We start from the raw sequence: 57,671 nt of genomic DNA, 5'->3' as shown, positions 1-57,671 counted from the left end.
CGTCGCGCAACCGCCGGCTGACCGTGCGCAGCAGGGCGTCGCCGGTGCTGTGCCCCATCCGGTCGTTGATCACCTTGAAGTCGTCGAGGTCGAGCATCGCCACGTGGAACGGCTCGCCGGTCGCCAGCCGCGCGGTGACCTGCTCGGCGAACCGTTCCCGGTTCGCGATGCCGGTGAGCGCGTCGTGGCTGATCTGGTGGTCCAGCTCGGTCTGGTACTCCTGCAGCTGGGAGAGGTTGGCGTCGACGGTGGCCAGCAGCCAGCCGTTGTCGCGCAGGGCGCTGATCTGCCGGATCACCACCAGCGCGGTGATCGCGGCCACGCTCAGCGCGACGGTTAACTCCTCGGGCCCGTCGTCGATCTCGCCGGCCAGCAACATCGCGGTCATCGACGCCACCGCCACGTAGGGCAGGACGCTGAACCGCTGGCCCGGCCGGCGCACGGCGACCGGGATGCCGGCGGCCCGGATCTGGCGGGCCGCCGCGATCACCGTGGCCAGGCCCGCCACCGGCCCGGCCAGGAAGGACGTGGTGAGATACGGGCGGTCCACGAAGATCGGGCTCAGCGCGCCGCTCGCCGCAGCCAGGGCCACCCCGGCCGACAGGATGTGCAGGGCGTGCCGGTCCAGCCGGCCGGTGCCCGCGAAGGTCACCTTGACGATCGCGATCACGCCGACCATGGCGAGCGCGCAGACCGCCAGCATCGCCAGGTTCTGCCGGGTCCATTCGCCGCCGGTGTGCAGCCACAGGCTGGAGAGCAGGCCGGCGCAGGTGATCAACAGAACCCCGGCATCCAGCCCGAACCGCGTCCAGTCACCGCGAGTGCGCTGCCAGACCGGCAGCCGCAGCATCGCCCACATCATGATCAGCACCACGATGAGCAGTAGCCCCAGCGTGAACGGGCTGATGTACTGCGACGGCTCCGGCCCACCGAGCGCGTCATGCATGTTGCTGACCTCACCGACGGTGAGAACGGCACAGGCCAACGCGAGCGAGCGCCAGAACCGGCGGGTTGCCGCGGCCAGATCCAGCCGGACCGAGACCTTCCAGCAGGCGTACGCGGCCAGAGCCGCGATCGTCACCACGGGAATCCAGCCGATCCCCGGATAGGCCCACTCATGCCCGAGCCCGATCAGCACCCACCCGATCTCGAACGTGACGAGCGCAAGAGTCAGCGCGGTCACGCCGTCGATCCGGCGATGGAGCGGTGCGGTGGACACGGTTGCCAAATCGGTAGCAAACGCTGTCGACATGAGGAGTTTGTTCGTCCGATGCCTTACCGCGCCCCCAGGTTACTGGCGGGTAGATAGATAGAAGGGCATGACTGTCACCACCAGCCGCCGCTCGTTGCTGTTCCTCGCCGGCGCGGCCGCCACCGCCCCCGCGCTCGTCTCCGCGCCCGCCCGCGCGGCCGGCAACGTCTTCCAGCACGGGGTCGCCTCGGGCGACCCGCTGCCCGGCGGCATCCTGCTCTGGACCCGGGTCACGCCCACCCCCGAGTCGATCCCGGCCTCCGGCGCCGGGCCGGTCGTCACCGTCGACTGGCAGATCGCCACCGACGCCTCGTTCGGCTCGGTGGTGGCGTCCGGCTCGGTGCCGACCGGGCCCGAGCGCGACCACACCGTCAAGGTCGACGTGGCCGGGCTGACCGCCGCCACCACGTACTGGTACCGGTTCGGGCTGGCCGGGGCCTGGTCGCCGACCGGGCGGACGATGACCGCGCCGGCCGAGAACGCGGCCATCACCCGGCTGCGGGCCGGCGTGGTCAGCTGCGCCAACTGGGAGGCCGGGTACTTCGCGGCCTACCGGCACCTGGCCGAGCGCGGCGACCTCAACCTGGTGGTGCACCTCGGCGACTACCTCTACGAGTACGCCACCGGGGACTTCGGCGCGGGGGACACGGTCATCCGGAAGACCCAGCCGGCCGACGAGACGGTCAGTCTGGCCGACTATCGCACCCGGCACGCGCACTACAAGACCGACCCCGACCTGCAGGCCCTGCACGCCTCGGTGCCGTGGGTGATCACCTGGGACGACCACGAGGTGGCCAACGACATGTGGAGCGGGGGAGCGGAGAACCACGACCCGGCCACCGAAGGGGTGTTCGCGGCGCGGGTGGCGGCGTCCCGGCAGGCGTACGCCGAGTGGATGCCGGTGCGGCTGGCCGCGGACGGGCACATCTACCGGCGGCTGCGCTACGGCAACCTGTTCGAGCTGTCGATGCTCGACCTGCGTACGTACCGTTCCGAGCAGGCTTCCGGCACCGCGGTCGATGACCCGAACCGCACGATCGCCGGGGCCGCGCAGCTGAACTGGCTGGTGGACGGCCTGGTCAACTCCACCGCCGCCTGGAAGATCGTGGGCAACCCGGTGATGATCTCGCGGCTCGACGTGGGGGCGATCCCGGCCTGGCTGCTCGGGCCGCTGGGCGAGCTGATCGGGGTGCCGCAGAACGGCCTCGTCCTCAACGGTGACCAGTGGGACGGCTACAACGCCGACCGGGAGCGGCTGGTCGACACCCTGCGCGCGCACGCGACCAAGGACATCGTCTTCATCACCGGCGACATCCACACCTCCTGGGCCAACGAGCTGACGACCAAGGACACCGGCACCGCCAACCCGGCCGCGGCCGAGTTCGTGGTGCCGTCGTTGACCAGCGACAACGTCAACGACTTCCTCGGCACCAGCCCGGGCGGGCCGCTCAGCCTGGCCGCCGCGGCGCTGATCCGGGCGACCAACCCGCACGTCAAGTGGGTGGAGACCGACGGACACGGGTACGGCGTCCTGGACATCACCGCCGGCCGGGTCCGGATGGACTGGTACCACCTGGCCGACCGCACGTCTCGCTCGTCGAGCGTGAAGTGGGTCCAGGGTTACTCCGTCGGCCGGGGCTCGTCGAAGATCCGCCGGGAGTCGGCGCCCGCATCCTGATAGGCGCTGCTCACGGCGTACCCAAGCCTGCGTTGATCTTTTGGTTTTGAAAGGCGTCCGCCTCGGCGGGCGCCTTTGCCGTTGGCTGGGTCACACTTGGCTCCGGAGATCGCCATCGGGAGGCAGGAGCGCTAGTGTACGAAACAGTTTCGTTTCGCTTGATCGGATGGACGGGGGGTTGTCATGGCTGGCCGACTCGATGAGGAGCGCGAGCAGGCGATCCTGCGGGCTACCTACGAACTGATCGGTGAGACGGGCTACCAAGGACTGCGGGTCGACGCCGTCGCGGCGCGCGCGCAGGCCAGCAAGGCCACGCTCTACCGGCACTGGCCCACCAAGGCCGGGCTGGTCGTCGACGCGGTCCGGTGTTGCAAGGCGGAGGCACCTCCGCCGGCCGACACCGGAAGCCTGCGCGGCGACCTGACGGCGTGGTTCGCCGAGATCGGCGGCTTCATCACCGGGGATGAGGGACCGATCCTGGCCGGCCTGTTCATGGCCATGCACACCGATTCGGCCCTGGCCAGCGAGCTGCGGTCGATGCAGGAATCCAAAGTGCCGTTCGCGGAAGCCATCTGTGAGCGGGCCGAGCGTCGGGGCGAACTGCGCCCCGGTTACGACGCCCGGCTGATCGACGAGATCGTGCCGCCCCTGTTGTTCATGCACTGCTTCGCCTTCGGGCGGCCACTCGACGACGCGTACGTCGCGCACGTCGTCGACGACATCATCCTTCCGCTCCTGACCCGCGACTGACCGTTTTCCTGCCGACCCCGCGGCATCCTGCGCCGCGTGGGTGATCTCCGCGTGCCCTAATAGGGGGAATCTCCATGTCCATCACGACCTCTGCGGCCAAAACTGCGCCGGATATATCCGGTAAGTCACCATCTAAGTGGCTTGCCCTGGCCGTTATCGCCGTGTCGCAGCTGCTCATCGTGCTCGACGCCACGATCGTCAACATCGCCATGCCCACGGCCCAGGTCGCGCTGGACATCAGCGACGCCAACCGGCAGTGGATCATCACGGCGTACACCCTGGCCTTTGGTGGTCTTCTTCTTCTCGGCGGTCGCATCGCCGACTTCACCGGCCGCAAGCGCGCCTTCATCATCGGCCTTCTCGGCTTCGCGGTGGCGTCCGCGCTGGGCGGCCTCGCCCAGAACGCGGAGACCCTGTTCGCGGCGCGGGCCCTGCAGGGCGCCTTCGGCGCGCTGATGGCCCCGGCCGCGTTGTCGCTGCTCACGGTGACCTTCACCGAGGCCAAGGAGCGGGCTCGGGCGTTCGGTGTCTACGGCGCCATCGCCGGTGGTGGCGGTGCGATCGGCCTGCTGATGGGCGGCGTGCTGACCGAGTACGCGTCGTGGCGCTGGACCCTGCTGGTGAGCGCGCCGATCGCGATCATCGCGGCGGTGGCCGCCACCCGCTTCGTCACCGAGAGCAAGGCCGAGGGCAACACCCGTTACGACCTGCCCGGCGCGCTGACCTCGACCCTCGGCCTGGTGGCCCTGGTCTACGGCTTCACCAAGGCGGCCAGTGACGGCTGGGGCTCCGGCACCACGATCGCCTACCTGATCGCGGCGGCTGTTCTGCTCGTCGGGTTCGTGGTGATCGAGCTGCGCTCCTCGCACCCGCTGCTGCCGATGCGCGTCATCCTCGACCGCAACCGCGGTGGTTCGTACCTCTCCGCGCTGCTGGTGGGCGCCGGGATGTTCGGCATCTTCCTGTTCCTCACCTACTACCTGCAGCTGACCCTGGGCTACTCCGCGCTGAAGACCGGCGTCGCGTTCCTGCCGTTCACGCTGGGCATCATCCTCGGCGCCGGCTTCTCGGCCCAGATGCTCACCCGGGTCGGGCCGCGCATCCTGATGTTCGCCGGCATGCTGCTGTCCGCCGTCGGCATGGCGATGCTCACCCGGATCGGCACCGACACCGGCTTCCTCACCCACGTCCTGCCGGCCGAGCTGATCATCAGCTTCGGCATGGGCGTGACCTTCGGCCCGATGTCCAACACGGCCCTGGTCGGCGTGGCCGACCACGACGCCGGCGTGGCCAGCGCGCTGATCAACACCACCCAGCAGATCGGTGGCTCGCTCGGCACGGCCCTGCTGAACACCATCTTCACCTCGGCGGTGGCCGGCTACATCGCCGACAACCTGACCGATCCCTCGCAGGCCCAGGCTCTGCAGGGGGTGGCCACCGTGCACGGTTACACGGTCGCCTTCTGGGTGGGGGCCGCACTGATCGGGGTGGCCGCGCTGACCGCCCTGTTCCTGGTCAAGGCCAGCCGCGAAGAGGTCGCCTCGACCGGCGCCACGCACGTCGCGGTCTGACCCCCGCCTGACCCCGGCCGCAGTGTCGCGACCGGGGTCAGCGCGGCGGCGCGACGGTCGCGGGTCGCGGGTCGCGGTGGCGCGGTGGCCGTGACGGTCGCGGGTCGCGGTGGCGCGGTGGCCGTGACGGTCGCGGGTCGCGGCGGCGCGGTGGCCGTCGCGGCCGGGTCAGCGCGGCAGTAGGGCGTTGACCACGTCGGTCAGCGGGCCGATCAGGTCCTGCTCGTCGGCGTTGGCGATCGGGGCCAGCCGCAGCGAGGTGCGCAGCAGCGTGATGCCGATCGCGGTGGCCAGCACGACCTGGGCCCGGAGCAGGGTCTCCTCGTCGGCGGGCCGGCCCGCGGCGGCGGCGAGTTTCTCGCTGACGGCGTGCAGGATCTCGCGCCGCATGAGGTTGACGCGCTCCTCGCCCGAGGTGCGCAGCAGCATCATCAGCGAGTCCTGAAGGCTTCCCTCGTCGGTGCCGGTGGCGATCTTGTTGGCCATCCGCGCGGTGATCTGATCGAGGGTGATGTTGTCGACGTCGCGGTTGATGTCGCTGGCGGCCATGCCCAGGCAGGCCTCGAACAGGCCTTCTTTCGAGGTGAAGTAGCGGTTGATCAGCGCGACGTTGACGCCGGCGTCATCCGCGATGTCGCGGACGGTGGTGGCGGCGTAGCCGTCCCGGATGAACCGGAGGCGGGCCACGTGCAGAAGCAGCTGCCGGGTATCGGCCGCGTTTCGCCGCCGGCGCGGAACCTGCTCGGTTGACATGGCACCAGCGTATCGGATCTCGGCGGCCTAAGTAAACAAACATTTACATTTGTGGTCACGCGCCGCATGTGATCAACCACTCAGCCGCATGTAAACAACTGTTGATGTACCGTGCGCAAGTCAGCGCACGTTTACTACGAGCGGATCGTGATCGAAATGGGCCGAGTACTCGACCGGCCAACCGCCGGAGTTCCGGGCGGCGAGGCCACGGGTGCCGGGGCTTTGGGGGCGGGGTCTGTGGGCGCTGAAGCTGTGGGTGCCGGGGCTTCGGCGGCTGTCTCTCCGGGGGCCGAGCCTTCGGGCGCCGGGGCGGTGGTTCGGCCGCGGCTTCTGGCGGCGGCTCGGCGTTCGGTGCTGGCCGCGTCTCGGCGCTGGTGGGTGCGGGCGGGTGCCGCGTTGCTGGCCGCGGTCGTCGTGGTGGCCACGCTTCGCGGCCGGTTGCCCGATTCGGCCGAGATCATCGGGGCGTTGCGGGACGCCGACCCGCGGTGGTTCGCGGTCGCTCTCGTCCTTCAGCAGTTGTCCCAAGCCGCGTTCGGGTGGCAGCAGCGCGTCATGCTGTCGGCCTTCGGTGTCGATCTGCCCCGGCGAGTCGCGATGGCGCTGGCCTACGCCCGCTCCGCGATCAGCCTGGCGTTTCCGGCCGGCTCCGCGGTGTCGGCCGCCTACGCGGTCGCGCAGTACCGCCGGCGCGGCGCGCCCGCCGCCGCGGCCGCGACCACCATGGTGCTGTCCGGCGCGGCCTCGGTCGTCGGGTTGCTGCTGACCTACGCCGGCGTGGCCGGGCTCGCGCATCCCGCGGCCGGCGCGGTGGGCCTTCTGTTCCTCCTGGTGGCCGCATCGGCGACGTTCTGGCTGGTCCACGCCCATTCCCGCCGCCGTCCGCTGGGCGCGGCACCCGGGCGCGCGGGCGCCGAGGTTCGGCTGGCTGCGGCATCAGCGCGCGCGGACGCTGAGATTCGGTTGGCTACGACCGCCGGGCGCGTTGACGCCGCGGGGCAGTTCGGCCCGGCGCTTGGCGACGGTGGGCGGCTGCGGGGGATCGGGCGGGTCGCGGAGTATGTGCGGGGGCTGGTTCGGGAGGTTCGTACGGTGCGGGTGGGGCACTGGGGTGGGACCGTTCTGCTCGCCGTACTCAATTGGCTTCTTGATCTTGGTTGTCTGGTTGCGGCTGCTCGGGGCAGTGGCCTTTCGCTTTCGGTGGCCCACCTCGCCACCGTTTACCTCGCGGTGCAGGTGGTGCGGCAGATTCCGATCACGCCCGGCGGGTTCGGGGTGATCGAGGCGAGCCTGCTCGCCGGGCTGGTCACCGCCGGGGCGCCGCACGCCGCCGCGGTCGCCGCCGTGCTGGTCTACCGCCTCGCGTCCTGCTGGTTCGTCCTGCCGCTGGGGCTGGGGTCGCACCTGATCCTGCGGTTGCGAAACCCCCGCCTGGCGCCGGTATCTGCGCCGGCCGTTCCGTCGATGTGACGTAAGCAATTGTTGACTTAGCCTCGGTCGCGGCCGATAGTTAGTCAGCAAGCGTTTACATCGAGCGGTGAGGGACGTCATGACGCAAACACTCGAGGCACGCGAGTCATCGGGCGTCGATCGCCCCGGCCGCGGCAGCACGCTGCTGGTGCTGTACCTGTCGCTGGGCGGCCTGGCGTTCGCCGTGCTGCAGTCGCTTGTCGCCCCGGCGCTCGGCACGATCGGCCACGACCTCGGCGCCGACACCAGCGACGCCAGCTGGGTGATCACCGCGTACCTGCTGTCGGCCTCGGTCCTGACGCCCATCCTCGGCCGCCTCGGTGACATGGTCGGCAAGCGCAAGGTCCTGATCGGCGTGCTGGCCGCGCTGGCGGTCGGCACCCTGGTCGCCGCGCTCGCGCCCAACCTGGCCGTGCTGATCGTCGCCCGCGCCCTGCAGGGCGCCGCCGGCGCGATCCTGCCGCTCTCCATCGGCATCGTCCGCGACGAGCTGCCCCGCGACCGGGTCAGCGTCATCGTCGGCCTGCTCTCCGCGATCTTCGGCATCGGCGCCGGCATCGGCATCGTCGCGGCCGGCCCGATCGTCGAGCACCTGTCCTGGCACTGGCTGTTCTGGTTGCCGCTGGCCCTGGTCATCATCGCCCTGCTCGGTGCGGTCTTCGGGATGAAGGAGTCGCCGGTCCGCACGCCCGGCAAGCTCGACGTCCTCGGTTCCGGCATCCTCTCGGTCGGCCTGGTCGCGCTGCTGCTGGCGATCAGCAAGGGCCAGTCCTGGGGCTGGGGCGAGGCCAAGACGATCGTCCTGCTGGCCGTCGGCGTCGTCGCGCTTGTCGTCTTCGTCCTGGTCGAGCTGCGGGTCAAGGAGCCGCTCGTCGACATGCGCCTGATGCGGGTCCGCGGCGTGTGGGCCACCGACCTGGTCTCGCTGGTCCTCGGCTTCGCGATGTTCGGCACGTTCCTGCTGGTCCCGACGCTGCTGCAGCTGCCCGCGGTGACCGGTTACGGCTTCGGCAAGTCGGTCTCGCAGTCCGGCCTGTTCTTGCTGCCCACCGTCATCACGATGGTGATCTTCGGCCCGCTGGCCGGCCTGCTGAACCGTAAGTACGGCCCGAAGCTCCCGATGTTCCTGGGCACGCTGTTCGTGGTGGGCGCGTTCGCGGTGCCCGCCTTCGCGCACGGCTCGCTGTGGCAGATCGTGCTCTCCGGGGTGCTGTCCGGCGCCGGCATCGGCCTGGCCTTCGCGGCCATGTCGAACGCCATCATCGAGAGCGTCCCGGCCACCCAGACCGGCGAGGCCACCAGCGTCAACACCATCGCCCGGACGATCGGCAGCAGCATCGGCACCGCCGTGGTCGCCGCGATCATCACCTCCCACACCACCGCGCAGGGCCTGCCCACCGACGACGCCTTCACCTACGGCTTCGGCGCCTGCGGGGTCGTCGCGCTGCTCGCGGTGGTCGCCGCGCTCGCCCTGCCGCGGGCCCACCGCCGGCACGAGCAGGCCGTCGAGGCCGGCGTCGGCGACCTTCCGCCCGAGCCGGAGGAGATCCACATGCCCCACCTGAACAACCGCTGACTCATCCTGGGATCACGGCCGCCTGCGGAATGCTCAAGTTCCGCCGCAGGCGGCCGATAGGCGCCAGCATGATCACTGTTCCGTCGGGAAGCACTCTCACTCTGCGCTGCTATGACCAGGGCGCCGGGGTGGAATCCCTCGCGCTCATCAGCCTGGCCGAGACCCGGGCCGAATTCGTGGCTGAGCTGCCGCCGATCCCGGTGCTCAGCCTGGACGACCCCGGTGTTCGCCGGGCCGGGGTTCTCGAGCTGGTCAGCAGCGCCGGCGTCACCTGGGTCGAGGCGGAGCTGCGCGGCGGCCTGCTCACCATCCTCGGCGACACCCCGACCGACATCGTCCAGCGGCGCACCGCGGCCCGGCGGATGGCGGGCTACAGCGCCACCGGCACCGCCCAGATCGACTCCGGGTTGGTCGCGATGGCCGCCCAGGTCGAGGACATCTCCACCGACGGCGTGCTGCTCCGGGTCACCGACCGCCCGCGCCTGCCCGACGGCATCACCCGCACCCTGCTGCACGTGGCGATGCCGTGGGGCCTGCTGACCGCCTCGGTCACCACCGTCGACCAGCGCGCCGACCTGCTGCGCGGCACCTTCGAGTGGGTCGATCCGGCCGGCGCCGCCGCCCTGCACGAATACTGCGCGGCCCGCTGACCCAGCCCGATTTCCTGGAAAGCGGCCCCTCCCGCATGCGGGAGGGGCCGCTTTTCTTGAAGTGGGGCCGGGGCCGGGCCCGCCCGCAGCGGGCGCGCGGAGGGCGAGTTGCAGCTGCCGGGACCGAGTGCCACGGGACTGAACCAGCGCGTACGGAAAAAGGGTCTAGATTTTGTCGGTTTACCGCGGCGAGGGTCAGCGGCGAGGGTCACATGTGGGCGGTCGGGGCGGCGTCCGGGTCGTTGCGCAGGGGGCCGGAGCGGAGCAGCAGGCCGGCGGCGATCGCGCCGATCACGAAGAAGGCGGCTACCCAGGCGAACGTGGTGGTGTAGCTGTCTACCGCGGCTGCCGCCAGGAGCTGCTGGGTCGGGGTCTGGCCGGCCAGGTAGTCGGTGGCGGCCGAGGCCGCGATCGTGCTGAGCACCGCGGTGCCGACCGAGCCGCCGACCTGCTGGGCGGTGTTGACCAGCGCCGACGCCACTCCGGCGTCGTGCGCGGCCACCCCGGAGGTGCCGGCCGTCATGGACGGTGCCATGGCCAGGCCGATGCCCACGCCGATGATGATCAGCGGGCCGAGGATGTTCGCGGCATAGGTCGAGTCCACCGCGAGGCCGGTCAGCCAGAACATGCCGACCGCGGCGATCAGGAAGCCGGCCGGCACCAGCGGCCGCGGCCCGACCCGGGGCACGACCAGGCTGGTGGCCGTGGTCGCGGTGACGGCGAGGGCGCCGATCATCGGCAGGAAGGCGACGCCGGAGCGGATCGGGGTGAAGCCGAGATTCTGCTGCAGGTAGTAGGTGAGGAACAGGAAGACGGCGAACATGCCGACCCCCAGGACGAGTACGGCGAGCAGCGCCCCGCCCCGGGTGCGGTCGAGCAGCACGCGCAGCGGGACGAGCGGGTGCGCCACCCGGGTCTCGATGGCCACGAACGCGGCCAGCAGGACCACCGCCGCGACCAGCCAGCCCCACACCGCGACGTCGCTCCAGTCGTGCGTCTCGGCGTTGGCAAAGCCGTAGACCAGGGCGAACAGGCCGCCCGAGACGGTGAGCGTGCCCGGGACGTCCAAACGGTTGCGCTCCGCGTCGCGCTGGTTGTGCAGCAGGGCCAGGCCGCCGAGGACGGCGAGCACCGCGAAGAACACGTTGACGTACATGCACCAGCGCCAGTCGAGGTACTCGGTGAGCACCCCGCCGAGCAGCAACCCGATCGCGCCGCCGGCCCCGGCGATCGCGCCGTAGATGCCGAACGCCTTCGCCCGTTCCTTGGCGTCGGTGAAGGTCGTGGTCAGCAGCGACAGCACGGCCGGCGCGAGCAGCGCACCGAAGACACCCTGCGCGGCCCGCGCGGTGACCAGCATGCCGAAGCCCTCGGCCGCGCCACCGACCGCCGACGCCACCGCGAACCCGGCCAGCCCGATGAGCAGGGCGGTCTTGCGGCCGAGCAGGTCGCCGATCCGGCCGCCGAGCGGCAGCAGCGCGCCGAACGCGAGGGCGTAGGCGGTGACGATCCACTGCCGGTTCTCGTTCGAGAAACCCAGGGCCTGCTGCGCCGAGGGCAGCGCGATGTTCACGATCGTGGCGTCCAGAACCACCATCAACTGCGCCAAGCCGAGTACGCCAAGGATCAGCCACCGCTGCGCGTGGTGTACCGGCGCCTTTTCTGCCACCAAAGTCATGCGTATCTCCGGGTAGTTGAGGATGTTCCTCCACTTAATTCGGCGAGCGTACCGGGTAAGTTGAGGAACTTCCTCCAGATTGAGGCGCGCATTACGCTGACCCCGTGACCAAACCCCTTCGCCGGGACGCCGAGCTCAACCGGCAGCGCATCCTCAAGGCTGCTCAGGAGGTGTTCGCCGCCCGCGGGGTCGACGTGATGCTCGACGACATCGCCCACCACGCCGGCCTCGGCGTCGGCACGGTCTACCGCCGGTTCCCGACCCGGGAGGACCTGGTCGAGGCCCTGTTCGACACCCGTCTCGCCGAGATTGTCAGCTGGGCCGACGAGGGGCTCGCGCACGCCGACCCGTGGACCGGCCTGACCGGGTTCGTCGAGCAGGCCACCGCCGCGATGGCCGCCGACCGCGGCCTGCGGGACATCGCCTTCAGCCGGGCCTACGGCCGTCGCCGCGTCGCCGAGATCCGCGAGATGCTGGCGCCCCGGGTGGAAGCGCTCGTCACCCGCTGCCAGGAGGCCGGAGTGGTGCGCACCGACGCGGCCGGCGTCGACCTGGTGCTGACCCAGTTCATGGTCGCCGCCCTGCTGGAGTACGCCGAGCCGGTCGCCCCCGGCCTCTGGCGCCGCTACCTGACGCTGATCCTGGACGGCCTGCGCTACGGCACCACGCCGCTTCCGGTCCCGCCCCCCGAGGTCGAGAACATGGACCGCATCGCCGAGAACTGGCGCCCGCCCCGCCGTGCAGGCTCAGGATAGGAACCAGGCGGCCGTCGCTCCGCTGATCGTGTCGGTGTTTTCGAGCGGTGCGCTGGTCAGCGCCGGGGTGCGGCCGCGCACCTCGGCCGGCAGCGGTGCCGGTTCGTCGCCCACGTTCACCACGCAGATCGCGTCCGGTGAACGGCGGAAGGCCAGCACCTCCGGCGCGGACGGCAGCCAGGTCAGCGGCCCGTCGCCGAACCCGGGCCGGAGCCGCAGCGCCGCCCGGTACAGGCTTAGCACCGATGAAGGGTCGCCACTCTGCCGGCTCGCCACGTAACCGGCCCACGACGGCGGCTGCGGGAGCCAGGCGGCCGAGCCCGGCCCGAAGCCGTACGACGGGGACGAGCCGAACCAGGGCAGCGGCACCCGGCACCCGTCGCGACCGGGCGACTGGCCGCGGTGGAACTCCGGGTCCCGGCGCACCTCGTCGGGCAGGTCGGTCACCTGCGGCAGGCCCAGCTCCTCACCCTGGTAGAGGTAGGCACTGCCGGGCAGCGCCAGCATGAGCAGGGTCGCGGCCCGCGCCCGCTGAACACTGCCGTAGCGGGTGACGTGCCGGACCACGTCGTGGTTGGACAGCACCCAGGTCGGCGGCGCGCCCACCGCCGCCAGCGAGCGCAGGGTGTCGTCGATCGCCGTACGCAGATCGCCGGCCTTCCACCGCGCGCTGAGGAAGGCGAAGTTGAAGGCCGTGTGCAGCTCGTCCGGGCGCAGGTAGAGCGCCAGCCGGTCGGCACTCTGCACCCAGATCTCCCCGACAAAAACCCGATCCCCGGGGTACGCGTCGGAGATGCGCCGCCAATCTCGATAGACCTCGTGCACCTCGTCCACGTCGAAGAACGGATGACCGGCCGCCGCCGCGCCCCGCTCGGCGAACCGCTCGTGCAGGTCGGGCATCTGCGGGTCCTTGGCCAGCCCGTGCGCGACGTCGATCCGGAAGCCGTCGACGCCGCGATCGAACCAGAACCGCAGGATGTCCTCGAACTCGGCCCGCACCTCGGGGTTGGTCCAGTCCAGGTCGGGCTGCTCGGGAGCGAACAGATGCAGGTACCACTGCCCGTCGGCGACCCGGGTCCAGGCCGGGCCGCCGAACGCGCTCTGCCAGTTGTTGGGCGGCTCGGAACCGCGACCCTCCCGGAAGAGATAGCGGTCCCGCTGACCGGCCACGAACCAGGGATGGGCGGACGAGGTGTGGTTGGGCACCAGGTCGATGATCACCCGCAGGCCGAGCGCGTGCGCGTCGCTGAGCAGCGCGTCCGCGTCGGCCAGCGTGCCGAACCGGGGGTCGACGTCCCGGTGGTCGGCGACGTCGTACCCGTTGTCGGCCTGCGGCGACGGGTAGAACGGGTTCAGCCAGATGGCATCGACGCCCAGGTCGCGAAGGTACGGCAGGCGGGACCGGACACCCGGCAGGTCACCGATCCCGTCGCCGTTCGAGTCCGCGAAGCTCCACACGTACACCTGGTAGATGACCGCGTGCCGCCACCAGCTCACCGAGGTTGTTCCATCCGCTCGCGCAGTTCCTCCTCCTCGAGGCTGGCCAGGTCGGCCGCGGCGGCCTCGTCGCGGGTGAGGTTCTCCCCGGTCTTCGGGTCGAACAGATGCATCCGGCGGGTGTCGGCCCAGAACTCGCCCTCGTGGTTCTCCCGCAGCCGGCTCATCGCGTCGATCGAGATGATCAGCTGGCTGCGCAGGGCTTCGCTGTCGAGTTCAGCGGCCAGCTCGGCGAGCTGCTTCGCCACCTCGGGGTTGGCGTCGAACGGGATGTACGCGTACTGCGAGTCGCCGAGCCATTCGGTGACGTCCACCTGGGCCCGGAACACCTTGCCCCGCTCCCGTTTGGAAGAGTCGATCACCCGGGCGTCCTCGAAGTGCTCGGGCCGGATGCCGGCGATCAGCAACTGCCCGTCGGTGACCTTCCCGGCCGCCACGGCGGGCACCTCTACCTCCAGGAACGGCAGCTTGAGCCGGTCACCGGTCACCACCGCGGGCAGGAAGTTCATCGGCGGCGAGCCGATGAACCCGGCCACGAACATGTTGACCGGCTGCTCGTACAGCTCCCGGGGCGACGCCACCTGCTGCAGATAGCCGCGCCGCAGCACGGCCACCCGGTCGCCGAGGGTCATCGCCTCGGTCTGGTCGTGGGTGACGTAGACCGTGGTGGTGCCGAGCCGGCGCTGCATCCGGGAGATCTCGGTGCGCATCTGCCCGCGCAGCTTGGCGTCGAGGTTGGACAGCGGCTCGTCGAACAGGAACGCGTTGACCTGCCGCACGATGGCCCGGCCCATGGCGACCCGCTGCCGCTGCCCGCCGGAGAGGTTGGCCGGTTTGCGGTCCAGGTGCTCGTTCAGTTCGAGCATCGAGGCGGCCTCGCGTACCCGGGTCTTGATCTCGTCCTCGGTTATGCCTTTCATCAGGCGCAGCGGGAACGCGATGTTCTCGAAGACGGTCAGGTGCGGATAGAGCGCGTAGTTCTGGAACACCATGGACAGATTGCGGTCGCGCGGTGCCTTTTCGTTGACCCGGTTGCCGCCGATCAGCATGTCGCCGGAGGTGATGTCCTCCAGCCCGACGATCATGCGGAGCAGGGTCGATTTCCCGCAGCCGGACGGCCCGACCAGAATCATGAATTCGCCGTCGGCGATGTCCAGGCTGATGTCGTTTACCGCCTTGAACCCGTCGCCGTACTCCTTGACGATGTTGCGCATCTCAATGGCCGACATCTTGAAATCTCCTTAGCCTTTCACAGCGCCGTTGGTGAGGCCGGCCACGATCTTGCGTTGGAACAGCAGCACGAGGATGACGATCGGAATCGTCACCACCACTGCGGCCGCCGCGATCGGTGCGGTCGGCTGGGAGAACTGCGAGGCGCCCTGGAAGAACGCGAGCGCCGCCGGCACCGGCCGGGCCGCCTCGCTGGAGGTGAGGGTGATGCCGAAGACGAAGTCGTTCCACACCGCGAAGAAGGTCAGAATGGCCGCGGTGAATACGCCTGGGGTGGCCAGCGGTACGATCACCCGGCGGAACGCCTGCCAGGCGGTGGCGCCGTCGACCTGGGCGGCCTGTTCCATCTCCCACGGGATCTCGCGGAAGAACGCGGACAGGACATAGACCGAAAGAGGCAGCGAATAGGACAGGTACGGGATGATCAGCCCGAGCCAGGTGTCGTAGAGGCCGATCGTGCGCCACAGGTTGAACAACGGCGTGGCGATCGCGATGACCGGGAACACCGTGATGGCCAGGGCCACCCCGAGGACCGCGCGCTTGCCGGGAAATTCCAGACGCGAGATGGCGTACGCCGCCAGGGTCGCCAGAATCACCGAGATGGTGGTCGCGATGATCGACATGCCCACCGAGTTGCGCAGCGCGGTGGTGAACAGGTCGGAGGAGAAGACCGTCTTGTAGTTCTCCCAGCTCCAGACGGTCGGCAGGAACTGCTTGTTGGTGATGTCGTCGCCGGCCTTGAACGACAGCGAGACGATCCAGAACACCGGGATCAACGCGTACAGAATGATCAGGATGGCCCCGGCGATCCAGAAGAGCTGAGTGCTGCGGCTGGCCTTCATTTGCGGTCCCCTCTCTGCTGCGACAGATCGGTGCGGAAGACCTTCACGAACATCACCGCGATGAGTACGACGAGAATCGCCAGAATGACGCTGACCGCCGAGCCGAGCCCGATCATCACCCGGCTGATGGTCTGCCGATAAGCCAGGAAGGACAGCGTCTCGGTGTTCTGCGCGCCGGCGGTCATGATGAAGACGCTGTCGAAGATGCGGAACGCGTCCAGGGTGCGGAACAGCAGCGCCACCATGATGGCGGCCTTCATGTTGGGCAGGATCACCCGTTTGACCCGCTGCCACGCCCGGGCGCCGTCGACCTTCGCCGCCTCCAGGTAGTCGTCCGGGATCTGGGCGAGCCCGGCCAGCAGCAGCAGCGACATGAACGGCGTGGTCTTCCAGATCTCGGCCACGCAGATGGTGAACAGCGCCGACCAGGTGCCGCCGAACCAGTCGTAGTCACCGAGCCCGAGGGTCGGGTTCACGAAGCCGTACGTGTTGCTGAACGCGTAGGCCCACGCGTACGACGAGACGACCGTGATGATCCCGTACGGCACGAGGATCGCGGTGCGCAGCGCGGTGCGCAGGTAGAGCGCCCGGTGCATGACCATCGCGAGGGCGAAGCCGAGCACCAGCTCGACCGCGACGGTGACCACCGTGATCAGGGTGGTGACGCCGAACTGCCGCCAGAACAGCCCGTCGGTGAGGATCGTCGCGTAGTTGCCGAGGCCGATGAAGTCCTTGGCGCCGGGGTCGGTGAGCCGGTAGTCGAACAGCGACAGCCAGATCGCGTTGAGGATCGGATAGCCGGTGACCGCGACCATCACGAAGAACGCCGGCCCGGCCAGCATCCAGCCGAGGTTGCGTTCTTTCCGGGCCCGGTCGGTCAGCCGGACCCGGCGATGGCTGGTCTTGGTCGCCGCGGCCTGCGGTGGCGCGGCGGGAAGCGTTGTACTCATGGCCGCTCCTAGATCAGTCGCTTGTTGGACAGGACGTCCTCGAGCAGGCTGTTGGCCTCCCGGGGGGTCTTCTGCGGCGACAGTGAGTCCGGCGGATGGAAGGCGGTCTGGATCGAGCCGGTGACGTCGCCGTAGTACGGGCTGACCGGGCGCGGCGTGGCCGTGTCCATGCCCTCGCGGATCTGGTCGGCCATCGGGAACATCTCCCGGATCTTGGGGTCGTCGAAGACCGAGGAGAGCGCCGCCGGGTTGCCCGCGCTGACCATGAACTCGGTCTGACTCTGCTTGCTGGCCAGGCAGCGGATGGCCTGGACGGCGAGCTCCTGCCGGTCGCTGAACGCGCTGATCGACAGCCCGAGACCACCGGACGGCGGCGCGCTCTCCCGGCCCGCTTCGACGCGCGGATAGGCGGCCCAGCCGACGTCGTCCTTGAAGTTCGCCGGGAGCGACCCCTCCTTGATGGCGGCATCGAAGGCGGCCCACACGTACGGCCAATTGACCATGAAGCCGCCGTTGTCCGCCTGGAAGGCGGCCCGCGAGTCCTCCTCGCCGGCCGTGCTGAAGCCGGCCGGCGCGGCCGGTGAGACCGCGAGGTCGTGCATGATCGTGACAGCGGCGGTGCCGGCCGGGCTGTCCAGGCCGGACTTGACCTGGTTGGCCGGCAGGTTCTCCGAGCCCGGGGCGAGAATCGACCCGCCGGCCGAGGCGATCAGGGCGTTGACCCAGACCATCAGGCTCTCGTTGCGGCGGCCCTGGGCGGCGAAGGTGACTCCGGCCTGGCTCGCCCCCTTGATCAGCTGATCCCAGGTGACCGGCCCGGCGCCCGGGTCGACGCCGGCTTTCTGCAGCACCGATTTCCGGTACCAGAGCAGTTGGGTGTTGCCGTAGAGCGGAGCGGAGAACAGCGTGTCGCGGAACGTCGACTGCTCGAGCGGGCCCTTCAGCACGCCGGCCGAGAACTCCTGTCGCTCCGCGTCGGTGAAGGGGCGGAGGAACTTGGCGTTCGCGAACTCGGCCATGAAGGGCGGGTCGACGCTGACGATGTCGAGCGACCGGTCCTCGGCGGCGAGCCGGCGCAGCAGTTGCTCCCGGCCGCCGGCCGCGTTGTTGGGCAGGCGCTGGATGTCGAAGGAGTAGGCGCCACCGGACTCGGCGGCGCATCGGGCGGCGACGTCGGCCTGCGCGGCGTCGGCGATGAAGTAGGACAGCGTGTTGGCATCGCCACTGCCGCCGCCGCAGCCGGTGAGCAGCGCGGCGGTCAGCAACAGAACGGCGGGTCTCTTGAGCACGGTGCCATCCCTTCGTCGGGTGTTGGAACCGCTTGCAGATCTACCTTTGGTGTGACGTACATCTCTGTCAACATCAGCAGCACAATCTGTAAATGGACCTCCGGAAACGCTTCCAAAGCGGAGTAAGGTGCAGTCGTGCCGGCGTCCTCGTCGAAGATCAACATGGCCGATGTCGCGCGCCGGGCCGGTGTCTCGATGGCGACCGCTTCACGTGCGCTGGCCAACCACCCACACGTGGCCGCGGCGACCCGGGCCCGCGTCCTGGCCGCCGCCGAAGCGCTGTCCTACGTCGTCTCGCCCGAGGCCTCCCGGCTGGCCGGCGGCGCCACCGACCGGGTCGGCGTGGTCGTCCCGCACATCTCCCGCTGGTTCTTCGCCGCGATGCTCGACGGCCTCGAGTCGGTCCTGCGCGACGCCGACCTCGACGTGCTGCTCTACCACGTGGGCGACGCCACCGACCGGCACAACTTCTTCCGCCGGCTGCCGGCCCGGCGCAAGGTCGACGCGCTGGTGGTGCTGGGCATGCCGGTGGACGACCCGGAACGCGAACGCCTGGAGCTGATGGGCGTACACATCGTTGCGGCCGGCGGTCAGATCGAGCGTTACCCCTGCGTCTCGATCGACGACCTGGCGGCCGGCCGCCAGGCCGTCGACCACCTGGTCTTCCTGGGCCACCGCCGGATCGGCATGATCGCCACCCTCGACCCGGCCCAGCCCGACTGGCCGGCCACGCCCGGCCGCGGCCGCGCCTACCACGCGGCCCTGACCGACGCGGGCATCCCGATCGATCCGGCCTTGACCGTCACCGTCCCGTGGGGCGGCGTCAACGGCGCCGACGCGATGTCCCGGCTGCTGAGCCTGCGCGAGCCCCCCACGGCCGTCTACGCGCACTCCGACGAGGTGGCCTTCGGCGCGGTCCGCACCCTGCGCCGGGCCGGCCTGCGCATCCCCGAGGACATCTCGGTGGTCGGCATCGACGACCACCCACTGGCCGAGCTGGCCGACCTCACCACCGTCGCCCAACCGGTCCGCCGCCAGGGCGAACTGGCCGGCCGCATGGTCCTGTCCCTGCTCAGCGGCGAGGCCACCGGCGACGGCATCACCGTCCCGACCCGCCTGGTCATCCGCGGCTCTACCGCGCCACCTTCGCGCGGCTGACCCTTTGCCGCCATCGGATCAACTTCCAAGTCAAATACCCGGGGAGTACGGGGAGCAGCCCGAGTATGACCGCGACTTCCGGGCTCAGGCCGAGCAACCACACGCTCAGCGCTAGCAGGGTGACCAGGGCGGCGGCCGCGAGGGCGAAGCCCCGGGCGGTGCGACGCAGCTGGGTGGACGGCGGGTCGGCGTCGAGCTTGACGATGATCGCGGCGGACACCGAGGCCAGCGCGCCGAGCAGGGTCAGCCAGGTGGGCAGCACGGTGGCGACCAGCAGCGCGGCCAGGCCGGTGGCGGCCAGGGCCTGCACGATCCGCATCCGGGTGGTGGCCAGCATGCCGCGCAGGTAGTCGCGCAGCGCGGGGGAGAGGCGGCGGACGAAGCTGTAGGCGTACAGGCCGGGGGCGAGCACGCCGGCCACCGCGAGCAGTTGCGCCAGGCCGAGGTGGTGCTGGTTGGTCATCCGGGCGACGTTCAAGGCCAGGAACATCTGCAGTACGGCGGTCCGCAGCACGAACACCCGCAGGGTCCGTTCCAGGTTCTCGTGCGCGAGTTGCTCGTGCGGGTCCAGGGCCAGCGTCCGAGCGAAGCCGTCCGCCGCCCGGGCCAGCTGCCCGCCGGCGTAATGGTTGCGGCCCAGCGCATCGGCCCGGGCCAGCTCGTGGTGCGCGGAGGCGTCCTGCGGGTCCAGCGCCAGGGCGCGCCGGAACGCCTCCCGGGCCGGGCCGATCTTGCGGCCGGTCAGCAGCACCGAGCCGTACGTGACGTGCGCCGCGCCCCAGTCCGGGGCCAGCTCCAGGGCGGTCCGGGCGGCGGCCAGCGCCTCCCGTCTGCTCTGTCCGTCCGCCGTGAGCACGGCCGCGAGCAGGCGGTGCCACTCGGCGTCGCCCGGGTCGATGGCCACCGCCTGACGCAGGGCCGCCGCGGCCTCGCCGGGCCGGCCCAGGTCGCTGTGCGCGAGGCCGACCAGGGCCAGCGCGGCCGGGTGGCCCGGTTCGAGACCGGCGGCGGTCCGGGCGGCGTGCAGTGCCCCGGCCGGGTCGTCGGCGAGCAGCCGGGCGCGGGCCAGCACCAGCCAGGCCGGCACGTGGTGCGGGTCCCGAGCCAGAACCTGGGCGACAAGCGCCGCCGCCTCGGACTCCCGGCGCACCTCGCAGAGGCGGGCGGCCTGCTCGACCAGCGCATCGTCCTGCACGACCGCACCTATCGGCGGGACGGTCGACGTCTTGAGCGCGGTGCGCTAGTTTGAACGTGTTCAAAGAACGGGTGATGACATGGACCGGTTGACGGAATCCGGGTGGGTCGGCCTGCACGTGGTCGTGGCGGTCTGCGTGCTGTCGTTCGTGCCGCTCGGCCTCGGCGCGCTGGGCCGCGGCCGGCGCCTGGTGCGCTGGTGGCCGACCGCGGCGGTGCCCGCGGTGGCGGCGCTGGTGCTGCCGCGCGGGCTGCTCGCCGGCCTGCTCTGCGTGCCCTACCTGCTCGCCTGCCTGCTGGTGCCGGTGGTGCTGCGGCGCGAGCCGCTGGTGGCCTTCGCCGCGGCCTGCCTGCCGGTGGCCGCGGTGGGCCTGCTGGCCGAGCGGGCCGGGGTCACCCTGCTCGGCTTCCCGCTGGGTGTGCTCGGCCTCACCGCCGCGCACTTCCACGTGGCCGGGTTCGGAGCCCTGCTGCTGGTGTCCCTGGTCGACGCCCGCCACCGCGCCGCCCGTTTGCTGGCGCCGGCCGGGGTGGCGCTGGTGGGCCTGGGTTTCCTGGCCGGCCGGACACCCCTGGGCCAGGACGCGGGCGACCTGATCGAGCTGGTCGGCGCGGGCCTGCTGACCTCGGGCCTGTGGCTGGCGATCGCCACCCGTGCCGGCCGAGCGGCCCGGCTGCTGCTCGCCCTGAGCGTCGTCACCATGACTCTGGCCCTGCTCTACGCCGCCGGCCAGCTGCTACCCATCCCACACCTGAACCTGACCTGGATGGTGCTGACCCACGGCGTCCTGAACACGACCGCCGTCCTCACCGCCCTGACGGTGGCCCAGCTGGGTCACCGGCGCCGGCCGCCGCCGGCGATCAGGGCTGTTTCAATCGTCCTCGGGCAGGCCCGCGATAGCTCGTAGATCGCCGACGGGCATCTCGAAGGCTGCCGCTATGTCGGCCAGATGATCCGCCCGTTGCGGCACCAGGCGCCCCGCCCGGATCTTGGCCACGGTCGACTGGGCGAGTCCGCAGCGGCGAGCCATCTCCGGGCGCGAGATTCCGCGCCGATCCATCAACGCGCAGAAGATCGCCCCGAACGGGTGCGGATCGCTTTCGCGGATCGGCGGTCCGATGAGCGTGTCCGCAACCTGGACCTCGAACCGGTCCAGCCGGGACCCCGCCACCCGCGTGTAGACCGACAACGGCAGCGGCGCCGCCGCGTCCCGGCTGACCAGCCCGTCGATGGACACCTCGTGCAGCCAATCGTGGATCTCCCGGGGCCGAACCTCCCGGATCTCGACGACCTGCCAGGAACGGTCCCACCAGGGCCAGCGCCAGATCCGCTCGCGCAGCAGGGCGATCAGAACCGCGCGGTCGCCGGATTCCTCGTTCAGCAGGGAGTCGATCTGGGCGGGCGTGAGCTCGTCATCCACTCGCGGCAGTCTATGGCGCGCCGTGCACGAGGGCGGGGCAGCGGGCGCCCGGCAGCGGGAGATGTGAAATCGGCTGGCGCAGCAGCGAGCCCCGCGCCATCGTGAGTCGTGATCACGATCCAGCGGGTACGGGTGAGGTGGGGTGCGGCGTCGCGCGGCGCATCGCACGCGAACGCCCGTCGCGGTCTGTGCCGTCCGTCGGCGCTGCCCACCTCGCTGGCGGTCGGCGAGGTCGTAGTTCACGACGTGCTCGCCGACGAGGCGGTCCACTACGTGCCCCACGACGACCTCTTGACCGGGGGCTTGGAACGAGGACGCGATGTTGATCTGTGGCTGGCCATGGCAGGCGCGGGGCTGGTGGTAGACCGAATGCCGGGCTGGGCGGCGTACCCGCGTCAGAGCGGCCCTTCCCGGCTCTTCACGCTGATGCCGGGCCAGATCGGCCGCTATCGCGCGAACTTCCGCTTCACGACGACCACCTGCGCCTGCAACCCGAGCTGGTACTACGAGGACTGGCTGCTGCACATCAGCAACGGCGTGATCGCACCCGACGGATTCCAGCAGCGCGACCCGGACCACGAGGTCGACCACCGAGTTCATCTCTATGGCGGATCGAGACGGGTAACCGGCAGCCGTCGGCAGTGATCGCTCAACGGCTCAGCTCGGCGCGCGAGTGAATTGCTTCTTTGATTGGTCACGCAATCGATTTTCTCGGCTCCGGACAGCTTCTGTTGTTGGCATGATCGACTGTTAGCGCCGCGATTCGGGGCGCGCGAGAATATAGGCATGCGGTACCAGCAGCTTCAGCTATTCGATCGGTCTACAACTACTGCGCTGCGGGACCGCACAAAAGCGCATAGCTATTCTCCTGAGAAGGACGAGTTCCGTCGCGACCATGAGCGTGGGCGGCGGTGGTGGCTTCCTCGCCGTTACGCATGGAAGCGATGCCGCTCGCAGGGCTGCTCGCGGGAATGTGGCGAGTTGGGTCTGCACGATGAGGCCGAGGCGGTCCCGCCGTTGATCTGGCCGGAGGAGGCGACCTGCCTCCAGCGGCCGTCGTCCGTGACCCTCAGCCGTGATGTTCCGGCTGACCGTGACGTGTCGCCGGGTGATGAGCAGTCGACCGGCCGGTCCGCTCTCGCCGGGCAGGAGGTTCTCCCGGACCGAGTAGAAACGGTGCCGTGCGCCGAGCCCGAACACCCGGCAAGCGCTGCCGCTCAGAGTGAGTCCGCGCTCGGGGAAGAAGCTGCTGCCGGCCGTCGAGCCGGCCGAGGCGGAAAAAGAATCGCTCAAGCCGGCCGGCCGGGGCTGGCCCTAGAATCCGCCACGTCGGCCGGGCTGGCAGGGTGGGCGAAACGGTGCCGCGTCGGTGGTGGGGGCTGGACGGGCGGCGTGGGCGGTGCGGGGCGGGCCGAGTCGGCGCGCCGGACCGGACCGTTTAGCCAAGAAGGGTTGGCGGGGCGAGGGGAACAGCCTCTGCCGTTTGACGTCGGCGCGCGGCCCAGGTTCGGTTGCCGGTCGGACTGTGAGGTCGGTCGGCCGCAGCATGGCCGGCGCCGTCGTCGGGTCGCCGGTCGTGGTCGGTCTGCCGCCAGAGGTCCGCCGTGGCCGATGTTCGGTGATGTGCCTTCAGGGCACTCGCTGGCGTCTGAAATGCCGCCGTGGAACCTGTGCTGCTGAATGCGCCAGCAACATTTCCGGAAAATCGGAATCCATCCGATCGCGGAAGAAAAGGCGTAGAAATTGCGCCTCCGAAATAGCGTCACGCGGGTGCTCTGGAGGCCGACTATCGGCGGCGACGACGAATGGCTTATCGCTGGCCGCGCCGAGCGCACTCGCGTCGGGGAACTGCGTTCCTGATCAAGAGCGGTGTCAGGTCGGGGCCGTCCCTTTCCGGCCAACGGGGCGGTTGGGGAGCGCTGGCTGGGCCTGATCATCGGCCTGCTGGCCGAGGCCGGGCTCGGGCGCTGGAGACCGTCGGTGGGCCTTGGGGTTTCGGTAAGCATGGCGAGCCGGGTCAGCCAAGTGGCGGGTCAGCCAGGTGATGGGTGAGCCAGGTGGCGGGTCAGCCCGGTGATGGGCCGGCCAGGTGGCGGGTCGGCCAGGTGGCGGGCCGGTCGGTGGTGAGGCGCGGCCGGGGTGATCTCGGCGGGGTGGCCGTGGGGCGGGGATTGGTGGATTATGCCGCGGTGCGCGTTTCGCGATGGGTATGGCTTTTCCTTGCCTGCTTGGCTGTGCTGGGGGTGCAGGTTCTGCTGCGCCTTGAGCTGCTGTCGTTTGCTGGGACGCTGGCTACTGCCGCCCTGTTGGGGCTGGCCGCGGACCGGGACTCGGGTGGCTGGCCGCAACGCGCCGGGCTGGCCGGGCTGACCGCGCTTACCCTCGCGGCTGCGGCGGTCGACATCGACGCCGGCGGGTTCGGGTGGCCGGTGGCGGTGGGGGCGCACGCCGGGGTGGTCGCCGTGCTTCTGCTTACCGCGGGGGCCGCGCTTCTTGCGGTTGCGGTGCTTGGCACCGCTGCGCCGGGGCTTCGGCGGCGGCATCTCTGGCCGGCGGGGCTGGCGGGAGTCGTCGTGGTGGGGGTGTTCGCGAAGTTTGCTATCACCGATCGGCCGGGGCGGATCGGGACCGCTCTGCTGGGGCTGTCGGTGGTTGCCCTGGTGCTGGTGCTTGTTGCGGCCAACGCGGCGCTCGTTACGCACCGGCTCGGGCTGGCGGGGGCCGGACTGCTGGCCGTTCTGGCGTTCGCCGGTGGGGCGGTGGGTGCGGCGGCGGACTTCGGTGCGGAGGACGGCACCGTCGGCTGTGAACGGCCGTGGCTGGGGGCGGACGACGGCGTCGTGTGGGAGTGGTGCAGTCAGGCCACGCTGCGGAACGTCACACCGGACCGGGATGAGCAGCGGTCCGCTGCGGCCGTGGCCGACGCTCAGCAGCGCTTCCTGCATCCGGGCGCGCGGAACCCGGGAAACCCGGGGAACGCGGGTGGGGGGAACATCGCGGGGCAGGGGAACGTGGCGGCCGTGATGGTCTCGGTTGCGCCGGCCGAGACGGAGGCGGAAGGGGTCGACTGGGAGGCGGGGGACGCCGCCTTGCGGCTGCTGGGGCTGGCCGCGCTGGTGATGGCCCTGTTCCCACCTCGCCAGAAGGTGACCTTGCGGCTACTCTGAGTGCATGCCCCCGCACCTGGCGGGCGGGAGACATGGTGCGAAACCGGTTGAGCTTCGTCGCGGAGAGTGGCGGTGCCGCCATGGTGCCTCAGTGGGTCATCGAACTGGTCGGGGAGTCGCGGTCGGCCGCGCTGCCCATCATCGCCGTGTACTTCGGGTACCGGCTGGGCTGCCGGATGCTGGCGCCCATCACCATCGCGTCCTTCGTGGCGCTGGTCGGCAGCAAGGAGCGGTCGGAGCGGGCGCTGAAGCTGGTCGAGCTCCTCAGCGAGAAGACTCCTGAGGAATCGGAGGGGCCTCCAAAATTGCCCGGTCGGCCGAGCGGGGGATCAGCGTCGCCATCGCGAGGATCAGCACGGCCACGATGACCAGGCCGACGAAGATGCGCTGTACGGCCGTCGTCAACGAATCCGGGGTGATCGGAGCCGAGCCGACGGTCGAGTTGGCGATCGCGCCGAAGATGGCCACGCCGACCGAGCTTCCCAGGGACCGCAGGAAGATGTTACTGGCGGTGACCACACCTCTTTCTGCCCAGCCCACACTGGACTGCGCGGCGATCAAAGTGGGCGATGCGGTCAGGCCCATGCCGAGCCCGATCACCAGGCAGAACAGGGCAACCTGCCAGACCGGCGAAGTGCGGCCCAGCAACAGCAGCAGCGCGCAGCCGACCAGGACCAGGGACGTGCCGATCAGGGCGCAGGCGCGGAAGCCCAGCCGTAGGTAGACCCGGCCGGCCTGGCTGCCGGTGATCGGCCAGCCCAGCGTCAGGGTGGCCAGAGCGAAGCCGGCGACCAGCGGGCCGGCGCCGAGCACGTCCTGCACGTAGGTCGGGACGTAGGAGCTCAGCCCGTACAGGATGGCGCCGATGCCGACCGAGATCAGGCCGCTGGAGACCAGCAGCCTTCGGCGAAAGATCCAGAGCGGGAGTACGGGCGAAGCCGCCCGCCGTTCCACGAAGACGAAGGCGATTAGCGCCGCGACCCCGGCGCCGAGGATGAGCAGGCTGGCCGGCGAGTTCCAGGCCCACGCCTGACCGCCCTCCAGCGCACCCAGGATCACCAGGGCCAGGCCGACCGCGAGCAGCGCGGCACCCCGGTAGTCGATCACCGGGCGGCCGCGTTCGACCCGCTCGTGGAAGAAGCGCATGAAGACGGCGACGGCCAGCAGGCAGAGCGGGATGTTGACGAAGAAGATCCAGCGCCAGGAGACGTACTCGCTGAAGACGCCGCCCAGGGTGGGCCCGACGACCGAGGCCGCGCCCCACACGCTGGCGACGTACCCCTGGACCTTGGCTCGTTCGCGGACCGAATAGAGGTCGCCGATGATGGTGATGGTGGTCGGCAGGATCGCGCCGGCGCCGAGGCCCTGGACGATCCGGAAGGCGATGAGCGGTCCCATCGCCCAGGCCGCCCCGCACAGGATCGATCCGATCATGAATAGGCCGATGCCCCACAGGATGACCGGTTTCCGCCCGAACAGGTCGTTCAGTTTGCCGTAGATCGGCACCGAGACGGCCTGGGCCAGCAGGAAGATCGAGAAGAGCCAGGGGAACTCGGTGAACCCGCCGACGTCCTTGACGATCGAGGGCACCGCGGTGGCGATGATCGTGCCCTCGATGGCGACCAGTGCGGTGGTGAGCATGACCGCGGCGAGGACTGGTCCTCGCTCGGACCGCAGTCCGACATTGTTTCCCGGCACTCCGATCAAGCTACCCGGAAACCGTACGGGGGTGTTTTGTCTGATTTACCCTGCGAGAGTGGCGTCAGTGGTCGTAGCCGAGGACAACCTCGATCATCAGCGGGTCATCGCCGAGGTGGTGCGGCGGCTCGGCCACGACGTGGTGGTGGCGGACGACGGCCGCTCGGGCCTGGAAGCGGTCGCCAAGCACCGGCCGGACCTGCTCATCGCCGATGTCGACATGCCGCACATGACCGGGCTCGAACTCTGCGCGGCGATCCGGGACGACCCGCGGCTGGCGTCCACCCCGGTCGTGCTGATCACGGCGTACCTCCTGCCGGGTGATCCGCGGCTGGCCGCGACCGGCGCGCTCGGGGTGATCGGCAAGCCGTTCGGGGTTCCCGAGCTGAGCGAGGCGTTGCGCGGCCACCTCAACGGCCTGAAGGTGCCGCAGATCGGCCACTCCATGCTCGATGCCGTGCTCGACTGCATCGACACGGGTGTGATGGCCTTCGACGTGAACGGGCGGCAGCTCCTGGTCAACCGGGCGCTCGGTGACGTCCTCGGCGCCGACAAGCCGGGTGTGCCGGTCGGCGACATCGCGCGCCGGCTCCGGATGTGCCGTCCGGACGGCACCGACATGCCGACCGACGAGTGGCCGATCTGGCGGGCCATGCGCGGCGAGGACGTCAACCACGTCGAGCTGATGGCGTACGACCCGCACGGCCGCCCGCACTGGTACCTGGTCAACGCCCGCCCGGTCCGGGGCGCGGACGGCACCGTGATCGCCGCCGTCTCGGCCGCGCACGACGTCACCACCCGGCACCGCACCCGGCAGTACGAGGTGTGCAAGAACAAGGTCCTCAGCGTGCTGGCCGGCGACCCGGACTCGCCCAAAGCCGGCGACCGGATCCTGGCCGCGATCGGCACCACCCTGGGCTGGCCGTACCTCCGGTTGTGGCTGGCCGACGACGAGGCCGACGTGCTGCGCCCGGCCGCGCTGTACAGCGCGGCCGGGGAACCGGCCCTGCCGCTGCCCGCCACCATCGCCCGCGGGCACGGTCTGGCCGGCCTGTGCTGGCAGACCGGCGAGCTGATCTGGGTGCCAGACCTGCACGCGGCGAACGCGCCGATCCTCCCGGAGGTGGCGGAGAGCGCGGCCTACCGCTCGGCCGGCGCGGTCCCGGTGCGCAGCGGCGAGCGGGTGGTGGGCGCGATCTCGTTCTTCTCACGCACCCGGCAGGAGTCCGACCCGGCGCTCGGCATGCTGCTCAGCGGCATCGCCGCGGTGATCGGCGCGTTCCTGGAGCACCGCCGGGCCGAAGGGCTGGCGCTGCACCTGGCCGCCGCGACCGACGAGTACATGGCCCTGGCCGGGCACGAGCTGCGCACCCCGCTCACCTCGATCGGCTCGTACGTCGACCTGATCGCCGAGTCCCCGGACGACACCCCGTTCGTCGAGCTGCGCGACCTGTTCGAGGTGGTGCACCGCAACAGCACCCGGCTGCGGAACCTGGTGGACCGGCTGCTGGACGTGGCCGGGATGGAGTCGGGGCACCTGGCCCTCGAGTCGGAGCCGGTGAACCTGACCGAGGTGGTCGCCGAGGTGACCGGCGAGGTCACCTCGGACCGCGGCGTCGTCATCCACACCGACCGGCTCGACCAGGTGACCGTGCCGGGGGACCGGGCCCGGCTGCGGCAGATGGTGGAGGCCCTGGTGGGTAACGCGGTCAAGTTCAGCCCGTCGGACTCGGCGGTCGGGGTCACCCTGGTCGACCTGGACGACCTGGTGGTGCTCACGGTCAGCGACACCGGTGTCGGCATTCCCGCGTCGGAGCAGGCGAAACTGTTCCGCCGGCTGTACCGGGGCGGCAACGCCCGGCACACCGGCATCCCGGGCTCGGGACTGGGCCTGGCACTGTGCCGGGTGGTGGTGGAACGGCACCGCGGCACGATCGCGCTGTCCTCCCACGAGTCGACCGGCACCACCGTGACGGTCCGGCTACCTAAGTAGATCGGCGGCGGCCAGGGCCAGCCACAGCTGCACGCGGTCGGCGGTGCGGGCCAGGGAGCGGCCGGTCAGCTTCTCGATCTGTTCGAGGCGGTAACGCACGGTGTTGCGATGCACGATCAGCCTCGCCGCCACGGCCGCCACCGAGCCGTCCGCGTCCAGGTAGGCGCGCAGCGTCGCGACAAGCGAGCCGGCGTGCGCGGCGTCGAACTCGTGCAGCGGCCGCAACACCTCGCTGGCCAGGTCGCGCAGCGGCACATCCTCGCTGGCCACGATCAGACCGGACAGGCTCATCTGCTCGCGCTCGTTGATGCCCGGACCGCGGTTCATCGCCTCGTGCGCCTCGTAATAACTCCAGCGCAGGCCGGTCGTCCCGGCGTACCAGCCGCCGATGCCGACGCGCACGTCCGAACCGTACCGAGTCAGGTAGTCCTGCAGCAGCAGCGCCGCCTCCCGCGCCGACTGCCCGGGTTCCAGGACCACAAGCAGGCAGTCCTCCAGCACCGCGGTCGTCGCGCCGGTCATCGGCGGGCTGCTGACCAGGCGCTTGCGGAGATCGCCGCCGCCCGGCGACAGCGTCGCCACCAGCAGCGCGTGCTCGTCCGCGGGCCGGATGCCGAACGGCGAGAGCCGCCGCTCGGCCTCGGCTCCGCCGATCGTCCCGCGCACGAGATCTTCGAGGACCTGTCCGGCCAGCCGGCGCTTGCCGGCCAATTCCGCCTGCCGGCGGGCAAGTTCCAGACCAACCAAGGAGACGGCGTACGGGAGGACGTCCGCGGATCTACGGGGCCGGCGACAACAGAGGTACGCCACCACGGTGTCCTCGACACTCACCGGCACCGCCAGCGGGGTGTCGCCGGAGGTGCCGGCCCGCGCCGCGTACAGGATCTGCTCGACCGGCCAGGCCGCGCTGGCCGGGGCGGTGGCGAGCACCCGCCCGTACACGTCGACGACCATGCAGGGCGCGCCGAGGATCTGGTGCAGCGACCCGATCAGCGCGCCCAGGCCCTGGCCGGAGAGCAGCGCCTTGGCCAGCGTGTCGTGCTCGTCGAGCAGGTCGGCGAACCGGCCGTACTGCTCCTCCAGGACCCGGTCGGCGACGAATCGGTCGACCGCGATGAACGGTGTCGAGTAGGGAATCTCCAGCACCGGAAGCCGCCGGTCGCGGGCCTCGGCCAGGGTGGCGGCCGGGATCCGGTCGTGGGTGAGCCCGACCCCGAAGCCGAGCCCGACCGCCCGCCGCTCGGCGACCCGGGACACGAACTGCCGTTGCGCGGCCTCGTCGAGCTGACTGAGCCCGGTGGTCAGCACCAGCTCGCCGCCGGAGAGGAACGGGCGCGGGTCGGCCAGTTCGGTGACCGCGCACCACCGCACCGGCTGGTTGAGCGCGGCCGGGTCGCCGTCGGCCAGCCGCAGGCTCAGGTCGGGGTCGGCGAGAACGTCGCCCAGGCGCAGGGTCACCGCGCGACTGTACGGCTGCACAACCCGCCCGCGTAAGTACTGTTCCCGCGTCCATTTACCACCGTGACCATCGACAAATACGGTGTCCTGCAACACAGCGGTCAACCCGGGAGGTCCTCTTGATGCAGGTGCCGGCCCGGATAGGTGGGCGCCCGGTGAGTGCCGACGAGTGGATCGAGGTGCTCAGCCCGTTCGACGGGTCGCCGGTCGCCCGCGTGCCGGCCCTGGGTGCCGAGCACGTCGCCGAGGCGGTGGCGGCCGCTTCGGCGGCGCTGGCCCGGGGCGACTTCCCGCAGTACCGCCGGGCCGAGGTGCTGGAACGCGCCGCCGAACTCCTGGCCGAGCGCACCGAGGAGTTCGCGGTCACCATCGCCCGGGAGGCCGGCAAGCCGATCCGGGACGCCCGCGCCGAGACCCTGCGCTGCGTCGACACGCTGCGGTTCTCGGCGGTGGAGGCGCGCCGGCTCAGCGGCGAGGTGATCCCGATGGACGCCTCGGCCAGCGGAGTGGGCCGGCTCGGGTTCGCGCTGCGGCACCCGGTCGGCGTGATCGCCGCCATCTCGCCGTTCAACTTCCCGCTCAACCTGGTCGCGCACAAGCTCGGCCCGGCGATCGCGGCCGGCTGCCCGGTGGTGCTCAAGCCGGCCGAGCTGACCCCGGTCTCGGCGATCCGCCTGGTCGACCTGCTGGTCGAGGCGGGGCTGCCGGCCGACTGGATCTCGGTGGTCACCGGCACCGGGCCGGACGCCGGCACCCCGCTTGTCGCCCACCCGGTGCCCGCGCTGATCACGTTCACCGGCAGCGTCGCGGTCGGCCGCCGGATCCAGGACACCGCGCCGCGCAAGCGGGTGCTGCTCGAGCTGGGTTCCAACGCGCCGGTGATCGTCGAGCCGGACGCCGACCTGGACCGGGTGGTCGCGCAGGTGCGGCTGGGCGGTTTCTCGTACGCCGGGCAGTCCTGCATCTCCACCCAGCGCGTGCTGGCCCACGCCGACATCTACGACAAACTGCTGCACGAGCTGAAGATCGCGGTCGGCTCCCTGCGCGTCGGCGACCCGCTCGACGAGGACACCGAGGTCGGGCCGCTGATCTCGGAGGCGGCTGCGAAGCGGGTCGAGGACTGGCTCGACCGGGCCCGCGCGGCGGGTGCGGAGGTGACCGGCGGCGTGCGCCACGGCACCCTGATCACTCCGGCGGTCGTCGCCGATCCGCCCCGTGACCTGGACGTCTATCGCCAGGAGGTGTTCGGGCCGGTGGTTACCGTCACGCCGTACACCCATCTGGCGGAAGCGATCGGCCTGGCCAACGACAGCGATTTCGGCCTTCAGGCCGGGGTTTTCACGGCGGATCTCGGCGTCGCGCTGCGCGCGGCGCGCGAGCTGGAGTTCGGCGGGGTGCTGATCAACCAGGTGCCGACCTTCCGGGCCGACCAGCAGCCGTACGGCGGACTTCGCGACGCCGGGAACACCCGTGAAGGACCTGCTTACACCGTGCAAGAGATGACCGAGCTTCGATTCGTGATGGTGAGCGCATGAGTACTCCGGCTATCGAGCTGACCGGGCTGCGGAAGTCCTTCGGGGCCGTCGACGCGGTCGCCGGGATCGACCTGTCCATCGAGGACGGCGAGTTCTTCTCGATGCTCGGGCCGTCCGGCTCCGGCAAGACCACGGTGCTGCGGATGATCGCCGGCTTCGAGCTGCCGACCGCCGGCACGGTGTCGCTGAGCGGCAAGGACGTCACGAAGCTGGCGCCGTTCGAGCGGGACGTCAACACGGTCTTCCAGGATTACGCGCTCTTTCCGCACATGACCGTGCTGGAGAACGTCGAGTACGGGCTCAAGGTCCGCAAGGTGCCGCGCCGGGAGCGGCGGGATCGTGCGGTTGAGGCGCTGTCCTCCGTACGGCTGGAGGGTTTTGAATCTCGGAAGCCGTCGGCGATGTCGGGTGGCCAGCGGCAGCGGGTTGCTCTTGCTCGGGCCCTGGTCAACCGGCCCAAGGTGCTGTTGCTGGACGAGCCGCTCGGCGCTCTTGACCTGAAGCTGCGCGAGCAGATGCAGGTCGAGTTGAAGCAGATCCAGCGCGATGTCGGCATCACGTTCGTCTTCGTGACGCACGACCAGGACGAGGCGCTGACCATGAGCGACCGGGTGGCGGTCTTCGATGCCGGCCGGATTGCCCAGATCGGAACCCCGGAAGAGGTCTACGAGAACCCGGCGACGCCATTTGTTGCCGGATTTGTCGGGACATCTAACCTCCTGACCGGCGACGTGGCTCTCGCCCTCGTCGGAAGAAAAGGGACATTTTCCATCCGGCCGGAGAAAATTCGTCTGTCCGAAGAGGGCATTCCGGGCACCGTCGCCGAGGTGATCTACGCCGGACCGGTAACCCGATACGTCGTCGACCTCGACGCCGGGGTGCGGGTCACCGTCGTCGAGCAGAACCAGCGCACCGGGACCGCGGCGCTGGCCGAACTGCGGGGGAAACCGGTCCACCTGAGCTGGCACGCAGAGCACGTGATCGAAATCCCCCATCAGAAGGAGAACGCGGATGCGGCATAGATTCGTTTTGGCAGCCCTGTCAGCCGGCGTGCTCGTGCTCGCCGGGTGCGGCGGCGGCGATTCCGGAACCACCGGCTCCGGCCCCGGCGGCCTGTCCGTCCCGAAGATCGACAAGCTGGCCTCGCTCGGTGCGGGCGAGGGCGAGGTCAACATCGTCTCGTGGGCCGGTTACGTCGAGGACGGCTCCACCGACAAGGCCGTCGACTGGGTCTCCGACTTCACCAAGGAGACCGGCTGCAAGGTCAACAACAAGGTGGCGGCGACCTCGGACGAGATGGTCACCCTGATGAAGACCGGCGAGTACGACGTGGTCTCGGCCTCGGGTGACGCGTCGCTGCGGCTGATCTACGGCGGTGACGTCGCGCCGGTCAACACCGACCTGATCGCGAACTACAAGGACGTCTTCGACGGCCTCAAGAACAAGCAGTGGAACTCGGTCGACAACGTCGCCTACGGCATTCCGCACGGCCGCGGCGCCAACCTGCTGATGTACCGGACCGACGTGGTCAAGCCGGCGCCGACCTCGTGGAGCGCGGTCTTCGACGCCAACTCGCCGTACAAGGGCAAGATCACCGCGTACGACTCGCCGATCTACATCGCCGACGCGGCGCTCTACCTGATGAAGACCAAACCCGAACTCAACATCAAGAATCCGTACGCGCTGGACGACACCCAGTTCAAGGCGGCCACCGATCTGCTCACCGAGCAGAACAAGCTGATCGGCGAGTACTGGTCGGACTACACCAAGGAGGTGCAGTCCTTCAAGGCCGGCAACTCGGTGATCGGTACGACCTGGCAGATCATCGCCAACCTGGCCCAGGCCGACAAGGCACCGGTCGAGGCCGTGCTGCCGACCGAGGGCGCGACCGGCTGGTCCGACACCTGGATGATCTCGGCCAAGGCCAAGCACCCGAACTGCGGCTACCTCTGGATGAACCACATCATCTCGCCGAAGGCCAACGCGGCCGTGGCCGAGTGGTTCGGTGAGGCGCCCGCCAACAAGCTGGCCTGCCAGCAGACGTCGGACAAGAGCTTCTGCACCACGTTCCACGCCGACGACGAGGCCTACTTCCAGAACATCTGGTACTGGACCACGCCGATCGCGCAGTGCCTGGACGGTCGCACCGACGTGACCTGCAAGGACTACTCGGCCTGGACCCAGGCCTGGACCACGATCAAGGGATGACCAGCTTTCTCCACCGGCACCCGCGAGTGCGCCTGGCCGGGCTCCTGTCCGCGCCGTTGCTCTGGCTCGGCGTGGCCTATCTGGGCGCGCTCGCGGTGCTTCTGGTCTCCGCCTTCTGGTCGGTCAACACCTTCACCGGGCAGGTTGTCAGAGAGTTCACCGTCGCGAACTTCCGGACGATCCTGACCGAGGAGGTCTACCGCAACGTCACGCTGCGCAGCCTCGGGGTGGCCGCTTCGGTCACCGTCATCTGCGTGGTGCTGGCCGTGCCGATGGCCTTCTACATGGCCAAGGTGGCGTCGCCGCGCACCCGGAAGTGGCTGGTCATCGCGATCCTCACGCCCCTGTGGGCGTCGTACCTGGTCAAGGCGTACGCGTGGCGGATCCTGCTGGCCAACGACGGGCCGATGGACTCGATCTTCGGCGGACCCGGGTACGGCCTCACCGCGGTGGTCCTGGTGCTGTCGTACATGTGGCTGCCGTACATGATCCTGCCGATCTATGCCGGGCTTGAGCGCCTCCCCGATTCCATGTTGGAAGCGAGCGCCGACCTGGGTGCTCGCGCCGGTCGGACGTTCCGCCGGATCGTGCTGCCCATCCTGATCCCGTCGGTGTTCGCCGGCTCGATCTTCACGTTCTCGCTGTCGCTCGGCGACTACATCACCGTGCAGATCGTCGGCGGCAAGTCCCAGCTGATCGGCAACCTGGTCTACGCGAACATCGGCGCCGCCAACAACCTGCCGTTCGCCGCCGCGATCGCCACTGTCCCGGTCGTGATCATGGTCATCTACTTGGTCGCGGTCCGCCGCTCGGGCGCCCTGGAGGAGCTGTGACGCTGTCCCGGTATGCACAGTGGGCGTTGCGCGCGTTCATGGCGCTCGGGCTGCTGTTCATCTACGTCCCGCTGATGCTGGTGCTGATCAACTCGTTCAACGGCGACCGCACCTTCGGCTGGCCGCCGCACGACTTCACCACCCGCTGGTGGTCGGCGGCCTGGGACAACACCGGCGCCCGTTCCGCGTTGCTGACCTCTGTGAAAGCGGGGTTGGGCGCAACGGCGATCGCCCTGGTGCTGGGCACGATGGTGGCGTTCGCCGTGCAGCGCTTCAAGTTCTTCGGCCGCGACACCCTGTCGTTGCTGATCGTGCTGCCCATCGCCCTGCCCGGCATCGTCACCGGCATCGCCCTGGACAGCGCCTGGCGCTCGGTGATCGAGCCGCTCGGCATCGGCAAGGGCCTGTTCTCGGTGATCGTCGGGCACGCCACGTTCTGCGTGGTGACCATCTACAACAACGTGCTGGCCCGGCTGCGCCGCACCGGCATCAACCTGGAGGACGCGTCGGCCGACCTGGGCGCCTCACCCGGCCAGACCTTCCGGTACGTGACCTTCCCGATGATCCGGTCGGCGCTGCTGGCCGGTGGCCTGCTGGCCTTCGCCCTGTCGTTCGACGAAATCATCGTCACCACGTTCACGGCCGGCCCGGGTGTCACCACCCTGCCGATCTGGATCTTCAACAACCTGTTCCGTCCCAACCAGGCTCCCGTGGTCAACGTGGTCGCCGCCGTCCTGGTGGTGCTCTCGGTGGTGCCGGTGTGGCTGGCGCAGCGGGTGGCCGGTCCTGAGGCCGGCGCAAGCCGCACCTGAGCCCGCGCCAAATGCCAGACTGAACGTCATGGGCGTCACCTGGCGCTTCGACGGCGATGACCTGTTGTGCGGCGTTGGCGCGGACTGGAACGAGTTCGCACTGGCCAACGGCGGCGGCGCCTGCGTGCCGCCGCCGATCGGCCAACCCCTGGCCGGCTTCGTCAGCGGCCCCGACCTCTGCGTGGTGTGGCGGGCGATCCTCGGGTTGTCCCGCCGCGACCCCGACCGCACCCTGCGCCTGACCTACCGCTGCGACTCACCGGCCGAACGCCGCATCATGACCGCGACGGTGACCGGCAATCACCGCGCCGAGGTCGCCATCGTCAGCGAGATCGGCCAGCGCCAGCCCCGCCCGTCGGTGCCGCTGCTGGACGCGACGGTTCCGGCCCGCAGCGGCGAGATGATCCGGATGTGCGGCTGGTGCGCCCGGGTCAAGGTCGACGACTGGGTCGACGTGGAGGAGGGCTGCCGCCGCCTCGATCTGCTCGAGTTGGAGAGCGGCCCGCTGCCCCGGATAACTCATGGCATCTGCAACGACTGCCGGGTCGCCGTCACCGGCGGCCTGGACCTGGTCGGCGGCGCCCACCGCCGATAAATCGCTGGCCGCCGGCCGCAGGGCTGGGCAAGGATTCCGCCATGTCCGAGGTCCAGGTGACAAATGGGGCACTGCGCGGCGTCCGGGAGTCCGGGGTCGCGGTGTTCCGCGGCATCCCCTACGCGGCACCACCCGTCGGCCCGAACCGCTTCGCCGCGCCGCAGCCCGCGAAGAACTGGGACGGCGTACGCCCGGCGGTTTCTTTCGGTCCGCCCCCACCGCAATCCGCCGCGTTCGGCCGGGCCGAGGCCACCGGCGACGACTGGCTGACCCTCAACGTCTGGTCACCGGCCCCCGACCCGGCGGCAAAACTCCCGGTCATGGTGTGGATCTACGGCGGCGCCTACACGCTCGGCTCCGCCGACCGCCCCGAGTACGACGGCGGCCACCTGGCCCGCGACGGCAACGTTGTCCTGGTGACCTTCAACTACCGCCTGGGCATGGAGGGTTTCGCCCATCTCGCGGGCGCCCCCGCCAACCGCGGCCTGCTGGACCAGATAGCCGCCCTGGAATGGGTCCGCGACAACATCGAGGCCTTCGGTGGCGACCCCACCCGCGTGACCATCTTCGGCGAGTCGGCCGGCGGCGGCTCGGTGGCCGCCCTGCTGGCCATGCCCCGCGCGGCCGGCCTGTTCCGCGGCGCGATAGCGCAGAGCCTGCCCGGCACGTTCTTCGCCCCCGACCTGGCCGCCGACATAGCCGCCGCCGTCGCGGCCGAGTTGGACCTGAGCCCGACCGCCGCCGACCTGGCCGCGGTCGATCCCGCCAAGCTGGCCGCCACCGGCGACACGGTAATCGCCGCCGCCGCGGCCGCCGCGCTCACCGACGCCGCCGCCGGCCGGCCGGGACGCTGGGGCCCGGCCGCCTACCGGTCCATCCTGTTCGCCCCGGTGGTAGACGGCGACACCCTGCCGACCACGCCCTGGCAGGCGCTGTCGGCCGGTGCGGCCCGAGACGTAACGTTGCTGGCCGGCCACACCCGAGACGAACACCGCCTGTTCACCGCCATGTTCGGCCCGCCAACCCCATCAGACACGGCAGCCGCACTCCGCCTCCTGGCGCCCACTCCCGACAGCTACCGAGACGCCGACCCCACCCAGACCCACGAGCTGGTCAATTCCGACTGGCTGTTCCGCATGCCCACGTTGCACCTGGCCGACGCCCAGGTGGCGGGCGCCGGCCGGGCTTACTTCTACGAGCTGACCTGGCCGGCCCCAGGCCTGGGCGGCATCCTGGGCGCCTGCCACGGCCTCGACGTCCCCCTGGTCTTCGGCAACTTGACCAGCGGCCAGCCCGCTCTGCTGTTGGGCGACGCCCCCACCCCCGAAGCGATTGAGCTTTCGACGCGAATGCGCTCCGCCTGGACAAGATTCGCCGCCGATGGCGACCCGGGTTGGCCGGCCTACACACCGGAGCAGTCGCTGACCCAGATCTTCGACGCCACCTGCCCGGTAACCCCATACCCCGAGCAGTCCTCCCGCCAGATCTGGCAGAACCACCCCTTCTCCCCGCTGACGCTTTCCTAGCGCCAGGCGCCTTTCCCGCCATCTTCTTCCGTACGCATCACCCACAGTCCCGTGCCCCACAGTTCCGCTAAGCGAAATCACCCTCCGCGCGCCCGCTGCGGGCGGGCCCGCCCGCAGCGGGCGCGCGGAGGGTGAGTCTCGCCTGGCTGGAACTGAGTGCCAGGGGACTTTTCGCTGCGCGTACTGGAAAAGGTTTTAGTTTACGAAGTCCTGGGTCATCCAAGTGATGCCCTTGGCGTCTCGGACGACACTCAGGCCGATTCGTTTGAAGCCGGTGTTCAGCAGGTTTTTGCGGTGGCCGTCGTTCGGCGGGACCTCGGCCAGCATGCTGTCGGTCAGGCCGTTTGCGGCCTTGATGATGTCGGCGTCGGCGGAACCGCTGGAGCCGAAGCCGATGTTCTCGCCGGCTGAGCTCCACTTCACGCCCTGGGCGCTGAAGCGCTCGCCCAGGCCCTGTTCGCCGGAGCACTGGTGCTGCAGGCCGCAACCGTTGATCATCAGCTGGTTGTGCAGGGCGGAGGCCTTGGAGAGGTCGGCGTCCAGGGTGAGGATGCCCAGGCCCTCTTTCGTCCGGGCGTCGTTGATGTGGGCCAGGACCGCGTCCAGGATCGCGTCGCCGGTTTTCGGAGCCGAGGCGACCTTGGGGGTGGTCTTTGTCGGCTTCACGGTTTTCCGGGTGGTGACGGTCGCCTTGGGGGTCGCGCTGGCGGACGGCGATTTGGTGGCCGACGGGGATGCGGACGGCGGGGCCGAGGAGAGCGGCGCGTCTGCGGCGGGTAGTGCGGCATCCGTGGTCGCCTCGGCCAGGGGACGGTCGGCGCTGGCGGGTTCGGCATCGGCATGGCGGCTCATGCCGATCACCGTGAACCCGGTTCCGATCACCACGGCGGTGGCACCGGCCACCAGTGTGTAGCGGAAACGGGCGGCAGCGGTCATCGACACGGGAGGGTCACCTCGGGCTGGGTGGTGGGCAGGGCTCGGATCGCCGGTGGGGGACGGCGAACCTGTTCACTATGGGTGCGCTGTCCGTGGCGCACCGCCCGGCTAATGAGTCCTTAAGAAAGGGATCACCGGGACCTAAAAGTCGCCGGCCTTCACGCCCTCGACGAACTCGCGCCATTCGGCCCGGGAGAACACCAGGGCCGCGCCGTTCCGGTTCTTGGAATCGCGGATCGCCACGACTCGCGGGAGGTTCGCCGCGACCTCTACGCAGTCGCCGCCGTTTCCGCCGCTGCGGGTGCTCTTGTGCCAGACGGCACCGGACAGGTCATTCATCGATCTCCTTGAGAATCGCGCCGATGAGTTCGTCCGATTCGACCTGACCGAGGGCAACTTCGTCGAGTTCGGCCCAGATCGATTCGTACATCTCGACTTCGTTGGGTTTATCCAGATAGAGCGCGCCGGTGAGGCTTTCGCAATAGATGGTGGTCGGCTCCGGGGAGGCGGTGCCGATGGCCGGGAACTCGAGGATGGTGAACTGGGCGGAACTGGCCGCCTTGTGCGGGCCGGCGCCGAACGGGACGACCCGGACGCTGACGTTGGGCCGGGTCGAGATGTTGATCAGGTGCGCCAGTTGCTTGCGCATGCCGAGCCCGTCGGGGATGCCGCGGCGCAGCACGCCCTCGTCGAGAATCACCTCGAGGCGCGGCGCCGGGGGGCGGTTGCGGATCAGCAGGGACTGCCGCTCCAGGCGTACGGCCACCGCGTTGTCGACCGCAGCCTTGTCTGCGGCGTTCCAGCGGCCGAAGACGCACTCGGCGTACTCCCGGCACTGCAGCAGGCCGGGGATGACGCCGGGCGCGAACGAGCGCAGCCGGCCGGCCGCCTGTTCCATCCCGACGTAGAGCTCGAACCAGGCCGGGACCACATCGCCGTACGCGTGCCACCAGCCTTTGGCCTTGGACTCCTGGGCCAGGCCGATGAGCACCTCGGTCATCCGCTGGGTGGCCCGGTAGACCGTGCACATCGCGATCACGTCATGCTTGCGGACCGGGACCTCGCCGTTCTCGATCCGGTACATCCGGGCGCGGGAGAACTCCAGCTCCTCGGCCGCCGCCATCAGCGAGATGCCGGCCTGCTCGCGCAGCTGCCGCATGAGGCGCCCGACCTGGCGGCGTGGAACGGTCGACCCGGTCTCCGACATGCGACTCCCCTGTTCCGGTCGTCTCGTTCGAGACAGTCCGAACGCATCGAACGAGACAGCGAGAATCTCCAATCGAGATTCCCGATGTTCACCTAGCGCACACAGTAACGACTTGATCGCAGATCGTGAATGCCAAATTGTGAGCCGATCTAACCTTCCTGGCATGATCCAATTAGGATCTGGCCATGACCGACAGGTTCGACACCGGTGTGGCCCACCCGGCCCGGCGCTACAACTACTGGCTCGGCGGCAAGGACAACTTCGCGGCCGACCGGGAGTCCGGCGACCTGCTCGCGAAGTCGTACCCGGCCGCGCGGATCGCCGCCCGGGCCAACCGGGCGTTCCTCGGGCGCGCGGTGACCTACCTGGCCGCCGAGGCCGGTATCCGCCAGTTCCTCGACATCGGCACCGGGCTGCCCACCGCCGAGAACACCCATGAGGTGGCCCAGCGGATCGCCCCCACCAGCCGGGTGGTCTACGTCGACAACGACCCGATGGTGATGGTGCACGCGCGGGCGTTGCTGACCAGCACGCCGCAGGGCGAGACGCGGTACCTCGAGGAGGACCTGCGCAACCCGGAGAAGATCCTGGCCCAGGCGAATCTTCTCGACCTCAGCCGGCCGGTCGGGCTGGTCCTGGTCGCGGTCGTGCACTTCCTGTCCGATCAGGACCAGGCCCGCGAGATCGTGCACACCCTGCTCGGAGCGCTGCCGGCCGGCAGCCACCTGGTGATGACCTGCGCCACCACCGACTTCCTGACGCCGGAGCTGAAGGCGAACTGGGACGAGTCGCTGCGCACCGGCCGCTCGGATGTCTATCCGCGCACCCGGGCCCAGTTCGACGAGTTCCTCACCGGCCTCGAGGTGGTCTCGCCCGGGGTGGTGCCGATCAGCGAATGGCGGCCTTCGGCGGACGGAGAAGAGAAGCCGACACCGGTCGAGGCGTCGTTGTTCGGCGTGGTGGCGCGCCGTGGACCGGGCTTGCCGGCCGAGAGCCGGTAACGGACCAATCGGTAGCGGACCTGGCGCGGGGTGGTACCGGTGAGCGCGGCGACCTGGGCGACGGTGAAGCCCTCCCGGACGTACCAGTCGCGCAGCAGGTGCTCGGGCAGCGGGTCGTCGGGCGAGCCGACACCCGCCTCGGCGGCACGCCGTCGCGGATCACCCACTGCTGGAGCAAATCCGGGTCAGGCCGCATGCCCCTTCAGACCTGTCTTTATCGTGCTTTTCGGGGCAATAGTTGCCGCTGAACAAGCGTGAGATCCTGGCCGGGTGGACTATCCGTGGCTGCACCTGCCCGCCACCGCCGTGGACGAGGCGGCCCGCGCGCTGCTCGGCTGGCGGCTCACCGCGAACGGGGTGACCGTGCGGCTCACCGAGGTGGAGGCGTACAGCGGGCTCGGCGAGGACCCGGCCAGCCACGCCCACCGCGGCATGACCGCCCGCACCGAGGTGATGTTCGGCCCGGCCGGTCGGCTGTACGTCTACCAGATCTACGGCATGTACTTCTGCGCCAACATCGTCTGCGGCGAGCCCGGGCGGGCGGCGGCCGTGCTGCTGCGCGCCGGGGAAGTGACGGCCGGCCTGGAAACGGCCCGGCAGCGTCGCCCGGCCGCTCGGCGAGACCGGGACCTGGCCGCCGGTCCCGGCAAGCTCATGCAGGTCCTGGCCTTGGACCGGAGCGCCAACGACACCTCGTTGATCGACGGCACCGGCCCGGCGGTACTGTCGCCGCCGGATTCCCCGCCGGGAACCATCGCGGCCGGTCCTCGGGTGGGCGTCACCTCCGCCCTCGACGTGCCGTGGCGGTTCTGGATCGATGGCGACCCGACGGTCAGCGCGTACCGCCGGCACATACCGCGTCGGCGGGAAACCGCCCCGCGTGGCCGCGCGGGCGGCTAGCGTCCAGACTTGATGATCCCGCATCGGTTGCTTGTCGTATTCAGCGCGATGTGCTCGGCCGGCATGCTCTGGGCGGCCGTGCTGATCGCCGGTTTGCTGGCCGGCGTGCGCCTCGTGCCCACCCCCGCCGCGGTCGGCATAGCCGCCGCCCTGACCGTGCCCGGCGTGATTGCCGGCGTGCTGGGCAACCGCTGGTACTACCGCACGACCAGGCCGCGGGCCCGCTGGAGCCTGACCTCGTGGGTGCCGCCGCACGTGCCGCACTGGGCCGCGATGCTGGCCGGGGTGATCTTCTTCGGCTTCTGGCTGTCGGTGGTGGTGGCGTTCGCGTCGATGGACGGCCGAGCCGAGATGCACAACGGCCAGTACGTGATCGAGAACAACGGCCGTACCACGGTGATCAACGAGTCGGACTACGAACGCCAGCGCGACCACGAACAGCAGATCTCACTGGGCATCCTGGGCGCCCTGGCGGTAGGCGGCACGTTCATGACGGCCGCGGTGCTGACCCACCACGCAGCACCCGAGCCGACGCACACACAGTCGGCCGGCTTACCCCTCGCCTAGCGCCAGACACTTTCAACCGCAATAACTAAAACCTTTTCCAGTACGCGCAGCAACAGGTCCCGTGGCACTCAGTTTCGCCAGGCGAGACCCACCCTCCGCGCGCCCGCTGCGGGCGGGCCCGTCCCAAACGCCCACCGCCAACGCTGCCGCCGGCTCGGATTCAAGCCCGACCCGGGTCTGTCGGCTAAGCGATGCCGTGCCCGGCGTGTTCCTGCAGCCTTGTCCAGATCTTGTGGAACTGCTGCGCGGCCCAAACGGCATGTCCACAAGGTGGGCGAGAGTGAACAGGCCGGGCTCGGTCTGTAGGCGAGGCTGGCCGCTGCGTGCCCGCAGCTTGTCCTACATAACGCTTGGCGTTATATATCGGCTGAGGTAGCGTCCCCCGGCATGCAGGAGCCGACGTTTCTGATCCTCACCGCTCTCGCGGCCGAGCCCACCCATGGGTACGGCGTGATCCGTGCCGTCGAGCAGCTGTCCCAAGGGGAGGTCGTGCTGCGGCCCGGCACCCTGTACGGCGCGCTCGACCGGCTCACCGAGCAGGGCCTCGTCGAGATCGACCACGAGGAAGCGGTCGACGGGCGGCTGCGGCGCTACTACCGGCTCACCGCGTCCGGGGCCGCGGCCCTGACAGCGCAGGTGCAGCGGCTACGGCGCAACGCCGACGCGGCCGCCGTCCGGCTACGCCTCGCGTTCGGGGGTGCGCTGTGACCACCCGCACCGAACGGCACTACCGGCGTCTGCTCTGGGCCTACCCTCGCTCCTACCGCGACCACCGCGGCACCGAGATCCTCACCACCCTGTTGGACATGGCCGAAGACGGCCACCGGCCCGGCCTCCACCTGATTCTCTCCGGCCTCGGGCAACGCTTCAAGCTGCCCGCCCGGCGTCCCCTCGCTTGGGTGGCCGCCCTGCTCGCCGCTGCCGTGCTGGGTGGCTTGGGCGCCGCGGCCGGCACCTGGATTGCCTGGCGGACGGCCGCTGCCATCCCGTCCGACCGGGAGGCGCAGGCCCTCAACGCCACCCTCACCGGGATACCCGGCGACGCCCCCCTCTACCACGAGACGTCCGGGCAGCAGGGACCGAGCGTCGCGGTCCAGGTCGATGGCACCGCGGGCTGGTCGGCCTCCCGGATCCGCGACGCGCTGACCGGCACCGGGTGGCGGATCACGTCCTTGCGGGAGAGCGAAGGCCGCGTCATCCCCCGCGAAGACATGACCGTCAGCGTCCCGATCCAGTACGGCATCTGGACAGCGACCCGCGGCGGGCTGAAGTTGTACGGCGATGCCCGGGTCTTCACCGGCTCCCCCTTCACCGACGCGGCCAGCTACAACATCAGGATGTGGCCGGTCGAGCCTGCCGTGATACGGCCGCTAACCGTCGCCGGGACCATCGCCGGCCTGCTCGCCGGCTGGCTGCTGGTGGCCGCGCTCGCCCGCCGTCGGCTCGCGACGGGCCTGGTCGCGGCCGGTCTCGCCGCTGCCACGCTGCCGGCCTACCAGTTCTACCTCGCGGCGTACGCGGTACTGACTTACCCGCACGGCTCACCGGACCCGCGGAGTACGGACAGCTCGCACGGTGCGACCACGACCCTCACGCTGATCTGCACGGTCGCCGGCCTGCTCGCCATCGTCACCGCCACGATCGTGGCACGGCATCGGCTGGCGGTCCGGGCTGGGTAGTCTCGGCGGCTGTTCTCGGTGCGGGAGGCCCGCCCGGCACGGGCGGGATTCGGGGCATGTCGCGCGAGAGTCGCGGCACGCGCGGTTGTTGCAGGGGATCGCGCTGCGCGGCGGGTCGGGTGTGGCTGCGGTTGTGGGCTCCTGGCCGCGTACCCGTAAAGGGCGCATGTTTGTCGCTCAGCGTTAGCGATCTCGGGTTTGCCAAGGGTGGCCGGGGTGGACCAGGTCCAGAGCGGCGTCCAGCCAGGTGCGCTGGGCCGGGGTCAGGGCCGGGGCCAGCACCGCGTAGTCGGCCTCGTCCTTTGGGCGGCCGTATCTCGCCTTGAAGAGCAGGACCACGTCGGGGCTCAGGTAGGGGATGCCGTCGCGGCTGGTCAGCACGATTTCGCGGTACGGGCGACGCAGGCTCGGATGGCGTCGGGCGATCCAGGTGTCGCCGTCGTGGGGCTCGCGCATCACGTCGAAGCGCCACAGCTCGGCGGCCGGGTCCAGTGCCCAGGTCTGGTGCTCGGCGTCCATCGCTGAGGGGACGGCCGGGATCACCCGGCCGCTGCCGGCCACGTAGAAGGCCAGCTCCGGGAAACGGCCGGCGATCTCGGCGAACTGGGACCGGGGGATGCCTATCTCCAGGTCCTCGTGCTCCCTGGTCACCCGGCCCAGATGCAGGTCGACCGCCCAGCCGCCGGCCACGTACCAGGGCGTCGCCACGCCGGCCAGCCGGGCGGCGACGACGCTCGGATGCCAAGCCTGCCACGCGTCGATGTTCGGGGTCACCCGACGAGCCTAGAGGGCGTTACGCTGCCCGAGGCGTTGATCGTCAGCTATACGGGGGCTGAGTCTTGCGCGGGTTCTTGGCGTGTCTGTTGGCCGTGGTGACGGTGGTGGCGGGGCTGGTGACACCGGTTTTCGCGGCCGATCAGCCGTACACCTTCTCGGCCTTTGATATTGGTTTCAACGACGGTGGCTCGGCGGCCGGTAAGCCGGAACGCATCGGCGACATGGTCGACTACCTGGGCGGTACCAAGCCGATCATCCGGGCCGGCCTCGACTGGGACCGGGTGCAGCCGACCGCGGGCGGTCCGCTGGATTGGACCGGCATCGACGCGCAGGTGAACGCGGCGTACGCCAAGGGTGTTCGGGTTCTGTTGATCTTGACCTACTCGGCGCCGTGGGCGAACGGTCACCCCGACGACATCACGTGGTTCCCGACCGACGACAACGCCTGGCGGGCCATCGTCGCCGCGTCGGTCGCGCACTTCGGGCCGAAGGTGCAGGCGTACGAGGTGTGGAACGAACCGAATATCTTGGCCTTCGGTAACTACGGCGACAACCGGCCGGAGACCCGCAAGCAGCGCTACTGGGAACTGGTGCGGATCGCCCACCAGGAGATTCGCGTGGGCTGCCCGGCCTGCGTGGTGGTGGCCGGTGGGTCGGCGGGCGGGGCCGGCGACGACGAGCCGGCCGACTGGCTGGAGTGGGCCTACCAGCACGGCTACGGTGCGGACTTCGACGCGGTGGCCGACCACCCGTACCCGGAATGGAGCAGCGCCCACCTGCCGGTGTACGCGCCCTACTCGTGCGCCGGCGGCTGGCCGCGGTGGTATTCGAACTTCGGGCCGCCGGGTGACGTGCCGTGCAGCGGCCTCGCCGCGCTGCGCGCCGTGATGGAACAGCACGGCGACTCGGCGAAGAAGATCTGGGCCACCGAGTACGGGTTCCCGTCGGCGGAGGTGAATGTTCCGGCGAGTCCGGAGACGGTCCGGGACGCCCTGGAGATGGGTGTGCGGATGTGGCACGACTTCGACTTCGCCGGCCCGATGTTCATCTACTCCTTCCAGGATACGAGCATCTGTCCCGAGAAGCCGGCCGAGTGCCACTTCGGTCTGCGGGACGTCGCCGGCCTTCCGAAGGAACCGGCCTACAGCGACGTGCGCGCGGCCCTGCTCGATCAGCAGTGGGGCAATGAGCTGCCGACCGGCCGCACCCTGTTCCGCGGGATGCGCCTGACCTCGAGCGACGGCCGGTTCACGTTCGAGATGCGGGCCGACGGCAACGTGGTGCTGGACGCCGCCGGCACCACCATCTGGGAGACCCGCACCAGCACCGGCTACCCGCCTGTTCAACCAGCCCGACGGCAACCTGGTCGTGTACGACCGGTACGACCAGCCGATCTGGGCGTCGGGCACCTGGGGTACGGGCAGTTCGACGCTGTTCATGCAGGACGACCGCAATGTCGTTCTGTGTAACACCGTCGGAGAGCCCTGGGCCACCCACACCGAACCGCGATGAACTACCGTGCTGCGGTGTCCAAGATTCTGACCGCACTGTTCCGGAAGCTCACCCCGGCCAAGCCGCCCGCCGTCAAGCAGGAGAAGCCGAGCGGCCGCCACCTGGAGTACTCACCGAACCTCGACGGTGACGCCGACCCGGGCGAGGTCGTCTGGACCTGGGTGCCCTACGAGGAGGATGCGTCGCAGGGCAAGGACCGGCCGGTCCTGGTCGTCGGGCGCAAGGGGCGCCGGGTGCTCGGGCTGATGCTGTCCAGCCAGAATGAGCGCGACGGCCAGCACAACTGGTTCGGGCTCGGCCCGGGCTCCTGGGACCGCGAGTCCCGGCCGAGCTGGGTGCGTCTGGACCGGGTGATCGAGGTCGACCACACCGGCATTCGCCGGGAGGGCGCGATCCTCGACCGGGGGCGCTTCGACCAGGTCGCGGGAAAGCTGCGCAAGGAGTACGGCTGGGCCTGACCGGACAGGTCGCCGCGCATTCCGGATAGCGTTGGCGCATGGGCAACGACGTGATGGTGGGCTTCGGCGGGAAACAGGCGTGGCTGGCGGTGGCCGGTGACGACGCGTCCGCCGTCCTCAAGGCGCTGGGCCTGCGCGATCTCGGCCCGGTGCCGTGGCGCGAGGGCATCGACGTCGCGCACCTGACCGACGACCGGGTGGCGGTGACCCCGCCACTTCCCGGCGCCCGGGACACCCGATGGACCCTGGCGGTCGGCCGCCGGTTCATCGCAGAATCCATTGATGTGATCGCGCTCTCCGCCGAGTTGCACACCGAGGTGCAGTTCTTCGCCACCCATCGGGTGACCGAACTGCATCGCTGGCAGCGGGCCGTCGACGGCGAGCTGATCCGCTCGTTCGGTTATGTAGGGCAGAGCGGCGAGGTGACGTCCTGGTTCGGCGAGCCCGGCCCGGCCGAACGCGACGCCGGTCTGCCCGCGGAACTGGACGAGGACGCGACCGTTCTGATCAGTGAGCGGGACGTGTTCCGGGTGGCCGATGCCTGGAGCATCGACCCCACTACGTTGACCGGGCGCCCCGCGTCCGGTGCACTGCGGCTCGGCGCGACCGACTGAGAGAGGCCAACCGATGCGCAAGTACGTGATCATGGGTGTTCAGGGCAGTGGCAAGGGCACCCAGAGCGAGCTTCTCTGCGACGACCTCGGCCTGGTGCACATCTCGGTCGGCGACATCTTCCGCTGGCACGTGAAGAAGCACACCAAGCTCGGCGCCCAGGTGCGCCGCATCATGAACGCCGGCGAGCTGGTCGGCGACGACCTGGTCGAGTCGGTGGTGCGCGAGCGGCTCGACCAGCACGACTGGAACTACGGCTTCGTCATCGACGGCTTCCCGCGCAACGACCGGCAGGCCGAGTTCTTCATGGAGAGCTACGACATCGACGGGGTCATCCATCTCGAACTGCCGGAAGACGAGGTGCGCCGCCGGGTGCTCAGCCGCCGGCTCTGCCCGAACTGCGGGATGGACTACAACCTGATCGCCGACCGCCCCAAGGAGGCGGGTAGCTGCGACATCTGCGGCCACCAGCTGATCACCCGGGAGGACGACACCCCGGAGGCGCTCGAGGCCCGGCTGCACGACTACAACGAGAAGACCCGCCCGGTCCTGGCGTTGTTCCGCCGCAAGGAGTACGTGCACGACATCGACGCGCGCCCGCCGGCCGAGGAGGTCCAGGCGTCAATTCGCGAGGCCCTGCACCTCCCGCCCTACAAGGCGGCGCCTACTTACTGACCCGGCTGTGCTTCTCGGCGTACATCGCGGCGTCGGCCTCGGCCAGCACCGCGTCGGGGGAGAGGCCCGGGCCGCCCAGGGCCGAGCCGACGCTGCCGCCCACCCGCACCGGGCCGGTGGACAGCGGGATCTCCCAGTCGAAGCAGCGGCGCACCTCGGCCGCCACCGTCGCGGCCCGCTCGGCCTCGGTGTCCGGCAGCAGCGCGGCGAACTCGTCGCCGCCCAGCCGGGCCACCGTCGCGTCCGGGCCGCACACGTTCCGCAGCCGCTCCGCGACCCGGCACAGCAGTTCGTCGCCGGCCAGGTGCCCGTACGTGTCGTTGATCGCCTTGAAGCCGTCCAGGTCGACGAGCAGCACCGCGTACGGGCCGTCGCCGGCCTCGGCGAACCGCCGCCACAGCAGTGCCCGGTTGGGCAGGCCGGTCAGCGGGTCGTGATAGGCGGCGTGCTCGAGCCGGTGCTCGTAACCACGCTGCGCGGTCACGTCCTGCAGTGCCACGATCGTCCCGTGTGCGGTCAGCACCGTGTCGGCCAGCACCTGCACCACCCGCCCGTCGCCGCGGGTGATCCGCAGCTCCAGACCGGACTCGCCCGGCACCAGCCGGCGCAGATCCACCGGCGTGCCGTCCGCGAACGTCGCCCGCACCTCGCCGAGCGGTCCGGTCAGCTCGGTCGCGGCCCGGTTGGCCAGCACCACCTCGCCGTCCGTGCTGGTCACCACGACCGGGAACGGCATCCGGCTGAGTACGTCGGCGAGCAACCGTTCGTGGCGCTGCGCCTCGCTCTGCATCTGCATCAGGACCATCCGCATGCCGTACATCAGCATCGGGGTGATCAGCATGCCGATGTACGTGCCCGGCATCAGCTGCACGCCGGCGGCCGAGAACCCGATCAGGCACACCGCGATGTAGCCGGCGATCATCGGCAGCAACCTCGACAACCGGCCGGTCGCACCCCGGAACAGCAGCACGAAGTAGATCGGGCCGACCACCGGGTCCGGCTCCCGCACGTGGAACAGCATCACTCCGACGGCCGCCAGCTCCAGCAGATCCACCGCCGGCGGAACCAGCGCACCACGCCGGAACTCCGCCACCCGCAGCAGGAAGACCGCGCCCAGCACCGCCGCGGCTGTCAACATGGCGCTGCCGGACGCGTGCGTCAGCGCGGCCTGGCTCAGGGAGATGCCGCCGACCAGCACCATCGCGGCCAGGAACAGCAGCCGGAGGGAGCGCAGCGGGTCGCGTCGGATGAGGGCAGTCACCCAACCAACGGTGTTCCGCCGCCGGCCGCAAATCGGTACCCGGCCGGTAGCCGTTCGGTTGCGTCACGCCGGCCTTTCCTTCCTGGTGACCCGGCGGCGCAGGTTTCGCCCGGTGCCCGCGGCCACCAGGACGAGGACCAGGGAGACGGCCAGGGTCGTCCCGAGCACGGTGAGCAGGCCGGGCCAGGTCGGCAGGGGCAGATCGGGTGGGTCGGTGCCGGCCAGCGGCAGCACCCAGCCGGTGGCCAGCCAGGTGACCAGGGCAGCCACCAGCCCGACCACCGCGGCGATCGCGACCAGGATTGGGTACGTCCAGCTCGTGGCCCAGGCGAGTCGCCGCCGGCTCAGGCCCTGGGCGCGCAGCGCCGACAGGTCCTCGATCCGGCGGGCCTGGTCGACCGTCGCGGCCAGCACCAGCGCGCCCGCGCCGAGCAGCACCGACAGCACCCCGGCCAGGACGTAGAACCAGAGGGACAGCGCCGGGCCCTGCTCGTCGAGCTGGCGCCGGACCTGGTCGGCGCGGGTATCGCCGACGACGGTCAAACCCTGCACGGACAGCCGGTCGACGATGTCGGCCGGCGCACCGGGGCCGAGCCAGACCTGGGGTTGCAGGGCCCGGCCGGCGTCGGTGGCCAGCCGGTCGGCCCACTCCAGGTCGGCGAGGGTCGCATGGCGGCCGAGCTGGGGCACGGCCGGGAGCTCGCCGACCGGCCGGACCGGCAGCGGACCGCCGCCCGCCCCGGTGATCGAGCCGGCGAGGGGGGCCGCACCGGAATAGGCGATCGGGAGCGGGTACGGAGCGTCGGCCGGGCTGATCCAGGCGCCACCGGCCAGGCCGTCGGGTGCGTCCAGGCTGATCCGCAGCCCGCCCGGGTCGCCGGCGAGGGTGCCGTACTTCGTCATCCGCCAGCGCGCCGGGTCGGCGAGTGGGCCGGTCGGGTCGGACGTGCTCAGCTTGTTGATCACCAACTGGCCGGTGACCTCGGTGATCGTGGTGGCCGCCACCACCTGAAGGCCGTTGAGGCGGCAGCCCTGCTGGCACACGCCGACGCTCTGGCTGTATCGGAATCGTCCGTTGCGAATCTTGCCGAGCTGGACGAGTGAGTCGCCGGCACCGCTTGTCGACGAGACCGATACCAGGAGCCGGAGCTGACTCTTGTCGTCCAGGCCGGTGCCGCTGGCCTCGATGGTGAGGTCCGGACCGGTGAAGATCGGTGGCGGCGGGGCATCCGGGCGCAGGCGGCCGGCCATCCGGCCGACCGGCGGGGCGTCGGACGGCCAGTGCGCGACCGCGGCCAGCCGGGTCGAGTCGACGGCCAGCCCGAGCGGTTCGTCGTGGCCGGCGCTGGGCAGGCGGACGGCGGCCATCGCGTAGCGGCCGTCGGGGTCGACGTTACGGACCGCGGTCAGCAGCTGGCTGCGGTAGACCGAGCCGCCGACGTCGAGCACCCGGTCGGCGCCGACGCCGAGGCCGGACTGGACCGCCCGGCCCCGGGCGGCCACGTCGATCGTGCAGGCGGCATAGCCGGACACCGCGATCGTGGCGGCCAGCAGGGCGAACAGCCGCCGAGCGCCCGGCCGGCGGGAGAGCTGGAAGGCGGCCAGGGCCACGCCCAGGTGGCCGCGGGCGAGGGCGTGCACGGCGTACCGGGTGACGGCCGGGAGCAGCAGGCGGGCGCCGGCCACCGCGATGGCCAGCACCAGGAACGCGGGCGCCAGCATGCCGACGCCGGTCAGGGCGCCGTCGGAGATGATCAGCTGCCCGGTGGACACGACCGCGAGCAGCAGGATCACCGCCTCGCCGGCCAGAGCGCGCGGGTCGTTGGTGGCCACCGGGTTACGGCGCAACAGGTTGACCACCGGGCTGATCAGCTGCCGGCGCTGGGCCAGGACGGCCGCGAGGAGTGCGGCCAGCGCGGCGTACGGCGCGTACCGCAGCGAGCTCCAGCCCGAGTCGACGCCGGTGCCCGGAAAGCGGGCGGCCGCGACCGCGTTGACAAGCAGCTGGCCGGCCACGCACCCGGCGACCGCGCCGACCGCCACCGAGGCGACGTTCTCGCCGATCGCGAGCCACCACCGCGTCCACCATCGGGAGCCGCGTAGCGCCACCACTGCGAGCTCGGGCTGCCGGCCCTCGGTGCCGTAGCCGACGGCCAGCAGGATGCTGAAGCAGGCGAGCAGCACCAACGGCACGGCGAGAACCGGTACCAGCAGGTTGGCGGCGGCCCGGCCCGCGTCGATGCGGTCGAGCAGCTCCGGAATTTGCGTTCGGATGGCGATCGCTGTGCCCAGGTCGGACGGGTCCGATCGCAGCGCGGCCAGGCCGGCCCGCAGGTCGTCGAGGCGGTCGGGGTCGAGCGCCCGCGGCCCGGCCGCGCCGTCGACGGCCTTGGCGGTGTCGCCGTGATCGATCGCGGCGAACGTGGCCGCGTTGGTGAAGACCGGTTCGCCCGGCCCGGCCCCGGAGACGGCGGTGAAGTATCCGTGAGTGCCCCAGTAGGTGTCCTCGGGCGCGTCGACGCGGTAGGTGCCCGCGATCACCAGGTTCTTCGGCTTGCCGTCCGGAAGGTAGCCGGGGTTGACCGGGTCGTCGCTGTAGCGGGCCGCCCGCATGGTGATCGACTGCCCGGCCACCAGCCGGAGACGTTTCGCCGCGGCCGCCCCGACGATCACCTCGCCCTCGACGGCCGTGCAGCGGCCGCTGACCATCCGGACGTGCGAGCAGACGTCCTGGCGGAACACGAGGCGGTCGGCGTACTGCTTGCCGGGCTGGATGCCGATCGCGGTGAACTCGGCCGAATAGACGTAGGTGAAGCCGGGCAGATCGATCAGGGCCGAGCCGATGTCCTTGAAGTCGAACTGGCCGCCACCGTCGCCCTCGGCCTCCCGGTCGTTCTGCACCGCGGTCATGGCCAGGCTGCGTTCGGCCGCGTCGGCGGTGGCGATCTGACCGACGGCGATCGCTCGATCGGCCGCGATCAGGTAGGCCGGCGAGGCCACGGCGGCCGCGACCGCGAGGAGAGCGAGCAGCGCGAGGGTGACCGCTTGGCCACGACGCGACCAGATCATGGCCAGGACGAGCGAGATCACCGGTTGTCCTCCCGGAGTCGCCGCAGCAGGCTCCACACCGAGAACCAGCCGGCCAGGCCCAGCACGACCAGGGCGAGCAGACCGGCCAGGGCGACCGCGACCGGGCCGAGCGGGTTCGGCGGGGCGAGGACGGCCCAGCCGTCGGAGAAGCCGGGCACGACCGAACGGGCGAGCGGCCGGGCCAGCCCGGCCGCGAGCAAGCCACCGGCCAGTCCGGCCAGCAGGAGCCCGGCGGTGCCGGCCCAGCTCGCCACGGTCGCGACGCGCTGCGGCAGCCCCTGAACCCGCAGCGTGGTCATCTCGTCCAGGCGCGTGCGCCGGTCGACCGCTCCGGCGACCGCCATGGTCGCCGCCGCGAGCATCAGCCCGATCACCCCGGACAGCAGCGCGAACCGGGCCCCGGCCGACGGTCCCTGTCGTTCCAGCCGGTCGGCTCGGGCCGCCGTCGACTCGTCCTTCCGGACGGACAGCCCGTTTGCTTCCAGCGCGCTGATCAGACCCGGCTCGGCGCCGGGAGCCAGCCACACCTGGAAGGTGCCTTCGTCGGTGGCGTCACCGATGATCCGGCGCGAGGCGTCGAGGTCGATCAGTACGCCGGTGGTGCCGAGCACCGGCAGCGCCCGGGCGCTGCCGGCCACCCGCACCGGCGTGATCCCGGCGCCCAGCGACTCCAGGCCCGGCTCGGTGAACTGCCAGTCGTCCGGCGGATCCCCACCCAGCACGACCGGCAGCGGCAGCCGGTTGTCGACCGCCCAGACCTGGTCGCTGGTCGCCGCGGTGCCGGTCAGATTCTCGTCGATCGCCATCCGCAGGGCGCCCCGGGCGGTGTCGATGTCCATCGCGGCGCCGAACGTGCCGCCCCGCCAGCGGTTGATGTCGGCCAGCGTGGAACTGTCCAGGATGGTGGCCGGTGGGTTCGACTGGGTCAGCCCGCGCACGGTGACGACCGTCGGGTATTCGGCTGCCGCGGTCCGCCCCTGCGAATCGGGCGGCCCGGTCACCTCCCAGCGGACGATCCGGCAACCGGGCGCGGCCGAGCAGCCGTTCACCGGGCCGCTCAGAGTCTGCGTTCCCGGTCCGAGCGGGCCGAAGGGAACCTGGATCGGGGCGCCCGTGCCCTCGTGCTGCAGCACCAGCCGGAGAGCGGCCGGAGAGCTGCCCAGGTGTTCCAGGCGCACGGTGAGCCGGTCGCCGGTGACCGCCGGCAGGGGAGCCGGGCCCGGATCGTCGGCCATTGCCGCCGACAGGATGGAGACGGGCCCGTAGTCGGGGCGCCAGCGAGCGACCGCGGCCAGCCGGGAGCTGTCCACCGCGAGCACGGCCGGCTGGTGAGTGGTGTCGACGACCGCCGCCATCGCCCGTGTCCCCTGCGGGTCGGCCCGGCGGACCGCCTGCTCGAGGACCGTGCGGTTGGCCGCCTGCACGGTCAATACCCGCTGCGCACCCAGCTCGGCGTCGCTCCGCCCGGCCCGGTGCGCACGATCGGCCAGCCATCCACCGAGCGCGGTGGTGAACATCGCGACCGTCACGACCACCAGCGCGAACAGCCGGTCGGAGCCCGGCCGCCGGGACACCTGCACCGCGGTCAGCCCGAGCCGCAATCGGCCCGAGCGCACCGCCGCCCCGCCGCCCCGGTCGGCGACCCGGGCCAGCACCCGGGCCAGCAGCAACGCCACCGCCAGGGCGACCAGGGTGGGGGCGGCGAGCGCGAGTCCACCCGCGGCGCGGCCGGCCCGGGCCTGATAGACCGCCAGCACCGCGACGGCGAGCAGGAGCAGATCGATCAGGCCGGACTTCCAGTCGCCACGCCGCGACGTGACCCGGCGCAGCAGATCGACCACCGACCGGCGCTGGGCCAGCGCCTCCAGCAGGGCCAGCACGAACAGCCCGCCGACCAGGACCGCGGCCACCGCGACGATCGACAGAAGTAGCGCCGAGCGCTGGTCGGACGCGTTGCCGACCGGGCCCGCCAGCAGCCGGGCCAGCAGAAAGCCGAGGGGCAGGCCGACGATCGCACCGGCGGTCAGCGGGACCAGATGCTGTCCCCAGGCCAGGCGGAGCAGGCCGGACGAGGCGACGCCGCGAAGCTTCAGCAAAGCGGTGTCCCCGTGCCGGTCACGGCTGGTGTACCGGCCGGCCAGGCCGATCGCGAACCAGGCCAGGATCAGCACCTGCACGAGCGAGACGGTGACCGTGGTGCGCACGGTCGCCCGGTCCCGCGCGACCGCGGTGAGCACCTGCCCGCTGGAGTTGAACAGCTCCAGCTGCTCACTCCGGAGTTTGGCGGCGGCCGTGTTCAGAGCCGCGCCGAGGTCGTAGCCGCCGTCGCCACGCAGCAGCCCCTCCGGAAGCCGCACGTCGCAGGTCACGGTCGGGTCGGACAGCTGGCCGAGCTCGAACGTGCCGATCGGCGTGAACACCGGGTCGAGCCCGCTGAGCGCGCGGTAGAAGTGGTTGCTCCAGTAGGGGCCGTCCGGGTCGATCAGGGTGTAGACCGACACGATCCGGAACGTGACCGGCCGCAGGCCCAGCGAGAAGTGCTCGGTCACCCGGTCGCCGGGCCGTAATCCGAGCCGCTGCCCGGCGGCCGCACTGATCGCGACCTCGCCCGGTTCGGCCGGGCACGGCCCTTGCAACCGGACCTGATCGCAGAACTGGTCGCGGTAGGCCACCGGCATGGTGTCGGTCCGTGAGCCACGGGTCACGTTCATCGCCTGCACCAGTCCGGTGACCGGCTCGGCCGACGGCAGCGCGAGGTCGTCGCGCACCCGGGCCACGAGCTGGTCGATGGTGTTCTGCGGATCGCCGTTGAGGTGGGTGCTCTGCCGGATCGACAGCGTCCGCTGCTCGGCCGGAGCCGCGCCGACGACGGCTCCGGCGGCCGAACTCATGCTCGCGAACGCGAACCAGGGACCGGCCGCGGCGACCGCGGCGGCCAGCGCGGTGAGGACGAGCACCGCCAAAACCTGCGCGGTACGAGCCCGCACAGCCCCCATGATGAGCGTTAACATCACCCGGCAGGGTACGCCACAGTGGACGCGAGCAGGTCGATCGTCAGTCGGCGTCCTTGAGGTTGTAGCCACGACTCGTCAGATGTTTTTCGATGGTGTGGCTGACGTGTTCGAGGACGGCAACCCGGGCGTACGACTTGTTGTCACCGGCGATGATCTTCCAATGTGCGCGCTTCTGGTCGGTCTTGGCGAACATGTCGCCCAGGGCGGCCTCGTACGCCGGCCGCTTCTCGCGGTTGCGCCAGTCCTCGTCGGTGAGTTTCCACTGACGGAGCGGGTCGGCGGCGCGATCCTGGAAGCGGCGAAGTTGTTCCTCCGGGGAGACGTGCATCCAGAACTTGACCAGGATGGTGCCCTCGGCGGCGAGGGCGCGTTCGAATTCCACGATTTCCTGGTAAGCGCGGGTCCATTGCTCCTCGGTAGCGAAGCCTTCGACGCGTTCGACCAGGACACGCCCGTACCAGGAGCGGTCGAGGATGGTCATGCCGCCCCAGCCGGGAAGGACATTCCAGAACCTCTGCAGGAAATGGTGTCGTTTTTCGTCGTAGGTGGGGGCGGCGAACTGCGAGACGCGGACATGGCGGGGGTCCAGCGGCGCGGCGAGGCGCTTGATGGCTCCGCCCTTGCCGGAGGCGTCCCAGCCTTCGAAAACGATGCAGAGGGGCGGGCCGATCCTCTGCTCGCCGAGTTGGCCACCGAGCAGCAGCCGAAGGTGCAGGAGGCGCTGCTGAGCGGCCTCGAGCCGGTCGAGGCCTTCCTTCTTCGACAACTTGGCCGACAGGTCGACCTCGGAGAGGCGTGTCATGCGGACATCCTTATCGACGGTGTGGCGCTACCCAGGCGACTCATCCGTACAGCATGGCCAAACCCGGTGTCCCCCGCACGTAGCAGTACGGGAGAATCCAGGGTGTGACTCTCGTAGACGACCTGACGTGGCGCGGCCTGATCCAGGATTCCACTTCATCAGAGGAGCTGACCGGAGCCCTCAACGGTGGAAATCTGACCTTTTATGTGGGTTTCGACCCCACCGCCGCCTCGCTGCACGTCGGCCACCTCGTGCAGGCTGTGACCGCCCGGCGCCTCCAGCTGGCCGGCCACAAGCCGCTGCTGCTGGTGGGCGGGGCCACCGGTCAGATCGGCGACCCGCGTGAGTCCAGCGAGCGCTCGATGAACCCGCCCGAGGTGATCGAGGGCTGGGTCGCGCGCATCCGTTCTCAGCTCCAGCCGTTCGTCACCTACGAGGGGGCCAACGGCGCCGAGCTGGTCAACAACCTCGACTGGACCGGTCCCACCTCGGTGATCGACTTCCTTCGTGACGTCGGCAAGCACTTCCCGGTCAACAAGATGCTGGCCCGCGACGTGGTGCGCAACCGGCTGGAGACCGGGATCAGCTTCACCGAGTTCAGCTACCAGTTGCTGCAGGCCAACGACTTCTACCAACTGCACGTACGCCACGGTTGCGGCCTGCAGTTCGGTGGCTCCGACCAGTGGGGCAACATCACCGCCGGCGTCGACTTCGTGCGCCGTCGCGGGGCCGGGCCGGTGCACGCCTTCACCACGCCGCTCGTGCTCAAGGCCGACGGCACCAAGTTCGGCAAGAGTGAGGGCGGCGCGGTCTGGATCGACCCGGAGATGACCTCGCCGTACGCCTTCTACCAGTTCTGGATCAACTCGGACGACCGCGACGTCTCGCAGTACCTGCGGTACTTCAGCTTCAAGTCCCGCGAGGAGCTCGAGGAGCTGGAGAAGGCGACTGCGGAGCGGCCGCAGGCCCGGCTCGCGCAGCGAGCGCTGGCCTTCGAGGTGACCGCACTGGTGCATGGCGAAGAAGAGGCAAACCAGGCGGTCGCTGCTTCGCAGGCCCTTTTCGGGCGAGGTTCGTTGTCCGACCTCTCGGCGGGCACGTTGCGCTCGGCGCTGGCCGAGGCCGGTCTGGCAGCCGTACGCGGTGAGCCGCCGACCCTGGGTGTGTTGTTGCGGGAGTCAGGCCTGGTGTCCAGTGCGAACGAGGCTCGCCGGACGATCGCCGAGGGCGGGGCGTACCTGAACAATGAGCGGATCACCGACGGTGAAGCCGTTCTTGATCCCGCTGTGTTGTTGCACGGTCGCTTTGCGGTACTTCGGCGGGGCAAGCGCACCTTCGCCGGCGTCGAATACGAAGCCTGACCTGAGCTTTTTCACGATCGGCCTCCTGTGACGCGGCTCGCAGGGGGCCGATTTGGCGTCCAGGCCATGTCCCTGTAATGTTTTCGAAGCCGCCAGGGAGACGGGCGAGCGAACGGAGGCCTTCGGGCAGCCGGAGCGGCCGTCCTGGAGGAACCCCAAGAATTAGTACGGGCGAATAGCCATGTACTGTTTCGCGGGACTTGAGCTTTTTCGTTAGTGATTTCCGGGAAATTACCCGGGTTTGACGAAGCGGTAAAGCGAGAGTAAAGTAAAACCAGTG

The 57,671-nt window shown here is 70.3% G+C and carries 50 protein-coding genes (1 of these 50 running past the window's edge); 29 read left to right on the top strand and 21 right to left on the bottom strand.

Going from position 1 to position 57,671, the window contains the following annotated elements:
• Positions 1–1,219, bottom strand: partial view of a putative bifunctional diguanylate cyclase/phosphodiesterase gene (locus Ate02nite_RS00250; RefSeq protein WP_203797195.1) — the 5' portion only. Its footprint begins 1,097 nt before the window's first position; only the first 1,219 of its 2,316 coding nucleotides appear in the window; its start codon is at positions 1,217–1,219; the stop codon falls past the left edge of the window.
• Positions 1,220–1,319: 100 nt separating this feature from the next.
• Here Ate02nite_RS00250 and Ate02nite_RS00245 point away from each other — a divergent pair, with 100 nt between their 5' ends.
• The 3 genes from Ate02nite_RS00245 to Ate02nite_RS00235 all read left to right on the top strand — a co-directional run bounded on the left by Ate02nite_RS00245 (position 1,320) and on the right by Ate02nite_RS00235 (position 5,251).
• Positions 1,320–2,930: an alkaline phosphatase D family protein gene (locus tag Ate02nite_RS00245; protein ID WP_203797193.1), complete on the top strand. Its 1,611-nt coding sequence runs from the start codon at positions 1,320–1,322 to the stop codon at positions 2,928–2,930.
• Positions 2,931–3,113: 183 nt separating this feature from the next.
• Complete coding sequence (locus Ate02nite_RS00240) at positions 3,114–3,680, top strand: TetR/AcrR family transcriptional regulator (protein ID WP_203797192.1); 567 nt, start codon at positions 3,114–3,116, stop codon at positions 3,678–3,680.
• 74 nt (positions 3,681–3,754) lie between these two features.
• Positions 3,755–5,251, top strand: a complete 1,497-nt coding sequence (locus tag Ate02nite_RS00235; RefSeq protein ID WP_203797190.1) for an MFS transporter — start codon at positions 3,755–3,757, stop codon at positions 5,249–5,251.
• Between the two features lie 168 nt (positions 5,252–5,419).
• Here Ate02nite_RS00235 and Ate02nite_RS00230 read toward each other — a convergent pair whose 3' ends face one another.
• Entirely contained in the window at positions 5,420–6,004 is a 585-nt protein-coding gene (locus Ate02nite_RS00230) for a TetR/AcrR family transcriptional regulator (protein WP_203797188.1), read from the bottom strand.
• Between the two features lie 312 nt (positions 6,005–6,316).
• On the opposite strand from Ate02nite_RS00230, the gene Ate02nite_RS00225 reads away from it, so the two are divergent.
• The 3 genes from Ate02nite_RS00225 to Ate02nite_RS00215 all read left to right on the top strand — a co-directional run bounded on the left by Ate02nite_RS00225 (position 6,317) and on the right by Ate02nite_RS00215 (position 9,700).
• The gene (locus Ate02nite_RS00225) at positions 6,317–7,474 is read left to right on the top strand and encodes a lysylphosphatidylglycerol synthase transmembrane domain-containing protein (protein ID WP_203797186.1); all 1,158 of its coding nucleotides are present in this window, start codon (positions 6,317–6,319) and stop codon (positions 7,472–7,474) included.
• A 79-nt stretch (positions 7,475–7,553) separates the two neighbouring features.
• Entirely contained in the window at positions 7,554–9,050 is a 1,497-nt protein-coding gene (locus Ate02nite_RS00220; protein WP_203797184.1) for an MFS transporter, read from the top strand.
• Between the two features lie 68 nt (positions 9,051–9,118).
• Positions 9,119–9,700, top strand: coding sequence for a hypothetical protein (locus tag Ate02nite_RS00215; RefSeq protein ID WP_203797182.1), 582 nt, complete (start codon positions 9,119–9,121; stop codon positions 9,698–9,700).
• 208 nt (positions 9,701–9,908) lie between these two features.
• Here the strand turns inward: Ate02nite_RS00215 and Ate02nite_RS00210 are convergent, their stop codons facing one another.
• Complete coding sequence (locus Ate02nite_RS00210; protein ID WP_203797180.1) at positions 9,909–11,378, bottom strand: MFS transporter; 1,470 nt, start codon at positions 11,376–11,378, stop codon at positions 9,909–9,911.
• 104 nt (positions 11,379–11,482) lie between these two features.
• Between Ate02nite_RS00210 and Ate02nite_RS00205 the strand changes: the two genes are divergently transcribed.
• Positions 11,483–12,133, top strand: coding sequence for a TetR/AcrR family transcriptional regulator (locus tag Ate02nite_RS00205; RefSeq protein ID WP_203797178.1), 651 nt, complete (start codon positions 11,483–11,485; stop codon positions 12,131–12,133).
• On the opposite strand, the gene Ate02nite_RS00200 is transcribed toward Ate02nite_RS00205, so the two are convergent.
• From Ate02nite_RS00200 to Ate02nite_RS00180, 5 genes are read right to left on the bottom strand one after another with little or no spacing between them, the layout of a single operon-like run.
• A complete protein-coding gene (locus Ate02nite_RS00200; protein ID WP_203797176.1) occupies positions 12,125–13,630 on the bottom strand; it encodes a glycoside hydrolase family 13 protein in 1,506 nt (501 codons plus the stop codon). The two genes, Ate02nite_RS00205 and Ate02nite_RS00200, sit on opposite strands and share 9 nt — an antisense overlap.
• Entirely contained in the window at positions 13,627–14,859 is a 1,233-nt protein-coding gene (locus Ate02nite_RS00195; RefSeq protein ID WP_203797174.1) for an ABC transporter ATP-binding protein, read from the bottom strand. The genes Ate02nite_RS00200 and Ate02nite_RS00195 overlap by 4 nt, the downstream gene beginning before the upstream one ends.
• A gap of 12 nt (positions 14,860–14,871) precedes the next feature.
• Complete coding sequence (locus tag Ate02nite_RS00190) at positions 14,872–15,702, bottom strand: carbohydrate ABC transporter permease (RefSeq protein WP_203797172.1); 831 nt, start codon at positions 15,700–15,702, stop codon at positions 14,872–14,874.
• Positions 15,699–16,652 (bottom strand): carbohydrate ABC transporter permease, encoded by a 954-nt coding sequence (locus Ate02nite_RS00185; protein WP_203797171.1) that lies wholly within the window; start codon positions 16,650–16,652, stop codon positions 15,699–15,701. The genes Ate02nite_RS00190 and Ate02nite_RS00185 overlap by 4 nt, the downstream gene beginning before the upstream one ends.
• An 8-nt stretch (positions 16,653–16,660) precedes the next feature.
• Positions 16,661–17,941 (bottom strand): extracellular solute-binding protein, encoded by a 1,281-nt coding sequence (locus tag Ate02nite_RS00180; protein WP_203797169.1) that lies wholly within the window; start codon positions 17,939–17,941, stop codon positions 16,661–16,663.
• Positions 17,942–18,076: 135 nt separating this feature from the next.
• Between Ate02nite_RS00180 and Ate02nite_RS00175 the strand changes: the two genes are divergently transcribed.
• Entirely contained in the window at positions 18,077–19,099 is a 1,023-nt protein-coding gene (locus Ate02nite_RS00175; RefSeq protein ID WP_203797166.1) for a LacI family DNA-binding transcriptional regulator, read from the top strand.
• Here the strand turns inward: Ate02nite_RS00175 and Ate02nite_RS00170 are convergent.
• A complete protein-coding gene (locus Ate02nite_RS00170) occupies positions 19,074–20,294 on the bottom strand; it encodes a tetratricopeptide repeat protein (protein ID WP_203797165.1) in 1,221 nt (406 codons plus the stop codon). The two genes, Ate02nite_RS00175 and Ate02nite_RS00170, sit on opposite strands and share 26 nt — an antisense overlap.
• A 79-nt stretch (positions 20,295–20,373) precedes the next feature.
• On the opposite strand from Ate02nite_RS00170, the gene Ate02nite_RS00165 reads away from it, so the two are divergent.
• Complete coding sequence (locus Ate02nite_RS00165; protein WP_203797164.1) at positions 20,374–21,201, top strand: YndJ family transporter; 828 nt, start codon at positions 20,374–20,376, stop codon at positions 21,199–21,201.
• Here Ate02nite_RS00165 and Ate02nite_RS00160 read toward each other — a convergent pair.
• On the bottom strand, positions 21,166–21,714 hold the full coding sequence (locus Ate02nite_RS00160; protein WP_203797162.1) for a helix-turn-helix domain-containing protein: 549 nt from the start codon (positions 21,712–21,714) through the stop codon (positions 21,166–21,168). The genes Ate02nite_RS00165 and Ate02nite_RS00160 overlap by 36 nt on opposite strands.
• 108 nt (positions 21,715–21,822) lie before the next feature.
• Between Ate02nite_RS00160 and Ate02nite_RS00155 the strand changes: the two genes are divergently transcribed.
• Both Ate02nite_RS00155 and Ate02nite_RS00150 read left to right on the top strand, forming a co-directional pair.
• Complete coding sequence (locus Ate02nite_RS00155; RefSeq protein ID WP_239147021.1) at positions 21,823–22,359, top strand: hypothetical protein; 537 nt, start codon at positions 21,823–21,825, stop codon at positions 22,357–22,359.
• A gap of 1,583 nt (positions 22,360–23,942) precedes the next feature.
• Entirely contained in the window at positions 23,943–24,881 is a 939-nt protein-coding gene (locus Ate02nite_RS00150) for a hypothetical protein (protein WP_203797160.1), read from the top strand.
• Between the two features lie 88 nt (positions 24,882–24,969).
• Here the strand turns inward: Ate02nite_RS00150 and Ate02nite_RS00145 are convergent, their stop codons facing one another.
• A complete protein-coding gene (locus Ate02nite_RS00145) occupies positions 24,970–25,107 on the bottom strand; it encodes a hypothetical protein (RefSeq protein ID WP_203797158.1) in 138 nt (45 codons plus the stop codon).
• A 38-nt stretch (positions 25,108–25,145) separates the two neighbouring features.
• Entirely contained in the window at positions 25,146–26,579 is a 1,434-nt protein-coding gene (locus Ate02nite_RS00140; protein ID WP_239147020.1) for an MFS transporter, read from the bottom strand.
• 58 nt (positions 26,580–26,637) lie between these two features.
• Between Ate02nite_RS00140 and Ate02nite_RS00135 the strand changes: the two genes are divergently transcribed.
• Positions 26,638–28,572, top strand: a complete 1,935-nt coding sequence (locus Ate02nite_RS00135) for a hybrid sensor histidine kinase/response regulator (protein ID WP_203797156.1) — start codon at positions 26,638–26,640, stop codon at positions 28,570–28,572.
• Here the strand turns inward: Ate02nite_RS00135 and Ate02nite_RS00130 are convergent.
• The gene (locus Ate02nite_RS00130; protein ID WP_203797154.1) at positions 28,561–30,030 is read right to left on the bottom strand and encodes a PucR family transcriptional regulator; all 1,470 of its coding nucleotides are present in this window, start codon (positions 30,028–30,030) and stop codon (positions 28,561–28,563) included. The genes Ate02nite_RS00135 and Ate02nite_RS00130 overlap by 12 nt on opposite strands.
• Positions 30,031–30,185: 155 nt before the next feature.
• On the opposite strand from Ate02nite_RS00130, the gene Ate02nite_RS00125 reads away from it, so the two are divergent.
• Genes Ate02nite_RS00125 through Ate02nite_RS00095 form a run of 7 tightly spaced genes read left to right on the top strand, consistent with a single transcriptional unit; the run spans position 30,186 to position 37,539 of the window.
• The gene (locus Ate02nite_RS00125) at positions 30,186–31,565 is read left to right on the top strand and encodes an aldehyde dehydrogenase family protein (protein WP_203797152.1); all 1,380 of its coding nucleotides are present in this window, start codon (positions 30,186–30,188) and stop codon (positions 31,563–31,565) included.
• Complete coding sequence (locus Ate02nite_RS00120; protein ID WP_203797150.1) at positions 31,562–32,587, top strand: ABC transporter ATP-binding protein; 1,026 nt, start codon at positions 31,562–31,564, stop codon at positions 32,585–32,587. The genes Ate02nite_RS00125 and Ate02nite_RS00120 overlap by 4 nt, the downstream gene beginning before the upstream one ends.
• Positions 32,577–33,773: an ABC transporter substrate-binding protein gene (locus Ate02nite_RS00115; RefSeq protein ID WP_203797149.1), complete on the top strand. Its 1,197-nt coding sequence runs from the start codon at positions 32,577–32,579 to the stop codon at positions 33,771–33,773. Before Ate02nite_RS00120 ends, Ate02nite_RS00115 begins: the two co-directional genes overlap by 11 nt.
• Positions 33,770–34,606 carry an ABC transporter permease gene (locus Ate02nite_RS00110; protein ID WP_203797147.1) on the top strand — a complete coding sequence of 279 codons (837 nt, stop codon included), beginning with the start codon at positions 33,770–33,772 and terminating at the stop codon, positions 34,604–34,606. Before Ate02nite_RS00115 ends, Ate02nite_RS00110 begins: the two co-directional genes overlap by 4 nt.
• A complete protein-coding gene (locus Ate02nite_RS00105; RefSeq protein ID WP_239147019.1) occupies positions 34,603–35,418 on the top strand; it encodes an ABC transporter permease in 816 nt (271 codons plus the stop codon). The genes Ate02nite_RS00110 and Ate02nite_RS00105 overlap by 4 nt, the downstream gene beginning before the upstream one ends.
• A 28-nt stretch (positions 35,419–35,446) precedes the next feature.
• Positions 35,447–36,013 carry a hypothetical protein gene (locus Ate02nite_RS00100; RefSeq protein ID WP_203797145.1) on the top strand — a complete coding sequence of 189 codons (567 nt, stop codon included), beginning with the start codon at positions 35,447–35,449 and terminating at the stop codon, positions 36,011–36,013.
• 41 nt (positions 36,014–36,054) lie between these two features.
• The gene (locus Ate02nite_RS00095; protein ID WP_203797143.1) at positions 36,055–37,539 is read left to right on the top strand and encodes a carboxylesterase/lipase family protein; all 1,485 of its coding nucleotides are present in this window, start codon (positions 36,055–36,057) and stop codon (positions 37,537–37,539) included.
• Positions 37,540–37,734: 195 nt separating this feature from the next.
• Here the strand turns inward: Ate02nite_RS00095 and Ate02nite_RS00090 are convergent, their stop codons facing one another.
• From Ate02nite_RS00090 to Ate02nite_RS00080, 3 genes are all read right to left on the bottom strand, one after another.
• Positions 37,735–38,475, bottom strand: coding sequence for a CAP domain-containing protein (locus Ate02nite_RS00090; protein ID WP_239147041.1), 741 nt, complete (start codon positions 38,473–38,475; stop codon positions 37,735–37,737).
• 141 nt (positions 38,476–38,616) lie between these two features.
• Complete coding sequence (locus Ate02nite_RS00085; RefSeq protein ID WP_203797140.1) at positions 38,617–38,814, bottom strand: DUF397 domain-containing protein; 198 nt, start codon at positions 38,812–38,814, stop codon at positions 38,617–38,619.
• On the bottom strand, positions 38,807–39,682 hold the full coding sequence (locus Ate02nite_RS00080; RefSeq protein ID WP_203797138.1) for a helix-turn-helix domain-containing protein: 876 nt from the start codon (positions 39,680–39,682) through the stop codon (positions 38,807–38,809). Before Ate02nite_RS00080 ends, Ate02nite_RS00085 begins: the two co-directional genes overlap by 8 nt.
• A 185-nt stretch (positions 39,683–39,867) precedes the next feature.
• Between Ate02nite_RS00080 and Ate02nite_RS00075 the strand changes: the two genes are divergently transcribed.
• From Ate02nite_RS00075 to Ate02nite_RS00055, 5 genes are all read left to right on the top strand, one after another.
• Positions 39,868–40,683 (top strand): SAM-dependent methyltransferase, encoded by an 816-nt coding sequence (locus Ate02nite_RS00075; RefSeq protein ID WP_203797136.1) that lies wholly within the window; start codon positions 39,868–39,870, stop codon positions 40,681–40,683.
• Between the two features lie 270 nt (positions 40,684–40,953).
• Complete coding sequence (locus tag Ate02nite_RS00070; protein ID WP_203797135.1) at positions 40,954–41,583, top strand: DNA-3-methyladenine glycosylase; 630 nt, start codon at positions 40,954–40,956, stop codon at positions 41,581–41,583.
• A 12-nt stretch (positions 41,584–41,595) separates the two neighbouring features.
• Positions 41,596–42,150, top strand: coding sequence for a hypothetical protein (locus Ate02nite_RS00065; protein ID WP_239147040.1), 555 nt, complete (start codon positions 41,596–41,598; stop codon positions 42,148–42,150).
• A 387-nt stretch (positions 42,151–42,537) separates the two neighbouring features.
• Complete coding sequence (locus Ate02nite_RS00060) at positions 42,538–42,858, top strand: PadR family transcriptional regulator (RefSeq protein WP_203797133.1); 321 nt, start codon at positions 42,538–42,540, stop codon at positions 42,856–42,858.
• The gene (locus Ate02nite_RS00055) at positions 42,855–43,829 is read left to right on the top strand and encodes a hypothetical protein (protein ID WP_203797131.1); all 975 of its coding nucleotides are present in this window, start codon (positions 42,855–42,857) and stop codon (positions 43,827–43,829) included. The genes Ate02nite_RS00060 and Ate02nite_RS00055 overlap by 4 nt, the downstream gene beginning before the upstream one ends.
• Positions 43,830–44,012: 183 nt before the next feature.
• Here the strand turns inward: Ate02nite_RS00055 and Ate02nite_RS00050 are convergent, their stop codons facing one another.
• A complete protein-coding gene (locus Ate02nite_RS00050; protein WP_203797129.1) occupies positions 44,013–44,603 on the bottom strand; it encodes a nucleotidyltransferase domain-containing protein in 591 nt (196 codons plus the stop codon).
• Positions 44,604–44,722: 119 nt separating this feature from the next.
• On the opposite strand from Ate02nite_RS00050, the gene Ate02nite_RS00045 reads away from it, so the two are divergent.
• Genes Ate02nite_RS00045 through Ate02nite_RS00030 form a run of 4 tightly spaced genes read left to right on the top strand, consistent with a single transcriptional unit; the run spans position 44,723 to position 47,863 of the window.
• Positions 44,723–46,075, top strand: coding sequence for a hypothetical protein (locus Ate02nite_RS00045; protein WP_203797127.1), 1,353 nt, complete (start codon positions 44,723–44,725; stop codon positions 46,073–46,075).
• A 57-nt stretch (positions 46,076–46,132) separates the two neighbouring features.
• Entirely contained in the window at positions 46,133–46,576 is a 444-nt protein-coding gene (locus Ate02nite_RS00040; protein ID WP_438871135.1) for a type II toxin-antitoxin system PemK/MazF family toxin, read from the top strand.
• Between the two features lie 38 nt (positions 46,577–46,614).
• Complete coding sequence (locus tag Ate02nite_RS00035; RefSeq protein ID WP_203797123.1) at positions 46,615–47,190, top strand: hypothetical protein; 576 nt, start codon at positions 46,615–46,617, stop codon at positions 47,188–47,190.
• A gap of 13 nt (positions 47,191–47,203) precedes the next feature.
• Positions 47,204–47,863 carry an adenylate kinase family protein gene (locus Ate02nite_RS00030; RefSeq protein WP_203797121.1) on the top strand — a complete coding sequence of 220 codons (660 nt, stop codon included), beginning with the start codon at positions 47,204–47,206 and terminating at the stop codon, positions 47,861–47,863.
• Here the strand turns inward: Ate02nite_RS00030 and Ate02nite_RS00025 are convergent.
• The 4 genes from Ate02nite_RS00025 to Ate02nite_RS00010 form a co-directional block, all read right to left on the bottom strand.
• A complete protein-coding gene (locus Ate02nite_RS00025) occupies positions 47,853–49,124 on the bottom strand; it encodes a GGDEF domain-containing protein (RefSeq protein WP_239147018.1) in 1,272 nt (423 codons plus the stop codon). The genes Ate02nite_RS00030 and Ate02nite_RS00025 overlap by 11 nt on opposite strands.
• A gap of 63 nt (positions 49,125–49,187) precedes the next feature.
• Complete coding sequence (locus tag Ate02nite_RS00020; RefSeq protein ID WP_203797119.1) at positions 49,188–52,214, bottom strand: FtsX-like permease family protein; 3,027 nt, start codon at positions 52,212–52,214, stop codon at positions 49,188–49,190.
• Complete coding sequence (locus Ate02nite_RS00015; protein WP_239147038.1) at positions 52,211–55,210, bottom strand: ABC transporter permease family protein; 3,000 nt, start codon at positions 55,208–55,210, stop codon at positions 52,211–52,213. The genes Ate02nite_RS00020 and Ate02nite_RS00015 overlap by 4 nt, the downstream gene beginning before the upstream one ends.
• A 58-nt stretch (positions 55,211–55,268) precedes the next feature.
• Positions 55,269–56,030, bottom strand: coding sequence for a polyphosphate kinase 2 family protein (locus tag Ate02nite_RS00010; protein WP_203797117.1), 762 nt, complete (start codon positions 56,028–56,030; stop codon positions 55,269–55,271).
• 104 nt (positions 56,031–56,134) lie between these two features.
• On the opposite strand from Ate02nite_RS00010, the gene tyrS reads away from it, so the two are divergent.
• Positions 56,135–57,391 carry a tyrosine--tRNA ligase gene (gene tyrS, locus Ate02nite_RS00005; protein WP_203797116.1) on the top strand — a complete coding sequence of 419 codons (1,257 nt, stop codon included), beginning with the start codon at positions 56,135–56,137 and terminating at the stop codon, positions 57,389–57,391.
• The last annotated feature ends 280 nt before the right edge of the window (positions 57,392–57,671 follow it).

The sequence above is a fragment of the Paractinoplanes tereljensis genome (assembly GCF_016862435.1).
Classification (GTDB): Bacteria; Actinomycetota; Actinomycetes; order Mycobacteriales; family Micromonosporaceae; genus Actinoplanes; species Actinoplanes tereljensis.
Note: the sequence above shows the minus strand (reverse complement) of the source record. Positions and strands in the feature narration are given on the sequence as shown.

Coding starts and splice junctions, on each gene's coding strand:
- Ate02nite_RS00245 (WP_203797193.1), top strand. CDS start 1,320: ATGACTGTCACCACCAGCCGCCGCTCGTTGCTGTTCCTCGCCGGCGCG.
- Ate02nite_RS00240 (WP_203797192.1), top strand. CDS start 3,114: ATGGCTGGCCGACTCGATGAGGAGCGCGAGCAGGCGATCCTGCGGGCT.
- Ate02nite_RS00235 (WP_203797190.1), top strand. CDS start 3,755: ATGTCCATCACGACCTCTGCGGCCAAAACTGCGCCGGATATATCCGGT.
- Ate02nite_RS00230 (WP_203797188.1), bottom strand. CDS start 6,004: ATGTCAACCGAGCAGGTTCCGCGCCGGCGGCGAAACGCGGCCGATACC.
- Ate02nite_RS00220 (WP_203797184.1), top strand. CDS start 7,554: ATGACGCAAACACTCGAGGCACGCGAGTCATCGGGCGTCGATCGCCCC.
- Ate02nite_RS00215 (WP_203797182.1), top strand. CDS start 9,119: ATGATCACTGTTCCGTCGGGAAGCACTCTCACTCTGCGCTGCTATGAC.
- Ate02nite_RS00210 (WP_203797180.1), bottom strand. CDS start 11,378: ATGACTTTGGTGGCAGAAAAGGCGCCGGTACACCACGCGCAGCGGTGG.
- Ate02nite_RS00195 (WP_203797174.1), bottom strand. CDS start 14,859: ATGTCGGCCATTGAGATGCGCAACATCGTCAAGGAGTACGGCGACGGG.
- Ate02nite_RS00190 (WP_203797172.1), bottom strand. CDS start 15,702: ATGAAGGCCAGCCGCAGCACTCAGCTCTTCTGGATCGCCGGGGCCATC.
- Ate02nite_RS00185 (WP_203797171.1), bottom strand. CDS start 16,652: ATGAGTACAACGCTTCCCGCCGCGCCACCGCAGGCCGCGGCGACCAAG.
- Ate02nite_RS00165 (WP_203797164.1), top strand. CDS start 20,374: ATGGACCGGTTGACGGAATCCGGGTGGGTCGGCCTGCACGTGGTCGTG.
- Ate02nite_RS00120 (WP_203797150.1), top strand. CDS start 31,562: ATGAGTACTCCGGCTATCGAGCTGACCGGGCTGCGGAAGTCCTTCGGG.
- Ate02nite_RS00115 (WP_203797149.1), top strand. CDS start 32,577: ATGCGGCATAGATTCGTTTTGGCAGCCCTGTCAGCCGGCGTGCTCGTG.
- Ate02nite_RS00110 (WP_203797147.1), top strand. CDS start 33,770: ATGACCAGCTTTCTCCACCGGCACCCGCGAGTGCGCCTGGCCGGGCTC.
- Ate02nite_RS00100 (WP_203797145.1), top strand. CDS start 35,447: ATGGGCGTCACCTGGCGCTTCGACGGCGATGACCTGTTGTGCGGCGTT.
- Ate02nite_RS00095 (WP_203797143.1), top strand. CDS start 36,055: ATGTCCGAGGTCCAGGTGACAAATGGGGCACTGCGCGGCGTCCGGGAG.
- Ate02nite_RS00090 (WP_239147041.1), bottom strand. CDS start 38,475: ATGACCGCTGCCGCCCGTTTCCGCTACACACTGGTGGCCGGTGCCACC.
- Ate02nite_RS00085 (WP_203797140.1), bottom strand. CDS start 38,814: ATGAATGACCTGTCCGGTGCCGTCTGGCACAAGAGCACCCGCAGCGGC.
- Ate02nite_RS00080 (WP_203797138.1), bottom strand. CDS start 39,682: ATGTCGGAGACCGGGTCGACCGTTCCACGCCGCCAGGTCGGGCGCCTC.
- Ate02nite_RS00075 (WP_203797136.1), top strand. CDS start 39,868: ATGACCGACAGGTTCGACACCGGTGTGGCCCACCCGGCCCGGCGCTAC.
- Ate02nite_RS00065 (WP_239147040.1), top strand. CDS start 41,596: ATGATCCCGCATCGGTTGCTTGTCGTATTCAGCGCGATGTGCTCGGCC.
- Ate02nite_RS00060 (WP_203797133.1), top strand. CDS start 42,538: ATGCAGGAGCCGACGTTTCTGATCCTCACCGCTCTCGCGGCCGAGCCC.
- Ate02nite_RS00035 (WP_203797123.1), top strand. CDS start 46,615: ATGGGCAACGACGTGATGGTGGGCTTCGGCGGGAAACAGGCGTGGCTG.
- Ate02nite_RS00030 (WP_203797121.1), top strand. CDS start 47,204: ATGCGCAAGTACGTGATCATGGGTGTTCAGGGCAGTGGCAAGGGCACC.
- Ate02nite_RS00015 (WP_239147038.1), bottom strand. CDS start 55,210: ATGGGGGCTGTGCGGGCTCGTACCGCGCAGGTTTTGGCGGTGCTCGTC.
- Ate02nite_RS00010 (WP_203797117.1), bottom strand. CDS start 56,030: ATGACACGCCTCTCCGAGGTCGACCTGTCGGCCAAGTTGTCGAAGAAG.